Origin of the sequence: Sphingopyxis macrogoltabida (assembly GCF_001307295.1) — a bacterium.
GTDB lineage: Bacteria > Pseudomonadota > Alphaproteobacteria > Sphingomonadales > Sphingomonadaceae > Sphingopyxis > Sphingopyxis macrogoltabida_B.
The window spans coordinates 1476781-1533539 of the sequence record NZ_CP012700.1 but is presented as its reverse complement, the minus strand read 5'-3'; the positions used below and the strand labels follow the sequence as shown (position 1 = coordinate 1533539).

Annotated in this window: 59 protein-coding genes (2 of these 59 only partly in view); 39 read left to right on the top strand and 20 right to left on the bottom strand. The window is 61.3% G+C overall.

Annotated features, from left to right (window positions below; translation table 11 throughout):
- Positions 1–365, top strand: the 3' end of a protein-coding gene (locus tag AN936_RS07180) for a type II secretion system F family protein (protein ID WP_054587540.1). The gene continues 679 nt to the left of window position 1, outside the view; 365 of the gene's 1044 nt are visible here — the last part of the coding sequence; its start codon lies off the left edge, out of view; its stop codon occupies positions 363–365.
- 52 nt (positions 366–417) lie between these two features.
- Here the strand turns inward: AN936_RS07180 and AN936_RS07175 are convergent, their stop codons facing one another.
- Both AN936_RS07175 and AN936_RS07170 read right to left on the bottom strand, forming a co-directional pair.
- Positions 418–1419, bottom strand: a complete 1002-nt coding sequence (locus AN936_RS07175; RefSeq protein WP_054587539.1) for a fumarylacetoacetate hydrolase family protein — start codon at positions 1417–1419, stop codon at positions 418–420.
- Positions 1420–1466: 47 nt separating this feature from the next.
- Entirely contained in the window at positions 1467–1883 is a 417-nt protein-coding gene (locus AN936_RS07170) for a hypothetical protein (RefSeq protein WP_054587538.1), read from the bottom strand.
- Positions 1884–2032: 149 nt separating this feature from the next.
- On the opposite strand from AN936_RS07170, the gene AN936_RS07165 reads away from it, so the two are divergent.
- The 12 genes from AN936_RS07165 to AN936_RS07110 all read left to right on the top strand — a co-directional run bounded on the left by AN936_RS07165 (position 2033) and on the right by AN936_RS07110 (position 14083).
- Complete coding sequence (locus tag AN936_RS07165; protein ID WP_054587537.1) at positions 2033–3265, top strand: sensor histidine kinase; 1233 nt, start codon at positions 2033–2035, stop codon at positions 3263–3265.
- Between the two features lie 189 nt (positions 3266–3454).
- Positions 3455–3661: a cold-shock protein gene (locus tag AN936_RS07160; protein WP_054587536.1), complete on the top strand. Its 207-nt coding sequence runs from the start codon at positions 3455–3457 to the stop codon at positions 3659–3661.
- A gap of 3 nt (positions 3662–3664) precedes the next feature.
- Positions 3665–3928: a translation initiation factor IF-1 gene (gene infA, locus AN936_RS07155; protein ID WP_054587535.1), complete on the top strand. Its 264-nt coding sequence runs from the start codon at positions 3665–3667 to the stop codon at positions 3926–3928.
- A 231-nt stretch (positions 3929–4159) separates the two neighbouring features.
- Positions 4160–4372 (top strand): hypothetical protein, encoded by a 213-nt coding sequence (locus AN936_RS07150; protein WP_054587534.1) that lies wholly within the window; start codon positions 4160–4162, stop codon positions 4370–4372.
- A gap of 215 nt (positions 4373–4587) precedes the next feature.
- Entirely contained in the window at positions 4588–5934 is a 1347-nt protein-coding gene (locus AN936_RS07145) for a glutamine synthetase family protein (protein ID WP_054587533.1), read from the top strand.
- 13 nt (positions 5935–5947) lie between these two features.
- Entirely contained in the window at positions 5948–7213 is a 1266-nt protein-coding gene (locus tag AN936_RS07140; RefSeq protein WP_054587532.1) for an NAD(P)/FAD-dependent oxidoreductase, read from the top strand.
- Positions 7210–8553, top strand: a complete 1344-nt coding sequence (locus tag AN936_RS07135) for an aspartate aminotransferase family protein (protein WP_084758230.1) — start codon at positions 7210–7212, stop codon at positions 8551–8553. The genes AN936_RS07140 and AN936_RS07135 overlap by 4 nt, the downstream gene beginning before the upstream one ends.
- 7 nt (positions 8554–8560) lie before the next feature.
- Positions 8561–9967 (top strand): glutamine synthetase family protein, encoded by a 1407-nt coding sequence (locus AN936_RS07130; RefSeq protein WP_054587530.1) that lies wholly within the window; start codon positions 8561–8563, stop codon positions 9965–9967.
- Between the two features lie 105 nt (positions 9968–10072).
- On the top strand, positions 10073–11179 hold the full coding sequence (locus tag AN936_RS07125) for an ABC transporter substrate-binding protein (protein ID WP_054587529.1): 1107 nt from the start codon (positions 10073–10075) through the stop codon (positions 11177–11179).
- A 23-nt stretch (positions 11180–11202) separates the two neighbouring features.
- A complete protein-coding gene (locus AN936_RS07120; protein WP_054587528.1) occupies positions 11203–12108 on the top strand; it encodes an ABC transporter permease in 906 nt (301 codons plus the stop codon).
- The gene (locus AN936_RS07115; protein ID WP_054587527.1) at positions 12108–12950 is read left to right on the top strand and encodes an ABC transporter permease; all 843 of its coding nucleotides are present in this window, start codon (positions 12108–12110) and stop codon (positions 12948–12950) included. Before AN936_RS07120 ends, AN936_RS07115 begins: the two co-directional genes overlap by 1 nt.
- A 2-nt stretch (positions 12951–12952) precedes the next feature.
- The gene (locus tag AN936_RS07110) at positions 12953–14083 is read left to right on the top strand and encodes an ABC transporter ATP-binding protein (RefSeq protein WP_054587526.1); all 1131 of its coding nucleotides are present in this window, start codon (positions 12953–12955) and stop codon (positions 14081–14083) included.
- 99 nt (positions 14084–14182) lie between these two features.
- Here the strand turns inward: AN936_RS07110 and AN936_RS07105 are convergent, their stop codons facing one another.
- From AN936_RS07105 to AN936_RS07080, 6 genes are all read right to left on the bottom strand, one after another.
- Positions 14183–15121, bottom strand: coding sequence for a DUF808 domain-containing protein (locus tag AN936_RS07105; RefSeq protein ID WP_054587525.1), 939 nt, complete (start codon positions 15119–15121; stop codon positions 14183–14185).
- A 20-nt stretch (positions 15122–15141) separates the two neighbouring features.
- Positions 15142–16515 (bottom strand): aspartate aminotransferase family protein, encoded by a 1374-nt coding sequence (locus AN936_RS07100; RefSeq protein WP_054587524.1) that lies wholly within the window; start codon positions 16513–16515, stop codon positions 15142–15144.
- A gap of 102 nt (positions 16516–16617) precedes the next feature.
- A complete protein-coding gene (locus AN936_RS07095; protein WP_054587523.1) occupies positions 16618–17358 on the bottom strand; it encodes a gamma-glutamyl-gamma-aminobutyrate hydrolase family protein in 741 nt (246 codons plus the stop codon).
- Positions 17359–17423: 65 nt separating this feature from the next.
- Positions 17424–18395, bottom strand: a complete 972-nt coding sequence (locus tag AN936_RS07090; RefSeq protein ID WP_054587522.1) for a glucokinase — start codon at positions 18393–18395, stop codon at positions 17424–17426.
- A 691-nt stretch (positions 18396–19086) separates the two neighbouring features.
- Positions 19087–20301, bottom strand: coding sequence for an IS256-like element ISSpma2 family transposase (locus tag AN936_RS07085; protein WP_006954973.1), 1215 nt, complete (start codon positions 20299–20301; stop codon positions 19087–19089).
- 302 nt (positions 20302–20603) lie between these two features.
- Positions 20604–20834: a hypothetical protein gene (locus AN936_RS07080; RefSeq protein ID WP_054587521.1), complete on the bottom strand. Its 231-nt coding sequence runs from the start codon at positions 20832–20834 to the stop codon at positions 20604–20606.
- 293 nt (positions 20835–21127) lie between these two features.
- On the opposite strand from AN936_RS07080, the gene istA reads away from it, so the two are divergent.
- The 5 genes from istA (at position 21128) to AN936_RS24060 (ending at position 25036) form a co-directional block, all read left to right on the top strand.
- Positions 21128–22642, top strand: a complete 1515-nt coding sequence (gene istA, locus AN936_RS07075) for an IS21 family transposase (RefSeq protein ID WP_021238707.1) — start codon at positions 21128–21130, stop codon at positions 22640–22642.
- Positions 22629–23357: an IS21-like element helper ATPase IstB gene (gene istB / locus AN936_RS07070; protein ID WP_031304487.1), complete on the top strand. Its 729-nt coding sequence runs from the start codon at positions 22629–22631 to the stop codon at positions 23355–23357. Before istA ends, istB begins: the two co-directional genes overlap by 14 nt.
- A 184-nt stretch (positions 23358–23541) precedes the next feature.
- Positions 23542–24018 carry a hypothetical protein gene (locus tag AN936_RS25450; RefSeq protein WP_234715770.1) on the top strand — a complete coding sequence of 159 codons (477 nt, stop codon included), beginning with the start codon at positions 23542–23544 and terminating at the stop codon, positions 24016–24018.
- Positions 24011–24316: a sigma factor-like helix-turn-helix DNA-binding protein gene (locus AN936_RS24065; protein WP_084758229.1), complete on the top strand. Its 306-nt coding sequence runs from the start codon at positions 24011–24013 to the stop codon at positions 24314–24316. Before AN936_RS25450 ends, AN936_RS24065 begins: the two co-directional genes overlap by 8 nt.
- 246 nt (positions 24317–24562) lie before the next feature.
- Positions 24563–25036 (top strand): Lrp/AsnC family transcriptional regulator, encoded by a 474-nt coding sequence (locus tag AN936_RS24060; RefSeq protein WP_158500063.1) that lies wholly within the window; start codon positions 24563–24565, stop codon positions 25034–25036.
- 212 nt (positions 25037–25248) lie between these two features.
- Here AN936_RS24060 and AN936_RS07055 read toward each other — a convergent pair whose 3' ends face one another.
- The gene (locus AN936_RS07055; RefSeq protein ID WP_054587518.1) at positions 25249–25617 is read right to left on the bottom strand and encodes a transposase; all 369 of its coding nucleotides are present in this window, start codon (positions 25615–25617) and stop codon (positions 25249–25251) included.
- A 100-nt stretch (positions 25618–25717) separates the two neighbouring features.
- Between AN936_RS07055 and AN936_RS07045 the strand changes: the two genes are divergently transcribed.
- A protein-coding gene (locus AN936_RS07045; RefSeq protein WP_095385752.1) for an IS3 family transposase occupies positions 25718–26865 on the top strand; the annotation gives its coding sequence in 2 pieces (ribosomal slippage) (positions 25718–25976 and positions 25976–26865; 1149 coding nt in all).
- A gap of 97 nt (positions 26866–26962) precedes the next feature.
- Here AN936_RS07045 and AN936_RS07040 read toward each other — a convergent pair.
- Complete coding sequence (locus AN936_RS07040; RefSeq protein ID WP_234715769.1) at positions 26963–27706, bottom strand: LuxR family transcriptional regulator; 744 nt, start codon at positions 27704–27706, stop codon at positions 26963–26965.
- 417 nt (positions 27707–28123) lie between these two features.
- On the opposite strand from AN936_RS07040, the gene AN936_RS07035 reads away from it, so the two are divergent.
- The 17 genes from AN936_RS07035 to AN936_RS06960 all read left to right on the top strand — a co-directional run bounded on the left by AN936_RS07035 (position 28124) and on the right by AN936_RS06960 (position 43985).
- Positions 28124–28795 carry a lytic transglycosylase domain-containing protein gene (locus AN936_RS07035; protein WP_234715768.1) on the top strand — a complete coding sequence of 224 codons (672 nt, stop codon included), beginning with the start codon at positions 28124–28126 and terminating at the stop codon, positions 28793–28795.
- Positions 28783–29148, top strand: coding sequence for a TrbC/VirB2 family protein (locus tag AN936_RS07030; protein WP_084758227.1), 366 nt, complete (start codon positions 28783–28785; stop codon positions 29146–29148). The genes AN936_RS07035 and AN936_RS07030 overlap by 13 nt, the downstream gene beginning before the upstream one ends.
- Before the next feature lie 26 nt (positions 29149–29174).
- Positions 29175–29498, top strand: coding sequence for a type IV secretion system protein VirB3 (locus tag AN936_RS07025; protein ID WP_054590148.1), 324 nt, complete (start codon positions 29175–29177; stop codon positions 29496–29498).
- Positions 29499–29517: 19 nt separating this feature from the next.
- Positions 29518–31908 carry a VirB4 family type IV secretion/conjugal transfer ATPase gene (locus AN936_RS07020; protein ID WP_149037620.1) on the top strand — a complete coding sequence of 797 codons (2391 nt, stop codon included), beginning with the start codon at positions 29518–29520 and terminating at the stop codon, positions 31906–31908.
- A gap of 18 nt (positions 31909–31926) precedes the next feature.
- Positions 31927–32634 carry a type IV secretion system protein gene (locus AN936_RS07015; protein WP_054587513.1) on the top strand — a complete coding sequence of 236 codons (708 nt, stop codon included), beginning with the start codon at positions 31927–31929 and terminating at the stop codon, positions 32632–32634.
- Between the two features lie 74 nt (positions 32635–32708).
- Positions 32709–32885 carry a hypothetical protein gene (locus AN936_RS07010; RefSeq protein ID WP_158500062.1) on the top strand — a complete coding sequence of 59 codons (177 nt, stop codon included), beginning with the start codon at positions 32709–32711 and terminating at the stop codon, positions 32883–32885.
- A gap of 27 nt (positions 32886–32912) precedes the next feature.
- The gene (locus AN936_RS07005) at positions 32913–33908 is read left to right on the top strand and encodes a type IV secretion system protein (protein WP_054587511.1); all 996 of its coding nucleotides are present in this window, start codon (positions 32913–32915) and stop codon (positions 33906–33908) included.
- Between the two features lie 12 nt (positions 33909–33920).
- Positions 33921–34241, top strand: a complete 321-nt coding sequence (locus tag AN936_RS24650) for a hypothetical protein (protein WP_149037618.1) — start codon at positions 33921–33923, stop codon at positions 34239–34241.
- Entirely contained in the window at positions 34235–34933 is a 699-nt protein-coding gene (locus AN936_RS07000; RefSeq protein WP_234715767.1) for a virB8 family protein, read from the top strand. The genes AN936_RS24650 and AN936_RS07000 overlap by 7 nt, the downstream gene beginning before the upstream one ends.
- Positions 34930–35796 carry a P-type conjugative transfer protein VirB9 gene (virB9, locus tag AN936_RS06995; RefSeq protein WP_054587509.1) on the top strand — a complete coding sequence of 289 codons (867 nt, stop codon included), beginning with the start codon at positions 34930–34932 and terminating at the stop codon, positions 35794–35796. The genes AN936_RS07000 and virB9 overlap by 4 nt, the downstream gene beginning before the upstream one ends.
- Positions 35691–36986 (top strand): type IV secretion system protein VirB10, encoded by a 1296-nt coding sequence (gene virB10, locus AN936_RS06990; protein WP_234715766.1) that lies wholly within the window; start codon positions 35691–35693, stop codon positions 36984–36986. The genes virB9 and virB10 overlap by 106 nt, the downstream gene beginning before the upstream one ends.
- A complete protein-coding gene (virB11, locus tag AN936_RS06985; protein WP_054587507.1) occupies positions 36986–37996 on the top strand; it encodes a P-type DNA transfer ATPase VirB11 in 1011 nt (336 codons plus the stop codon). Before virB10 ends, virB11 begins: the two co-directional genes overlap by 1 nt.
- On the top strand, positions 37968–39806 hold the full coding sequence (locus tag AN936_RS06980) for a type IV secretory system conjugative DNA transfer family protein (protein ID WP_084758225.1): 1839 nt from the start codon (positions 37968–37970) through the stop codon (positions 39804–39806). Before virB11 ends, AN936_RS06980 begins: the two co-directional genes overlap by 29 nt.
- Positions 39796–40581 carry an LPD7 domain-containing protein gene (locus AN936_RS06975; RefSeq protein ID WP_054587505.1) on the top strand — a complete coding sequence of 262 codons (786 nt, stop codon included), beginning with the start codon at positions 39796–39798 and terminating at the stop codon, positions 40579–40581. Before AN936_RS06980 ends, AN936_RS06975 begins: the two co-directional genes overlap by 11 nt.
- Positions 40582–40688: 107 nt before the next feature.
- Positions 40689–41306 (top strand): type IV toxin-antitoxin system AbiEi family antitoxin domain-containing protein, encoded by a 618-nt coding sequence (locus AN936_RS06970; RefSeq protein WP_054587504.1) that lies wholly within the window; start codon positions 40689–40691, stop codon positions 41304–41306.
- On the top strand, positions 41299–42162 hold the full coding sequence (locus AN936_RS06965; protein WP_054587503.1) for a nucleotidyl transferase AbiEii/AbiGii toxin family protein: 864 nt from the start codon (positions 41299–41301) through the stop codon (positions 42160–42162). Before AN936_RS06970 ends, AN936_RS06965 begins: the two co-directional genes overlap by 8 nt.
- A 74-nt stretch (positions 42163–42236) precedes the next feature.
- Positions 42237–43985, top strand: coding sequence for a recombinase family protein (locus AN936_RS06960; protein WP_054587502.1), 1749 nt, complete (start codon positions 42237–42239; stop codon positions 43983–43985).
- Between the two features lies 1 nt (position 43986).
- On the opposite strand, the gene AN936_RS06955 is transcribed toward AN936_RS06960, so the two are convergent.
- The 3 genes from AN936_RS06955 to AN936_RS06945 form a co-directional block, all read right to left on the bottom strand.
- Complete coding sequence (locus AN936_RS06955; RefSeq protein ID WP_149037617.1) at positions 43987–45045, bottom strand: relaxase/mobilization nuclease domain-containing protein; 1059 nt, start codon at positions 45043–45045, stop codon at positions 43987–43989.
- A complete protein-coding gene (locus AN936_RS06950) occupies positions 45045–45479 on the bottom strand; it encodes a hypothetical protein (RefSeq protein ID WP_234715765.1) in 435 nt (144 codons plus the stop codon). The genes AN936_RS06955 and AN936_RS06950 overlap by 1 nt, the downstream gene beginning before the upstream one ends.
- 559 nt (positions 45480–46038) lie before the next feature.
- Positions 46039–46374: a single-stranded DNA-binding protein gene (locus AN936_RS06945; protein ID WP_054587499.1), complete on the bottom strand. Its 336-nt coding sequence runs from the start codon at positions 46372–46374 to the stop codon at positions 46039–46041.
- A gap of 170 nt (positions 46375–46544) precedes the next feature.
- Between AN936_RS06945 and AN936_RS24645 the strand changes: the two genes are divergently transcribed.
- Positions 46545–46778: a hypothetical protein gene (locus tag AN936_RS24645; protein ID WP_149037616.1), complete on the top strand. Its 234-nt coding sequence runs from the start codon at positions 46545–46547 to the stop codon at positions 46776–46778.
- A 70-nt stretch (positions 46779–46848) separates the two neighbouring features.
- On the opposite strand, the gene AN936_RS24640 is transcribed toward AN936_RS24645, so the two are convergent.
- From AN936_RS24640 to AN936_RS25030, 5 genes are all read right to left on the bottom strand, one after another.
- Positions 46849–47064, bottom strand: a complete 216-nt coding sequence (locus AN936_RS24640) for a DUF1289 domain-containing protein (protein ID WP_149037615.1) — start codon at positions 47062–47064, stop codon at positions 46849–46851.
- A gap of 207 nt (positions 47065–47271) precedes the next feature.
- Positions 47272–49116: a ParB/RepB/Spo0J family partition protein gene (locus AN936_RS06940; protein ID WP_054587498.1), complete on the bottom strand. Its 1845-nt coding sequence runs from the start codon at positions 49114–49116 to the stop codon at positions 47272–47274.
- Between the two features lie 35 nt (positions 49117–49151).
- Positions 49152–49343, bottom strand: a complete 192-nt coding sequence (locus AN936_RS06935) for a hypothetical protein (protein ID WP_054587497.1) — start codon at positions 49341–49343, stop codon at positions 49152–49154.
- Positions 49344–49357: 14 nt separating this feature from the next.
- Positions 49358–49750, bottom strand: coding sequence for a DUF3768 domain-containing protein (locus tag AN936_RS25035; protein ID WP_158500061.1), 393 nt, complete (start codon positions 49748–49750; stop codon positions 49358–49360).
- On the bottom strand, positions 49747–49935 hold the full coding sequence (locus tag AN936_RS25030) for a hypothetical protein (RefSeq protein ID WP_158500060.1): 189 nt from the start codon (positions 49933–49935) through the stop codon (positions 49747–49749). Before AN936_RS25030 ends, AN936_RS25035 begins: the two co-directional genes overlap by 4 nt.
- 748 nt (positions 49936–50683) lie before the next feature.
- Here AN936_RS25030 and AN936_RS06925 point away from each other — a divergent pair.
- Both AN936_RS06925 and AN936_RS06920 read left to right on the top strand, forming a co-directional pair.
- Positions 50684–51466: a DUF5131 family protein gene (locus AN936_RS06925; protein WP_054587495.1), complete on the top strand. Its 783-nt coding sequence runs from the start codon at positions 50684–50686 to the stop codon at positions 51464–51466.
- Positions 51467–51507: 41 nt separating this feature from the next.
- Positions 51508–52761 (top strand): three-Cys-motif partner protein TcmP, encoded by a 1254-nt coding sequence (locus tag AN936_RS06920; protein WP_054587494.1) that lies wholly within the window; start codon positions 51508–51510, stop codon positions 52759–52761.
- Positions 52762–52873: 112 nt separating this feature from the next.
- Here AN936_RS06920 and AN936_RS06915 read toward each other — a convergent pair whose 3' ends face one another.
- Positions 52874–55567 (bottom strand): DEAD/DEAH box helicase, encoded by a 2694-nt coding sequence (locus AN936_RS06915; RefSeq protein ID WP_054587493.1) that lies wholly within the window; start codon positions 55565–55567, stop codon positions 52874–52876.
- On the bottom strand, positions 55564–56759 hold the 3' portion of the coding sequence (locus AN936_RS06910) for a site-specific DNA-methyltransferase (RefSeq protein WP_054587492.1). It continues 451 nt past the right edge of the window; the window shows 1196 of its 1647 coding nt (coding positions 452–1647); its start codon lies beyond the right edge, outside the window — the gene reads right to left on this strand; its stop codon occupies positions 55564–55566. Before AN936_RS06910 ends, AN936_RS06915 begins: the two co-directional genes overlap by 4 nt.

Here is a 56759-nt window from a genome sequence, read left to right as displayed (position 1 = left end):
ATCCCGAACTGGGTGAGGAGTTTGCGCTTACCTCGATCGAACTCGGCTTTCTGACCGAGCGTCGACAGGCGTTCGAGAATCTCGCCTATCGCGTCAATCTTGAATCGGTGAAGGGCGTCGTCACGACGATGATCCAGACCGAGAAATATGGTACGCCGCTCGCCAGCGCCCTGCGCGTCCTGTCGGCGGAATTCCGTAACGAACGCATGATGCGCGCCGAGGAAAAGGCCGCGCGTCTCCCCGCCATCATGACCGTTCCGCTGATCCTGTTCATCCTGCCGACGCTGTTCGTCGTCATTCTCGGCCCGGCAGCCTGCTCGCTGAGCGACGCGATGTCGGGCGGGAAATTCGGCGGCGGCGGCTGATCAACCAAAACCAACCGGAGAGGGGCGGGAGCAATCCCGCCCCTTTTTTTGTTCAGCCGACCTGCTGTTCGATGGCGCCGAAGATGCTGTGGTGACGGTCGTCGTCCATCCAGATGCGGACGGTATCGCCCTTTTGCATGAACGGCGTCCGCGCTTCGCCCTGCAGGATCGTCTCGACCGTCCGCACTTCGGCGAGACAGCTATAGCCTAGCCCGCCATCGGCAATCGACTTGCCGGGACCGCCGTCGGCACCGCGGTTCGACACCGTGCCCGACCCGATGATCGTTCCGGCGCCCAGATCGCGCGTCTTTGCGGCATGCGCGATCAGCGCGCCGAAATCGAACGTCATATCGACCCCCGCATCGGCACGGCCGAGCGGCTCGCCGTTGAGGTCGACGCACAGCGTCCCGTGAAGCTTGCCATCCTTCCAGCGCTCGCCAAGCGCGTCGGGGGTCACGAACACCGGCGACATCGCGCTCGACGGCTTCGACTGGAAAAAGCCGAAACCCTTGGCGAGTTCCGCCGGGATCAAGCCGCGCAGCGACACATCGTTGGTCAGTCCGACGAGCAGGATATGCTGGCGTGCGGTTTCGGGATCGACACCAGCCGGAACGTCGCCAGTGACGACCACCACTTCGGCCTCCATGTCGCAGCCCCACGCCGGATCGCCAAGCGGGATCGGGTCGCGCGGCGCCAGGAAGGCATCGCTGCCGCCCTGATACATCAGCGGGTCGTGCCAGAAGCTGTCGGGCATTTCGGCGCCGCGCGCCTGCCGCACCAGCGCGACATGGTTCACATAGGCGCTGCCGTCCGCCCACTGATAAGCGCGCGGAAGCGGCGATGCCGCGTCGCGCTCGTGAAAGCGCTCCTTCGGGATCGCGTCATGGTTGAGATCTTCGGCAAGCGCCGCGAGGCGGGGCGCCGCATAGGCCCAGTTGTCGAGTGCATATTGCATCGTTGCGGCGATCTGGCCGGCGTCGGTGTACCAGGCGAGATCATCGGACACGACGACAAGCCGCCCGTCGCGACCGGCTTTGAGCGAAGCTAGTTTCACACATGTCCCTTCGTCTGGCGATGCCGTCATCGCCCGAAGGGGAATGATCAGCGCGGCATCTGGATCGATGCGTAACAGGTAAAGCCGCTCTGCCCCGCCTGCAAGCGCCGGATATATTTCAGATAGGCCTGCGACTGGTTGTAAGTTGTGCCGGGCAAATTTTGCCCCTGAAACGCCCGCTTCACTTCCTCACCGGTGAACGGCCGCACCGCCCCCGGGAAGGCGCCCTTGGTGCCCGGCGGAACGAGCTTGCCGTTGGTGTCGATATACTGGCCGGCGGCCGTCGGCGGCGGAACCGGGATCTGGCAGTTCATCACCGAAACCGCCGTCTGGGCAAAGGCCGGGCGGATCGTCAGCGCGGCCGAGACGCCCACGGCGCCAAGCGCCAGCATCCTGCGCCGCGAGGGCACGGCTTCATCGCTGCCCGCGGGCGTGTTTTCGGCCGGGATATCGCTGTTTTCCATGGCAATCGCTTAGACCATCGATCTGCTAAGGAAAAGCAAAAGACCATGCTCGCGCACCGCACATCCCGCTTTGGGACATTCGCCCGCCAAGCGTTAACGAGCGCGAACGGCCTTGCACTATCGGGCTGCTTCGTGCGAGGCGAGCCACGATGCTCGACCGACTTTCCAGCCTGATCATCGCGTTGACGCTGGTTGCCGTCGCGGCGATTTTTGCGGCGCTGGCGGGCGGCGACGCGCTGGCAATCGCCATATTGACCGTCGCAGGGCTCGTCGGCGCAGCGATCGTCCACGGCGCCGTGCCCACGCCTCTCCCCGATCCGCAGGGCGGCGCCGCGCCACCGGCCGACCTGCCGCCGCCGTCGCTGCTGCGTCATCCCGATTTCGCACTGTGGGTCGATCAGGAAAAGGAGCCCTTGCTGGGCATCGCCGACAATATCGTCACCATCGCCAACGACGCCGCGGTCCGGCTGCTCGGCCGGCATATCGTCGGCGCCGATATCCGCACGGCGATCCGTCACCCCGCCGCCACCGAATGGCTGTCGCGGATCGATGGCGATGCGCCGCTCGAAACGATCAACCTCGTCGACTTCCCGCGCCCCGGCCAGCGCTGGACGATGCGGATCGCCACCCTCTCGGGCAACGAGAGCATCATCTTTCTGGCCGACCGTACGGCGATCGACGCCGCCGACCGCATGCGCTCGGACTTCGTCGCCAATGCGAGCCACGAGCTGCGTACCCCGCTCGCCGCGATCCTCGGCTATGTCGAAACGCTGCAGGATATGAACGGCGACGCCGACCGTCCGACCCGCGGCCGCTTCCTGTCGATCATCCAGCGCGAGGCGGGCCGTATGCAGCAGCTCGTCATCGACCTCCTGTCGATATCGCGCGTCGAAGCCGACCGCTTTCGCCGGCCGACAACCCCGGTCGATCTTGCCGCCATCGTCAAAACGACGATCGCCCAGCTTCGCGACAGCGAACAGGCGCGCGCCAGGGATATCGTCGCCAATGTCGGGGACGACAGTCAGCCGATGCTCGGCGACGGCGCGCAGCTCGGCCAACTCGCGCACAACATCATTTCGAACGCGATGAAATATGGCCGTGGAGGAACCCCGGTGACGGTCGAACTGATCCGCGAGGGACGGCGCGTCCGCTTGTCGGTCAGCGACGAAGGCGACGGCATCGCTCCCGATCACCTGCCCCGCCTGACCGAGCGCTTCTACCGCGTCGACGAGGCGCGCAGCCGCTCGGTCGGCGGTACCGGCCTCGGCCTCGCCATCGTCAAGCATATCAGCGAGCGGCATCAAGGACAGCTCGACATTCATAGCGAAGTCGGCCACGGCACGCGGGTTTCGGTGACCTTTCCGTTGGTCGCGCAAAGTTGAATTCGGTAGATCAAAAAGCCCGTTTCCGCTCATATCCTTGACTTTTCGGATATTAGGGCCCATCTTGCCGTCGCTATCGTCGCCTGCGACGGATTTTTTTGCCTTTCGGCGGACACTTCCTTCTTCACGCTACTTGGCGCCGTCGGCATGAGCCGGCGGTAACTCCGATTCCGTGAAAGGAACGACCCCATGCCGATCGGCACCGTAAAATTCTTCAATACCGAAAAAGGCTATGGCTTCATCGCCAACGAGGATGGTTCGGGCGACAGCTTCGTCCACATCACCGCCGTCGAACGCGCCGGGATGGGCACGCTGAACAAGGATCAGCGCGTCTCCTACGAACTGGAGACCGACAACCGCGGCAAGACCTCGGCTGTCAATCTCCAGTCGGCCTGATCCTTGGCAAAAGAGGAACTATTAACCCTCGACGGCCAGATCGATGAGATTCTCCCCGACGGACGCTTCGGCGTCCTGCTGGAGAATGACCATCGTATCATCGCTTACACGGCTGGCCGGATGCGGCGTTTCCGCATCCGGTCGGTCGTGGGCGACACCGTACGCGTCGAAATGACGCCCTACGATCTGACCAAGGGCCGGATCGTCTATCGCGATCGCGGCGCCGGCCCTGCCGGCAGCGGGCCGCGCAAGGGCGCCCAGCGCTGATTTTGCAAATAATTCGATATAAACAGACTTCAGGACATTATGATTTTCAATTTGAACGCGTTTTCTTCTCCCCTTCACCGACCGGCCCTGGCGGGGCCCCAGGTACCAAAATCGGATCGGCGATCGCCGACCCTGTCGCGGCACGAGCTACGCCGCCTGATCGCCGAAATGATCGACTGAATACAGAAATCTTACCAGACACTTACCCCGATCCCATCAAGGAGAGCCGCCATGTCCGCCACCAGCGATTTCTATATGGCTCAGGCCGAGAAATGCGCAGCCGAAGCCGCGGAAACCGCGCTGACGCAAGTCCGCGACCGAAATTTGCGCGCGGCGCAGGCTTGGCGGACCATGGCCGACAAGCTGATCCTGACCGAAGCGACGCGCGCGCGGCAAGTCGCCGCCGCGGCCGCAAAGGCGCAGGCAGCGGCCGACGCCGCCTGATTGCCAGCCGGGCCTGACGCGCGCCGGTCGGTCGATCGGCTCGCTCAAAGCGGCGTCGAGCAGCGCCATGATGTCGCCCGTCGCGCAAAGCAAAGAATCCAGCATCAAATCATGCCCTCGATGCCCGGATGGCGGCCCCCTCTGGCGCTGCGTCGAACTTCACGATAGGCTGCACCTGCACAAGCGGGCGTGTCTCTGCGCCCAATCGGGGGCACATGTCAGTCAATCTGGAACAATGGATCAGCGAACATAAGATCGACGAAGTCGAATGTATCATCCCCGACATCAACGGGGTCCAGCGCGGCAAGGTGCTGCCGGCGAAGAAGTTCCTGTCATCGGTGAAGGACAAGTCGCTGCGCATTCCGGGCAGCGTCTTCATCTGCACGATCGACGGCCACTATCCCGAGGATATCGACGATATCTGGGACAAGGATCCCGACAAGATACTGATCGCCGACCCGTCGACGATCTGCGTCGCCCCCGGTTTCACGTCGCCGACGGCCTTCGTGATTGCCGACGTTCACAACCGCGACGGCAGCGAGGTCGACATCGCGCCGCGGACCATCCTCAAAAAGGTGCTCGCGCTCTATGCCGAAAAGGGCTGGAAACCGATCATCGCGCCCGAGGTCGAATTCTACCTCGTCTCGCAGAATGCCGACCCCGACTTTCCGCTGACGCCGCCGACCGGCCGTTCGGGCCGCAGCGAGTCCGCGAGCCAGCCTTACGGGCTGGAGGCGATGAACGAATATGAGGATATCATCGATCATATCTATGACGATTGCGAGCTGATGGGGCTCGATATCGACACGATGATCCACGAAATGGGCGCGGCACAACTCGAGGTGAATTTCGAGCATGGCGACCCGCTCCGTCTCGCCGACGAGGTGTTCCTGTTCAAGCGCGTCGTGCGCAACGTCGCGAAACAGCATGACGTCTATGCGACCTTCATGGCGAACCCGATGGCGGGCCAGCCGGGCAGCGCGATGCACATCCACCAGTCGGTTGTCGATGTCGACACCGGGCGCAACCTGTTCGCGACTGCCAACGGCCGCGACAGTGCCGCCTTCCGCTCCTATGTCGCCGGGCTGATCCGCTTCATGCCCCAGATTTCGCCGATGTGGGCGCCGAATGTGAACAGTTTCCGGCGTATGCGGCCCGACAGCGCGGCGCCGATCAACGTCCAGTGGGGCGTTGACAACCGCTCGTGCGGTTTCCGTATCCCGGTGTCGGACAAGAACAACCGCCGCGTCGAGAACCGCCTGCCCGGCGCCGACAGCAATCCCTATCTGGCGATCGCGGCGTCGCTCGTCTGCGGCTATATCGGGATGGTCGACCGGATGGTGCCGCCGAAACCGATCACCGGCAGCGCCTATAACCGCGCGCGCACCCTGCCGCGGACCCTGGAAGCGGCACTCGACCGCTTCGCCTCGTGCAAGAAGGTCCGCAATCTTCTGGGCGACGATTTCTTCGAAATCTTCTTCGCGGTGAAGGATTATGAGCTGTTCAACTACCAGTCCGTGGTGTCGAGCTGGGAGCGCGAACATCTGCTGATGCGGGTCTGACGCAACCGTCGCGATGACCGATCCGTTGACCTTCAGCTACTATGGCGGAAGCGCACACCGCTGGGCGCCGCAACCGCGCCTCGATGGCGATCGGCGGTGCGATGTTGCCGTCATCGGTGGAGGTTTCACTGGCCTTTCAGCCGCGTTGGCCTGCGCGGAGCGCGGATTGTCGGTCATCCTCCTGGAGAAGGAAAAGATCGCTTTCGGCGCGTCGGGGCGAAATGGCGGGCAATTGATTCCCGGCCTCCGCTGGACCGCGTCCGAACTGGAAGGCGAGTTCGGATGCGACCGGGCCGACGCACTTTTCGATCTTTGCTGGCGCCAAAACCGCGTGAAGGCGCGGATCGATAAACACGGGATCGACTGCGCCCTGAAAGCCGGCCATCTTGAGGCGGCGTGGACGCCAAAGGACTTCGGTGCGATGCGGCGCGAGGCGGAATATCTTGCAACGCGCTTCGGGTACGACAGCTCGATCGTCGCCAAAGACCAAATGTCCGCCCACATCGCGAGCCCGCTCTATCATGGCGGCGTCTACGATCCACAGGGTGGGCATTTTCACCCGATCAACTACGCACTGGGGCTCGGCAAGGCCGCCATCGCGGCGGGCGTCGTCATTCTGGAAGACAGCCGCGCGCTCGGCATCGCAGCCGGCCATCGGCTAACGGTCGAGGCGCTCGGCGGCACCATAAGTGCCGACTATGTCATCGACGCCACGGACAGCTGGATCGGCGACGTCGAACCCGATCTCGGCCGCTACACCGTGCCGATCATGAACTATAATATCGCGACCGAACCGCTGGCGAACGCCGAGGCGCTGCTGCCGAGCGATGCCGCGGTCGCCGACAGCCGCTTCGTGCTAAACTATTTCCGTCTTTCGGCCGACAAGCGCCTGATTTTCGGTGGCGGCGAACGCTATTTGCAGACCCCGCCCCGCGACATCGCGGCGTTCGTCCGGCCTTTCATGGCAGAGGTGTTCCCGCAGATCGCCGATGCGAAGATCGACTATGGCTGGGGCGGCGCGGTGGCGGTGACGATGAACCGCCTGCCGCATATCGGACGGCGCGGGAATGTCTTTTACGCCCACGGTTTTTCCGGCCATGGCGCAATGATTACCACGCTGGCGGGCGAACTGATCGCCGAAGCGATGGCGGGCACCGCCGAGCGTTTCGACGTGCTGGCGAACCTGCCGTCTACGCCCTTCCCCGGCGGCAAATGGCTTCGGCGCCCGCTGGCGACGCTCGGGCTGCTCTATTATGCGATGAAGGACAAGCTCGGGTGATATCCGATGCGGCCATCGCGCGCATGGCGAGCCGCGAGGCGGAACGCTTCCGCGCCGCCAACCCTCGCGCCTTCGCGCATCATGCAGCGGCGACGGGCTGGTTCCAGTCGGTGCCTTTCCACTGGATGGCCGACTGGCCGAGCCCGGTCCCGATCGTCGCCGCCGCGGCAAAGGATGCAACGCTGACCAGTATCGACGGCCAGCGCTACGACGACTTCTGCCTCGGTGATACCGCAAGCCTGTTCGGCCACTCACCCCCTGCCCTCGCCGCCGCGCTGGCGAAACAGGCGGACGAGGGGCTTAGCTACATGCTGCCCACCGAACGCGGCGCCGCACTTTCCGGAACGCTTGCGGCGATGTTCGGCCTCCCGCGATGGCAGGTCACGACCACCGCCAGCGAGGCCAATCGCGCCGTGATCCGGTGGTGCCGCGGCATCAGCGGGCGGCCAAAGATCCTGATCTTCAACGGCGCCTATCACGGCGCGGTCGACGATGCGTTTCTCGACCGGAAAGACGGCGACGCCGCAATGCGCGCGAGCCTGATCGGGCAGGTCCACGACCTTCGCGGCACGACGACCGTGATCGAGTTCAATGACGAGGAGGCCCTCGCGGCGACGCTGCGCGGCGGCGACATCGCGTGCGTCCTCGCCGAACCCGTCATGACCAATGTCGGCATGGTTCGCGATGCGCCGGGCTTCCTGCAAAAACTCCGCGCGCTGTGCAACGAAACCGGGACGCTGCTGGTGTTCGACGAAACGCACACCATCTCGTCCGGCTATGGCGGTCACGGTGTCGTCCATGGACCGAAGCCCGACCTAATGGTCGTGGGCAAGTCGATCGGCGGCGGTGTGCCGTGCGCGGTCTATGGCTTCAGCGCCGCGGTGGCCGACCGGATGGCGGCGCTGAATCGTTCGCGTCCCGCAGGACACAGCGGCATCGGCACGACGCTGTCCGCCAATGCGCTCGCGATCACCGCGATGGATACGATGCTGTCCGAGGTCATTACCCCCGCCACCTACGATCATATGCTGCGCGGGGCCGCGCGGCTGGTCGCGGGGCTGGAGCAGGAAATCGCCGCCGCCGGTCTCGACTGGCACCTCACCCAGGTCGGCGCGCGGGTCGAATTCCTGACCTGTCCCACCCCGCCCCGCAACGGCGGCGAGGCGAAGGCAGCGATGCACCCCGAACTCGAGGCCGCGATCCACCTCTTCCTCGCCAATCGCGGGATTTTGCTGGCGCCGTTCCACAATATGATGTTGGTGAGCCCGGTTACCGGCGACGACCAGATCGACCGGCTGGTCGGCGCGTTCGCCGACTGCGCAAAGGCGTTGAAGGAGTAGAGGGGCGATGTCGAAATCATCGGGCGTAGTGGCGCCGCGGTCGGAGGCGGAAGCTTTTTTCAAGGCCAACCCTGACGTCGATTCGATCGAGATGATCTACACCGACATGGGCGGCGTGCCGCGCGGCAAGCGGCTGCGCCAGCATGAGGTGCTGGCGGTGTATGACAGCGGGCGGATGTTCCCCGGATCGATCACCGTCGTCGATATCACCGGGCAGGACACCGTCGAAACCGGGCTGGTGTGGGAGGATGGCGACGCCGACCGCTCGATGAAGCCGATCCCCGGCACCCTCGTCCGCACCCCGTGGGGCGGCGATCATGCCGGGCAATTCCTTGTCGACTTTTACGAGCTCGACGGCACGCCGCACGACCTCGATCCGCGCCATGTGCTTGGCGGCGTGATCGACCGTTTCACCGCCGACGGGCTGACGCCGGTGCTGGCGGTCGAGCTCGAATTCTATCTCGTCGATCCGCGCCGCGCCCGCGACGGCGCCATTCGCCCCGCCCGCCCCGCCTACAACCGCGATACGCCGCGCAATGTCGAGGTCTATGGCCTGCGCGAACTCGACGACTTCCGGCCCTTCTTCGACGCGCTTTATGCCGCGACCGACGTTCAGGACCTGCCGCTCGAAAGCGCGATCTCCGAATTCGCGCCCGGCCAGTTCGAACTGACGCTGCGGCACAAGCCCGATGCGCTGCGCGCCTGCGACGATGCGATCATGTACAAAAGGCTCGTCAAGGCGATCGCCCAGCAACAGGGGTTGGAAGCAACCTTCATGGCCAAGCCCTTTGCCGGACAGGCGGGCAGCGGCATGCATATCCACGTCTCGGTGAACGACGATGCAGGGGCGAACATCTTTGCCAGCGACGATCCCGAAGGCACCCCCGCCCTCCGCCACGCGATCGGCGGGATGATCGGCAGCGTCGGCGACGGCTTCGCGCTCTTCGCGCCGCATGCGAACAGCTATCGGCGGTTCAAGGCGAACAGCTACGCCCCCGTCGCGCCGACCTGGGGCGTCAACAACCGCACCGTCTCGTTCCGCATTCCCGCCGGTCCGCCGCCGAGCCGCCACGTCGAGCATCGGGCCTGCGGCGCCGATGCCAACCCCTATCTCGCCGTCGCCGCAGTTCTCGCCGGTATGCATCACGGCATGGCGACACAGGCCGACCCCGGCGTCGCGGTCGTCGGCAACGGCTACGACCGCGACAACGCCGGCGACGAGGCTTTTAAGAAATTTTGGCCGCCGTCGAACTGGTTCGCCGCCGTCGACCGCTTTCACGCCTCGAAATTGATGCGCGATTATCTCGGCGAGCGGTTCGTCGACATGTTCAGCATCGTCAAGCGCGTCGAGCAGGACAATTATTTCGGCGTCGTCCCGACGCTCGATTACGACTGGTATCTGCGCAACGCATGAATTGATGCCGGTTTCTTTGAGAGATTCGGCGCTGCACCGCAAAATACCCCCTTTTCAAGCCGCCGATATTGGGTCAGCTTGACGCCACATACAGGGAGGCCAGCCATGGATCTGAACGAACTGCTCAAAGCCACTCGGGGTCGTCGCTCACTGCTGCAGGCGCTGGGGGTCGCAGCGGTCGGGATCAGCTTCGGCGGCATGGCCGCCTGCAGCAAGAGCGAAGGCAAGAAGCTCGCGAACGGCGAGGAAGCCAAGCTCAACTTCTACAACTGGGACACCTATATCGGCGAGACGACGCTCGACGATTTTAAGGAAACCAGCGGCGTCGACGTCACCATGGACCTGTTCGACAGCAACGACACGCTGTTCGCGAAGTTCAAGGCGGGCAACCCCGGCTATGACGTGATCGTGCCGTCGAACGACTTTGTCGAGCGGATGGCGCGCGCCGACATGCTCCAGCCGCTCGACCATGCGCAGATCCCGAACATCAAGAATGTCGATCCAGCCTTCATGAACGTCGATTATGATCCGGGACGAAAGTTCTCGCTGCCCTATACCTGGCTCGTGCTCGGTATCGGTTATCGCAAGTCGAAGGTGAAGGCGAAGCCCGACAGCTGGAAAGTCTTGTTCGACAGCCCCGAGTACAAGGATCGCATCGCCTGGCTGTCGGAGGCCGGCGACATGTTCCGCCTCTACGGCAAATATCTTGGCAAGTCGGTCAACGCGCTGACCCCGGCGGATATCGAGACGATCTCGGCGATGATGATCAAGCAGAAGCCCTATGTGAAGAAATTCCACGAGGACGACGGGCAGGACCTGCTGCTCAAGGGCGACTGCGACGTCGTGCTCGAATATAATGGCGATATCGCGCAGGCGATGGTCGAAGATGATGATCTTGATTTCGTCGTGCCCAAGGAAGGCAGTCAGCTCAATTCGGACACGCTCTGCATCCCGAAGGGCGCCCCGCATCCGAAGAATGCGCACGCCTTCATCAACTATCTGCTCGACGGCGAAGTCGGCAAGAAAATCACCGAAACGATCCTGTACCCGACCCCGAACGCCGCAGCGAAGGCGCTGATGCCCGACACGTACAAGAATAACCCGGTTATTTTCCCGCCCGCGGACGTGCTCGCGAAGTGCGAATATGCGAAGTTCAACGAGAAGCTGCAGCCGCTGTACGAGGAAGCCTTCACCAAGGTGCGGGCAGCCTGACGGTCTGAAGGGGGCATCGGGGGGTGGCCGAACAGGACTGGAAATCCAATAAACGGGTCTTCGCGGCGGTTTCGCTTCCGACGATCCTGTGGGTGCTGCTGTTCTTCCTGATCCCGATGGCGATCGTCTGGGTCTACAGCTTCGGCGAGAACCGCGGCCTGACCGACATCGAATTTTCGGGCACCCTCGAAAATTACAAGCGCGCGACCGAATGGCTTTACGTCACCATCTTCGGCAAGAGCTTCGCGGTCGCTGCGCTGGTCACTTTGATCTGCCTGATCATCGGCTTTCCGGTCGCGATGGCGATCACCTTTGCCAGCGAAAAATGGCGGCCGTGGTTGCTGCTCGGCATCATGCTGCCCTTCTGGACCAACCTCCTCATCCGCACCTATGCGCTGATGATGCTGCTCGGCACGCAGGGCTATGCGAACAAGGGGCTCGAAACCCTGTGGGGCGGCGCGAGCTGGTTCCGCACGCTCGTCGGCATGCAGCCGCTGCCGACGTGGGAGCCGGTGCAGCTCCTCTTCAATAACTTCGCCGTCGTCTTCGGGCTTGTCTATGTCCATCTGCCCTTCATGGTGCTGCCGCTTTACGCCGCGCTCGACCGGCTCGACCGCAGCCTGATCGAGGCCAGCCTCGACCTTGGCGCCGGGCATTTCCGCACGATCATGCGCATCGTCGTTCCGCTCGCCGCGCCGGGGATCATCGCCGGCGTGATGATCACCCTCATCCCCGCGCTGGGGGCTTATCTCACCCCCGACCTGATGGGCGGTACCGACAGCCAGATGATCGCCAATGTGATCGAACGCCAGTTCAAGAAAGCGAACGACTGGCCCTTTGGCGCTGCCCTCTCCTTCCTGCTCATCTACGCCATGTTCATCCTCATCGCGCTGCAGGCGATGCGCAAGAAGGTGCCGGAGGTTCACTGATGGCGCTTTTCCGTCGCACCCCGATCGCTCCGCTCGAATATAGCCGCACCCTGTGGATGCGGCTGTGGGTCGGGCTGGTCATGCTGTTCCTCTACGCGCCGCTCTTCGTGCTGATGATCTTCAGCTTCAACGACAGCAAGCGCAACGTCGTGTGGCGCGGTTTCACGACCAAATATTACGAAAAGGCGCTGGGTAACGACCAGCTTGTCGAAGCGCTGGTCAATTCGCTGACCATCGCGGCGCTGGCGACGATCGTCAGCCTGATGCTCGGCGCGGTCGCAGCGGTCATGCTCTGGCGTTTCCGCTTCCCGCTGAAGGGCGCCATCGACGGAACGATCTCGCTGCCGATCATCGTCCCCGAAATCTGCATGGGCGTCGCCTTCCTGATGTTCTTTGCCGCGATCGGCTGGCCGACCGACCTCGTCTGGCCGTTCAATCTCGGCGCGATCACCATAGCGCACATCACCTTTTGCTTTCCCTTCGTGACAATGGTCGTGCGCTCGCGCCTCGCGACCTTCAACCGCGAACAGGAAGAAGCGGCGAAGGATCTCGGCGCCGGCGAATGGGCGGTGTTCCGCGACGTGCTGATCCCGCACATGAAGCCCGCGCTCGTCGCGGGCGCGCTGCTGTCCTTCACGCTCAGCCTCGACGATTTCGTCATCACCTATTTCACCAGCGGCCCCGACACGATCACCTTCCCGGTAAAGGTATATTCGATGGTGCGCTTCTCGGTGACCCCCGAAGTCAACGCCGCCTCGACCATCCTGATCATCCTGACCATCGTTTTGACCGCCGTCGCACTGAAGCTTCAGGGCGTGAAGGCGATAGCGGAAACCCATTGACCATGACCGATACCAAACCGCCGATCATCCAGATCCAGAACGTCTCGAAACGCTTCGGCAAGGTGACGGCGGTCGACAATGTCAGCCTCGACATCCAGGCGGGCGAATTCTTCGTGCTGCTCGGCCCGTCGGGCTGCGGCAAGACGACATTGCTGCGCATGATCGCGGGGTTCGAGCTGCCGACCGAGGGCAAGGTGCTGATCGACGGGCAGGACATGGCCGGCATCCCGCCGAACAAGCGGCCGGTGAACATGGTGTTCCAGAGCTATGCCGTATTCCCGCACATGAACGTCACCGACAATGTCGCTTATGGGCTGAAGATTGCCGGCGTGAAGGGCGGCGAGGTCAAAGATCGCGTCGCAGAGGCGCTCGACCTGGTCAAGCTCGGCGGGTTCGAGGACCGCATGCCCGACCAGATGTCCGGGGGCCAGCGCCAGCGCGTTGCACTGGCGCGCAGTCTGATCATGCGGCCCAAGGTGCTGTTGCTCGACGAGCCGCTGTCGGCGCTCGACGCGAAGCTGCGCGCGCAGATGCAGTTCGAGCTAGCCGAGTTGCAGGATCAGGTCGGCATTACGTTCGTGACGGTAACACACGATCAGGACGAAGCGCTGTCGATGGCCAGCCGCATCGCGGTGATCAACAAGGGCGAGGTGTCGCAGCTCGCGACCCCGTCGGACCTCTACGAATATCCTGCTAACCGCTTCGTCGCTGATTTCGTCGGGTCGGTAAATGTCTTCGAAGGGAAACTGACACTCGACGAACCCGACAAGGCCGCGGTCGATTGTCCGGGGCTCGGCAGGGTCTATCTCAATCACGGGGTCACCGGCCCGCACGGCGCCGACGTCTGGGTCGCGCTCCGGCCCGAGAAAATTTATCTGCATGTCCCGGGCGAAGGCAAAGCCGTCCGCGCCGCAGCGCAGGATGCTCCCGACGGTCATAATTTCGCGCGCGGCTGCATCAAGGGAATGTCCTATCTCGGTGACATCACCCTCTATGACATACTGCTGGAATCGGGAGCGCGCCTCCGCGTCTCGCGTCCCAACCTGTCGCGCCACGATCAGGAAGATTTCACCTGGGACGACAAGGTCAGTATGCACTGGCGGGCGGACAGTCCGGTAGTCTTGCTGGGATAGATTTCTTCGTCATTGCGAGGAGCCGAAGGCGACGCGGCAATCCAGAGCTTGCGTAAACCACTCTGGATTGCTTCGCTGCGCTCGCAATGACGATGTGATTTAATGCGCCGCCTTTTTTCCCGGCACGAAATGCATCACCCCGACGATCACACCGCCGAGCACCAGCCCGAAGATACCGTCGCCGGTCGCTTTGATCAGCCAGGTCCACAGCCCCTCGAGCGGCAGACCGCCGGCGATCGAATGCGCGAGCGATTCCAGCGCCTCGGCGATACCGCCGATATGATATTCGTGCAGGCCGTGCAGGACGATCTGCCCGCCGACCCACAGCATCGCCGCAGTGCCGATCACCGCCAGTGCCGACAGCAGCTTGGGCATGAACGACACCAGTCCGCGGCCGATCGCCCGGCGCGCGCTATTGCCCTCCTTCGCCATATGCAGACCGATATCGTCCATCTTCACGATCAGCCCGACGACGCCATAGACCGCAACGGTGATCGCGACCGCCACGACCGCCAGCGTCGCCGCGCGCATCGCGAAATGCTCGTCGAGCACTTCGTTGAGGGCAATGACCATGATTTCGGCCGACAGGATGAAGTCGGTGCGCACCGCACCCTTCACCATCGCCTCTTCATGATCCTTGTCGGCGACGATTTCGGCGTCTTCGGCAAGGCTCGTCTTGTCCTCCTGCAACGAGTGAATCACCTTTTCGGCGCCCTCGAAGCAGAGATAGGCGCCGCCCAGCATCAACAGCGGCGTGATCGCCCACGGCACGAAGGTCGACAGCAACAGCAACGCCGGCAGGATCAGCACCAGCTTGTTGAAGATCGACCCCTTGGTGATCCGCCAGATGATCGGCAGCTCGCGGTCGGGGGTGAAGCCGGTGACATAGCGCGGCGTCACCGCCGTATCGTCGACGACCACCCCCGCCGCCTTGACCCCGGCCTTCGACGCCGCGGCGCCGATATCGTCGATGCTCGCCGCGGCGACCTTGGCGATCGTCGCAATATCGTCGAGCAGGGCAAAAAGGCCGGAAGGCATAGGGTCTTGGTCTTTCCTGTTTAGAGAGCGCGAAGTTTCGGCATCGCTTCATCCAGCGATTTGCGGATGATGGCAACCATCTCGTCGATTTGGTCGGTGGTGATGATCAGCGGCGGGCACATGACCAGGCTGTCGCGGATACCGCGGACCATCAAACCATTGGCGATGCACGCATCGCGCGCCATTGGTCCGGCGGTGCCCTCGGCGCCGCCGAAGCGCGCGCGGCTTTGCTTGTCGGCCACGATCTCGACCGCGCCGAGCAAGCCGATCGAGCGTGTTTCACCGACCAGAGGGTGATCGTTCAGCGTCGCGAGCGCCCTGGCGAGATGCGGCCCGGTGACGCTGCCGGTGCGCTCGACAAGCCCTTCGCGTTCGATGATCTCGATATTCTTGAGCGCGACCGCTGCCGCGACCGGGTGACCCGAGTAAGTGAAGCCGTGGACAAAATCGCCGCCGGTCTTGAGCACCTCGACGACATGCTCCGCGACCGCGGTGGCGGAGATCGGCAGGTAACCTGACGACAGCCCCTTCGCCATCGGCATCAGATCGGGGGTGAACCCCATCGTTTCGTGCCCCCACATCTTGCCCGTGCGCCCGAACCCGCAGATAACTTCGTCGGCAACCACCAGCAGGCCATATTTGCGCGCGACCGCTTCGACCTTGGGCCAATAGCCCTTCGGCGGAATGATCACCCCGCCCGCGCCCTGCACCGGCTCGCCGATGAAGGCGGCGCAATTTTCCGGGCCGACATCGAGGATCCTGTCCTCGATCGCCTGCACGCACGCGTCGCAGAATTCCTCTTCGGTCATCCCCTGCCCTTCGTTAAAGGCATAGGGCTGGCGGACATGCTCGACGCCGGGGATCGGCAGGTCGCCCTGCGCATGCATGGCCTTCATCCCGCCGAGCGACACCCCGGCGACGGTCGAACCGTGATAGGCGTTCCAGCGGCTGATGAAGACGGTGCGCTTCGGCTCGCCCTTCAGCTTCCAGTAATGGCGGACCATGCGGAAGACCGTGTCGTTCGCTTCGCTGCCCGAGGCGTTGAAGAAGATATGCGGCAGGCGGTTGCCGGTCAGGCTGGCGATCTTCGCCGCGAGCGTCACCGTCGGCGGCGTCGCGGTCTTGAAAAAGGTGTTGTAGAAAGGCAGTTCGCGCATCTGCGCCGCCGCGGCCTCGACCAGTTCCTCGCGGCCATAACCGACGTTGACGCACCACAGGCCCGCCATCCCGTCGAGGATACGGTGGCCGTCGCCGTCGTGGATATAGCATCCCTCGGCATGGGTGATGATCCGGCTGCCGCCAAGCCTTTCGATTTCGGCCCAATCGGCCTGCGCGGGAAGATGGTGCGCGACGTCGAGGCGGCGCAGTTCGGCGATGTCGTGATTGCGGGGCATAAGAAACTCCTGATTGTCTGGAAACGGAAAACCGGATTCCGGAACATCAGGGCGAGAAGCAGAGCCGCGCGAGATAGCGATCGTAGCGGGTGACGCGGCGGTTCATAATTCCCCCCTTAACCCGCGTCCGAGCAGGTGGAAATAGGTCTGGCTTTCGCTGTTGCCGTCGACCGCCCATTCGGGGTGCCACTGCACAGCGAGCAGGGGCGCGCCGTTCGGCCGCGCACTGAACGCCTCGACCAGCCCGTCGGGGGCGCGTGCCTCGACCGACAGGCCGTCGCCGAGCCGGCCGATGCCTTGATAATGCACCGAATTGACGTCGAGCGACGAAGCGCCATAGGCCGACGCCAGCATGCCGCCCTCGGCCAGGTCGACATGATGGCGATGATCGAACATCGCGTCGAACAGCGTCCCGTCGGGCGTATGGTGGCGCAGCAGCTCGCCGTTCGTCGCCGTGTCGCGCCGCAACGTCCCGCCGAGCGCGACGTTGATGTCCTGAAACCCCCGGCAGATGCCGAACAGCGGGCGCTGCGCCGCAATCACCGCCTCGACAAGATCGCGCATCATCCGGTCGCGGTCGGGGTCGAACGGTCCCTCGCCCGCATCGTCTTCGCCATAACGCGCCGGTTCGACATTCGACGGTGACCCGGTGAGCAGCACGCCGTCCAGACGGCCGACGATCTCGTCGGCGCGCATATATTCGGGCAGCGACGGGATCAGGAGCGCCGCGCAATCGGCATGGCGCATCGCCGCCGTCGCATAGCGGTTCATCACCGCCTGCGCATATTCCGCTCCCACCTGCCGGTTGCAGGCGATGATGCCAAGGACGGGACGGGCGGACATCGGAGGCGCTTTCCTTTCGCCTCATAGCTGCCGTCTTTCGCGGCGCGACGCCAGCGATATTTGCGTCAGCTATATTGGCGCGCGAAAGCGGCGGCGGCGCCGAACAGGCCAGGCTGCGGATGCGTGATTAGCTTCACCGGCAGCGCCGACATGAAGCCCTCAAACCGCCCCTTCTCGACGAAGCGCTCGGGAAAGCCCGATTGCACGAGGCTGCTGCGAATCCGTAAGCCAAGCCCCCCCGCAATCACCACCCCGCTCGCCCCCTGCGCCAGCGCGAGGTCGCCCGACACGCTACCTAGCGACAGGCAGAAACGATCGACTGCCGCCGCTGCCAAGCTGTCCTCGCCGCCCAGCGCGTTGGTCCAGATCGCCCTGTCGTCGAGCGGAGTCACCGCGCGGCCTTCGAGCGCGGCGAGCGTCTCGTAAATATCGACGATACCCGGCCCCGACACGACGCGTTCGATCGACACCCGCCGGTGCCGTTTGCGCAGCCGGGCAAGGATCGCATCCTCGATGCTGTCGAGCGGCGCGAAATCGATATGGCCGCCCTCGGTCGCCTGGACGCGGTAAGCGCCGCCATCGCGCCAGACATGTGCGACGCCAAGCCCGGTGCCCGGACCGATCACGCTGATCGTGCCGGTTTCGGGCAGCGGTTCGTCAGGACCGCAAAGTCGCTCGAAATAAGCGGTATCGGCCTGTGCAACGGCGTGCCCCACGGCTTCGAAATCATTGACGAGTATGTGGCGCTCGACATCCAGCTTTTCGCGGATCAAGGCCGGGCGAATGATCCAGGGGTTGTTGGTGAAGCGAATGATTTCACCACGCGTCGGCCCGGCGATCGCGATCGCGACACCGCGCGGCAGGCTTCCGCCCTGCTGGCGCGCAAAATCCTGCCAGGCGGTCTGGAAACTCGCATGATCGCTGGTGTGCAGCGTCGTCGCTTCGCCGAGCGAGAGGACCCGGCCGCCCTCGACCCCGGCGATCGCAAAGCGCGCGTGGGTTCCGCCAATATCGACCGTGACGATGGCTTCGCTCATGACTCTCCCTTGCCGGCATGCCGCCGGGTTGACGAAGGCATGTCGCATGGGTCGCATCGATGCAACAAGGCATAGCTATGCGGGCTTGCCCTGACGGCGAACCAAGAAAACATCGAGAATCGCGCGCGGATCATCGGGCTGGAAGGTGCGTTGCCGCAAGCCACGCGCTCGCATTGACCAGCCCCCAGGCTTCGCCGGATGGCCCAAAAGGCGGGCCTAAGGGCGAAACTACGCCCAATGATATGCGGATTGTGGTGCCCCTGGCCGGACTCGAACCAGCACTCCTTGCGGAACTCGATTTTGAGTGGGGCGAGACAACCGTAAGCATATATAATATATAGCTTTATTTTCGTCAATCCAAAAAGTGTGTAAGGCTTTGTGTAAGTTTGTGAGGCATTAATCGCCGCCCACAAAAATTTTGGCGCGTCCAAGATGGCCAAATCACCTGTCGCAATCCGCAATTGAATTGTCCGGACGCGATCAATGATCCGGCGCCGACGCGACCAAGGTTGGTGACACTGGAAGAAGCAGCGAGTGGCTCAACGCGGATAGCCAATATTTGACACGGCCCGGGCGCCAGCCGGTCACTCCGGCGGGAAACCAACATTCATCGGCCGGAATCCAAATGATGGCGAACTGATGGTCGCGTCCGTCAAGGTGGTGTAATTTCGGCTGTGGCCGTGGGCCATCGTCAGGCGGCTTTGGCGGTGATGTGTAGGGGCTGATTTTCCTCCTCGATCATGGGTTGGTTGAGTTCGGCCATGCCTTCGATCTGCATGTATCGGTGCTGGAGCTGCCACTCGTCGTTCTGCTCCATCAGCACAGCCCCGACGAGGCGGATGATGCTGTCTTCGTTCGGGAAGATTCCGACGACGTCGGCGCGGCGCTTGACCTCCTTGTTGAGCCGCTCGAGCGGATTGGTTGAGTGTAACTTCGTGCGGTGCTGGGTGGGGAAGCCGGTGTAGGCGAGCACGTCGGTTTCGGCCTCGTCCATGCAGGCGCCGAGCTTGGGCCAACGGGTGCGCAACTGGTCGGCGACCTGTCGCCAGACCTGCGTTGCGCTTTTCTGATCGGGCTGCAGGAAGACCTGGCGGATCGCGGCGGCGACGACAGTGTTCTGGCCCTTGGGCACATAGGACAGGGCATTGCGCATGAAGTGCACCCGGCAGCGCTGCCAGGTGGCGCCCATGACGCGGGTGATCGCGCCCTTGAGGCCCTCGTGAGCATCGGAGATGACCAGCTTCACGCCGGTAAGACCGCGCCGAACAAGGTCCTTCAGGAAGTCGGACCAGAAGACCTCCGCTTCCGAGGGGCCGATATGCAGGCCGACGATCTCGCGCCGGCCCTCGGTGTTGACGGCCATGGCGATTATTGCGGCAACGCTGATGATCCGCCCGCCTTCGCGTACCTTGAGATAGGTGGCATCGAGCCAGAGATACGGCCATTCGCCGGTGAGCGGGCGTTTCAGAAAGGCATGGACGCGCTCGTCAATGTCCTTGCAAAGCTTGGAGACGGTGGACTTGGAGATGCCGGTCATGCCCATGGCCTGGACGAGTTCATCGACCCGCCGGGTGCTGACCCCGCCGATCCACGCTTCCTGGATCACCGCAACCAGCGCTTTCTCGACCATCTTGCGGGGCTCAAGGAAGCCCGGAAAATAGGACCCAGCACGCAGCTTGGGGATTTTCAGGTTCAGCGTGCCTACCCGGGTATCCAGCGAACGGTCGCGATAGCCGTTGCGCCAGGTCGCGCGCTCGCTGCTGCGTTCGTGGCGACCCGCGCCGATCAGGCCATCAACGTCGGCCTCCATGATCAGCTGCAGCACGTTCTCGGCGATGGTGCGCAAAAAATCCGGTTGGCCGCCCTTTGCAGCCAGCTCTTCGATCAGTAATCTGTCCTCGGTCATCGGGAACTCCTCTTCGTCACGGTTGAAGTGTGCAAACTCCACCATAACGATGAACCCGGTGGCCACCAGCGACGCCGCATTCCGGGGTGGGGCATGCCCCACCCCGGAATACACCATCGCCTACACCGGAAATTACACCACGAGCGCGGACGCTAACGAACTGATAGCCGTCCTCCGCTCCAGCGGTACCAACAAGGTCTGTAGGAAACTGTCTTGGTTCAAACCCAAGCAAGACACCCGTGGAGCGATATTTCGATCGATGCGACAGATAGGCAAAACGCAGTCGATCAACACAGTGGGGCTTAAAGCTTCTGCTCTTCTTCTCGCCGCCGCAGCTCCTGCTCGACCGCCTCGCGAATAAACTTCGCAAGCTGACGGTTACCGACCTGCGCTTCGATCCGGCGGATCGTGTCCACGGATAGCCGGATGGTCGTGGCTTTCATTCCGAGCGGCGGGCGTCCCATGCCGTCGTCGCTATCGGCGTCGCGCACAATCTCAAAGAGAATCGCGTTAATGACATCGTTTATTTGCATATACGCTACCGTTTATGATATAAACGATAGCGTAAACAAGCTTAGGCTTTTCGGCGGAAGATGAATTGAGGCCGAATCACGCCAGCGACGGAGGCGACATGATCAACAAAGCCCCCAGCCCCCGATCTAAGTCGGTCAGGATAGTCAAACCGGCGCCCGACCCGGCTTCGCCTTTATTTGAGGATCAGCGTGCAATAGGCACCCCCTTCGTGGGGTGATCGGCGTGCAAAAAGGACCCCTTCATCCCGGGGATTTAGTCGGCCGACTGGTTTTGATCAGTTGGCGAGAACGGGATGTTGATCGTGGAGACAGTGGTTCGGATTCGGCGTGAGCATGCAGCGGGTAAGGCGATCAAGGCGATCGCTCGTGACCTTCGTTTGTCGCGGAAGGTCGTCCGCAAAGCGATCCGGTCGCCGGAGGCGGCGTTCAACTATCAGCGCAAAGTCCAGCCGCTGCCGCGGATCGGTCCTTATCAGGATCGTCTCGATGCGCTGCTTGAGGAGAACGAAGGTCGCGGCCGCCGCGATCGGCTACGGATGACGCGTATCCATGACCTGCTGGTGCGCGAGGGGTTCGATGGATCCTATGATGCGGTGCGCCGCTATGCGGCGCGCTGGCGTGCTGCGCGGCGGAAGGATGCTGGCGAAGGCGCACCGGCGTTCATCCCGATGACCTTCCAGCCGGGTGAGGCCTACCAGTTCGACTGGAGCCACGAGGATGTGGAGATCGCCGGCAAGCCGATGCGGGTGAAGGTGGCGCATATGCGTCTCTGCGACTCGCGCGCACCCTATGTCCGGGCCTATCCGCGCGAGGGCCAGGAGATGCTGTTCGATGCCCATGCCCGGGCGTTCGCGTTCTTCGGCGGTGTGCCGCGACGCGGTATCTACGATAATATGAAGACGGCGGTGACGGCCGTGTTCACCGGCAAGGAGCGTGTGTTCAACCGCCGCTTCCTGATCATGACCGATCATTACATGGTCGAGCCGACCGCCTGCTCGCCGGCGGCGGGATGGGAGAAGGGCCAGGTCGAGCAGCAGGTCCAGACGATCCGAGGCCGCTTCTTCCAGCCGCGACTCCGGTTCGCCAGCCTGGCCGAGCTCAACGGGTGGCTGGAGGCCGAGTGCCGGCGCTGGGCCGAGCATCATGCCCATCCCGAACGCGGGGATATTACCGTCGCCGAGGCGCTGGATATGGAGCGACCGGCCCTGCAGCCGATCCTGGCACCGTTCGACGGCTTCCATGAGAGCGAGCATGCCGTCACCGGCACCTGCCTCATCAGCTTCGATCGCAACCGCTACTCGGTCATGTCGACGGCCGCACGCCGGACCGTTCAGGTGCGCTCCTATGCCGATCGCATCGTCATACGCTGCGGCGATGCGATCGTCGGGGAGCATGAGCGCCACTTCGGTCGGAACCGCACGATATACGATCCCTGGCATTATCTGCCGGTCCTCGCGCACAAGCCCGGCGCGCTGCGTAACGGCGCACCGTTCCAGGACTGGGATCTGCCGCCCGCCCTGCACCGATTACGGCGAAGGCTCGGCACCGGGGACGAGGCCGATCGCAGGTTCGTGCGGGTCCTCTCGGCGGTGCTCACCGATGGCCTGGAGCCGGTAGAGGCTGCCGTGCGCGAAGCGTTGGCGAACGGAACGGCCAGCGACGAGCTGATCCTCAACATCCTCTCCCGGCGCCGCGAGCCGGCGACACCCCACAGCATCGTCACTTCGGAAGACCGGATGCTGCAGCATCCTCCGCTCGCCGACTGTGCCCGCTATGATCTGCTGCGAGGCTATGATGCAGCGGCATGATATGATCGACACGATGCGCGGCCTCGGACTCAAGGGCATGGCGGCGGCGTTCGACGAGGCGGTCACCACCGGCCTCCAGCGCAAGCGCACCACCATGGAGATACTGACCGACCTGCTCCGTGCTGAGGCGACCCACCGGGATGCAGCCTCCATCCGCTATCGGATGACGGCTGCGAGGCTGCCCGTGGTGAAGGACCTGGAGCGGTTCAGCTTCGAGGGCACACCGATCAATGAGGAGATGATCCGCTCCCTTCACGATGGCTCCTTCCTCCCGCCTCGCCGCAATATCGTGCTGGTCGGCGGCACGGGGACAGGCAAGACCCACCTCGCCATCGCGATCACCGCCAATGTCGTGCGAAGGGGCGCTCGCGCCCGCTACTTCAACACCGTCGATCTGGTGACACGCCTCGAAGAGGAGACCCGGATCGGCAAAGGCGGGACCCTGGCGGCGCAGCTGTCGCGGCTCGACCTGATCGTGCTCGACGAGCTCGGTTATCTGCCGTTCGCCCGCTCGGGAGGGCAGTTGCTGTTCCACCTCATCAGCAAGCTTTATGAGCGGACCAGCGTCATCATCACCACGAACCTCGCCTTCGGCGAATGGCCGACCGTGTTCGGCGATCCCAAGATGACCACGGCGCTGCTCGACCGCGTCACCCACCACTGCGATATCGTCGAGACGGGCAACGACAGCTGGCGCTTCAAAAACCGCAGCTGACAGCCACCTTCGGCGCCTTCAAAAATCTATCTTGCGCTGCGCGCGCCTCCGGTCGGGCTACGCCCGCCCTCCGCCGCACGCAGCGCAAGGCCATCTTCAACAAACCAGCATCATATTATCCGAAAAGGGGGTCCCTCTTCGACGCCGATCGGGGGTCCCTTTTGAACGCCGTTTGACACCTTTATTGGAGGATCAGCGCCCCGCATTCCCGATGCTAGTGAGATCACGCGAGGGCCGGGTATTAAGCGCAGTTCGCTATCGGAACGGCGAGAGTTTCGCCCTCGCGATTGAGGAATTGCGTTTCCCCGATACGGGCGATCTTCTGTACCAGACCGGCATCGTTGCCCAGATGGCGATAAGCTCGCATCTCCTGGATGTTGGTTTTGATGATCGATGGTGCGCCCGGAACATCGGCCTGCACATCAGCACGGCACTGGCATATGCCAATGTGACCGGCCTCAATTATCAATCCCCGGAACTAGAGCGCCTGGCCACTGTGCTCTCGCCCTATAACGTCTGGCGAAATCCGGACATCCACGGTTCGCGCCCCCCGGTCCCCGCATCGCTGCCGGACATTCCACTCTTACTCAGAGAACTGCTGGACCATGTGCGTGACATAACCGGACACTCTCGCCCTAGGCGGAGGAAAGCCCGTGGCTGAGGACAACATGGCCGCCCGCTTCGCGCGCACGATCCGAGACCTGTTGGTCCCGCCCCCGGTGGTTCCAAGACTTGACGAACATGTCGACCCGGAGATTGCGCGGGTCGAGTGGGCGATAGCCCGCTTGCCGAAGCGCACTCGCGAAGTGTTCCTGATGCACCGCTTTGAAAATCTTGGATACGACCGTATCGCGCATCGGCTCGGTATCAGCGAGAAGGCCGTTGAGCGGGAGATCGTCAGGGTGTTGCGCGCCGTTCGCAAGGCAAGGGAAGATCATGCCCGCGAGCTTTACAAATAGCTGTCGGGGCATCGTCGCCTATGGCTGTGATTTGCGGCGCAAGGCTAAGCCAGTTCAGATAGCCGGGACGGCGCCAGCATACGATTTTGCCCTGCTTTGCGGGTAGCGCGAATTGCACGCGCGATCGCTTAGGCGTCGAACCTGCCCACATTCCCGGTCTGGTCGAATGTTGTTTATTGCGAACGCCAGCGCATGAACGGGGTCAATCCCGCTTTCCCGGTATGTCCAAAAATAGGCGCACGGAGCATGACTTTCATCATGAACCGAAGCCGGTACATCGCGCGCGCCCTTGACCCTGTTGATCGAGCTATTTGCCTTGCGCTAAGCCAAAATGCGCGTCTCACGATACGCGAGATTGCTCGAATAATCGGATTATCCTCGCCAAGCGCAACGGAACGAATGCGTCGATTGGAAGATTCAGGTGTAATTGCCGGTTACACGATCACAGTCGATAACCAGGTGGTCGGACAGCCGATCGGTGCCCATTTTCGTCTGCGTCCCGCTGCTGGTGAGATACCACGCATAGTCGCAATGCTCGCTGAAACACCTGAAATGGTGGAAGCTGACCGCGTGACAGGCGATAATTGCTTAGTCGCCAAGGCTTATGTTACAGATTTGAGAGAGCTCGAACGGTTGATTGATCGATTTCTTCCCTATGCGGCGACGACAGCAGATGTGATTCAATCCACTCCAATCAAACGCCGTTTACTGAGGTTTTGACCTCACCGGCAGCATCAATGTTCTACCAATGGGATTAGTCGTCGGGCATCCTCACTGCAAATGAAGTGCGCTTGAACGACGGCGCGCCGATGGCCGGGTAGCCGATGCAATGTCCAGGTCGTTTCACGACTAAAGGCACCGGCGCATGTTCTCGCACATGTTCTCTTTGCCCGGCTTCGCCCGTCGTGTCGGAGAAGATCAAGGAAGCGTCTTTATGCGGACCTTGGTCCTTCACAGTCATTAGAATCGATCCCGATCTGGCCGCTGCCTGCCGTCGCCGGGGCCGGAACGGACACCTCCACCTCGGCGAACGAGGGTGCCGGCGTGCGCTTCGCTCCCGTCAGACCGCCAGCCAGGGCCTGTCGGCGCCACGTATAGAGCAGCCCGCTGCCGACCGCGTGCCGCTGGCATGTCGCCGAGACCGAGCCGTCGGGGCCAAATGCCTCGCGCAGGATCGACAGCTTCTGATCCACCGACCAACGGCGACGGCCGCCAACGACCGCGATCCGACTGCTCATACGATCACTCATATGACCAGTCACAAGAGCACTCGCTCCCGCCGCTCCGATATCCTCGCTCATCACCGCTCCTCGCAAAGAGCGGCTATCAGCACCCCGGAATGGCCTGCTGCCGGTTTGGTGGACACCGAGATAGGGTGTTTCCACCTATCGGAGGTCCACAATGCAAAGAAGGAAGTTCAGCCGCGAGTTCAAGCTTGAGGCGGTGAGGATGGTCCGCGAACGCGGGGTGACGATCGCGCAGGCGTCGCGCGATCTGGATGTGCATGCGAACGTGCTGCGTAAATGGGTCCGGGAGCTTGCCGCCGATCCGGGTCATGCCTTTCCCGGTCACGGTCAGATGAAGCCGGAGCAGATGGAGATCGATCGCCTGCGGCGCGAGCTGGCCAAGTTGAAGGCGGAGCGCGACATCCTAAAAAAAGCCGCCGCCTACTTCGCGAGGGACTCGATATGAAGTTCCAGTTCATCGCGAAGCACCGAGGGATCTGGCCGGTGGCATGGATGTGCGGGGCGCTCGGTGTCTCGCGAAGCGGCTTCCATGCCTGGCTGATCCGCCCGCCGTCGCAGCGTGCCCGCGACGACGAGGTGATCGGTGCGAAGGTCCGTGCCAGCCATGTAGGAAGTTATCGCACTTATGGCGCGCGCCGTGTCTGGCACGACCTGCTGGCCGATGGGGTGTCCTGCGGCCTGCACCGGATCGAACGGCTCATGCGGGCGCAGGGTCTGCGAGCGAGGCCGCGGCGACGCGGGCTTCCCAAGGATCACGGCGATCGTTCGGTCATCGCCGGCAACGTGCTCGATCGCCAGTTCACGGCAGACAGGCCGAACCAGAAGTGGGTGGCCGACTTCACCTATATCTGGACGGCCGAGGGATGGCTCTATGTTGCTGCGGTGATCGACCTGTTCTCGCGCCGGGTGGTCGGATGGTCGATGACTCCCAACATGACAGCCCAGCTCGTCACCGATGCGCTGATCATGGCGATCTGGCGGCGCGGCAAGCCCGATGCTCTCCTGCATCACTCGGATCAGGGCAGCCAGTATACCAGCGAGCAGTTCCAGCGGCTCATGGCCGACAATGGGGTCACCTGCTCAATGAGCCGGTCCGGCAATGTATGGGATAATGCCGCCATGGAGAGCTTCTTCTCCTCGCTCAAGACCGAGCGGATCGGGAAGAAGATCTACCGCACGAGGGCGCAGGCGAAGGCCGACGTGTTCGATTATATCGAATGCTTCTACAACCCGACCCGGCGTCACTCGACCTTGGGTTACCTCAGTCCTATCGACTTCGAACGTGAAGCTGGGGTAGCCTGAATGAACTTATCTCGGTGTCCACCAAACCGGCAGCAGGCCAGAACGCCGTCCCGCAAGGCGGCCTTCACACCACGGTTACATTAGAATAAAGGTCCCGCTAGGGCAGGATATCTGAGAAACTAAGCGTACCATCGAACAGGGCACGAACGAGTAGCATCGTGCGTTTCGGCACCTCGTATCGCTCTCGCGCATTGGTGAGATGACGATCAACGGTATCCTCCGTAATCCCCAGTATTCGACCGGTCTCCCAGTCGCTCTTGCCACGACCGACCCAAAGCAAGCAATCTCGTTGGCGGTCAGTTAGTCTTGGCGGACTTTTCTCAAACGTCCGGATTCCCGAGCAACTACGCGCGCGCTCAAACGCGAAGATGCCGACGAGTTGCGCTAACGGCAGCGTCGCCTCATCGACCGGGATCTCCGCGACGCTTGCGAAGGAACATGATCCGCTTGGCTCTCCAGGAACATTTGCCGGCACGGTAAAGCCATCGCCGACTCCATACTCACGGCTAAGTGCGAGGACTCGCCGGTCCTCCGAACTTAGTGGGATCATCGTCTCCATTTCAGACCACAAAAAACCAGCGCACGACATATGGCTTGCCCGGTGAACGGGGTCGGATGTGCCGAGAGCGTTGCGGTCATGGTAGGCGACCCATTGTGACGGATAATTGTGGATTCGGACGACGTTGGCGGCGCCTCGTGCCACCTCCACATGGTGCGTGAGAGCGAAGTATTTGAATCCCATCTGCGTGCAGATAGTTCCAAGTGCTGCTGCCAACTGCCCGGCCTCAGGCGCAGACTTAATCTCGCGCAGCATCTCTTGGGTCGTCATCTTGATCGTCATCAGCTTATCTTCGGATCGCTGACGGACCTCTCTCGCGGTCCCGTTGTCGTTGATCGTCCTTCACTGATTTAATGCTTTGCGATGCTTCTCATGGCGTCGGTCGGCAATAATTGCGGGGAAAAACTGAATACCTGTATGAATCTTATATGTTCAACTAATTGATTATAGCTCAGATTCTCCCTGAAATCTACCTTTGTTGAAAAGCTCCCGCTCCGCAAAAAGCTGAAAGGTACATACCCCTTTTCCGGGATTTTCACTTCGCGCGCAATTCCAGATCAGTGCGCATATGACTTCGTACCATCATATTTGCGTTTCAGATCTCGGACATCCGACATCAACTTTCATTCTCGCGCGGTCGACCGATCACGAAGCCGAAATCTACGCACCGTTCCGCAACGCATTTGTAGGTATACAGCGGTGACCATATCCGGCGCCATGATTGCCGCCTTAGCGTCGCAATGTGCGCCCAATGTCGCGCCGCAGACCGTCGCGGCAATCGTGCAGACCGAAAGCCACGGGCGGCCCTTCGCGCTAAACGTGAATGGCGGGAAACAACCTCCGCCGCAGCTCGACGCCGCAAGCGCCGCCGCGACTGCACAACGCTACATCGCTGCCGGCTATTCGGTCGATCTCGGTCTCGGCCAAATCAACTCACGCAACATGCGCTGGCTTGGCCTGACCTGGGAGACAGTGTTTGACCCCTGCAAAAATATCGAGGCGCTCGGCAGAGTACTCACCCAAAATTATAATGGGGCAATTGTCGGACGCGATCCGCAAACCGCGCTTCGCATCGCACTCTCGCTTTACAACACCGGAAGCTCGTCCAGGGGATTTCGCAACGGTTATGTCGCAAAGGTTGTCAGAAATGCGGGCTTTGTCGACCTAGTGGCGATGGAAGCGCTGACGGCGCCGACGATGCCTCTCGACCCGCGCGTCCAACTCATCCCGGAGAATTTTGGTTCTACGTTGCGGCCTATCGCGCGCCGCAGCGCGCCACCTGCGTGGAACCTATTCGAGCGCGCCGCTCATGACCGGCAAAGGTCCAACCGATCTGAAACGATAGAAAGCAGGAGCGTATGGCGGGATTAAAATACTTTGTGCGAAGAACCGCAGGTGTTCGGTCCCGACTGACGCTTTGGTTCGAGGGCATACCGCAGTCGCGGCAGAACGTGCTGCTTTGGAGCGTCGCGCTCGCGCTGGTGCTAGGGGTTTCCGCGCTCAACCCTGATCCCGCCTCCGCACAGAATCTGGAGAGCTTCGCCACCAAAGTTCGCGGCCTGCTGTCGTCGACACTACTGCGCACGCTTGCGGTCATCGCGGTGATCGTCACCGGCCTGCTCTGGTTCACGGGTCGGGCCTCCACAACGATCCTCGTGACCGTTATCATCGGCATCGCCATTGTCTTTTCGGCTGATTCCATTGTCGGCATCATTGCGGGCTGACGCGCGTGAACGCCGACACCGAAATCATGACCAAGGACCCGCTGTTCCTCGCCGTGACCCGCCCTGCACTTTGGGCTGGAATCCCGATCGAGGCGGCGGTGCTGCTGCTCATTTCCAGCGCGTCGGTCCTGATCGGAACCAACAGTCCGGTTTACGCCGCATTGGTCGCCATATTCGGCTATTCGATTTCGCGGCTGGTTGTGCGCCACGACGTCAATGCGTTCCGGCTTCTGTTCCTTTGGGGCCGGACCAAAGCGGGCAACCGCAACCGGGCGTTCTGGGCCGGAAGCAGCTACTCGCCGCTCAAGCTGACGGGCATGCGCCGCAAGGGTTTTGCCCGCTATGCCTAAGGGGCCTGCACCCGATGCCATGCGACCCAACGCCGTGCCACTCAAAGTCGCGCGGCGCGAGGCGACGCCCGAAAAGTTCCTGCCCTATTCGCGTCATGTGAATGAAGAGATGGTGGCACTCGATTCCGGTGACATCATGCTGACCTTCGAGCTGCAAGGCCGTGCGTTCGAGACGGCCGACGTGCGCGACCTGAACGATTGGCACACCAAGCTGAACGGCATGCTCCGCAACCTGCATGATGAAAGGCTGTCGATCTGGACGCATCTGATCAGGATGCGGGTCGATCAGTATCCTGGTGGGGCGTTCAAATCGGGCTTCGCTGCCGATCTCAACCGTGCCTATTTTGGGCGGATCAACCGGGAACGAATGTTCATCAACCGCTTCTTTGCGACGCTTGTGATCCGTCCCGCCGCCACCGGCGGCGACAAACTCATCCAGGTTCTCAAGCGCAAGGTCTCAGGCAATGCTAGGCGCGGCGCGTCGCTGGGGCTGGAGATCGACGAGTCCCTGATCGAGCTTCTCGACGACAAGGCCCGTGATTTTGAAAAGCTCATGGTGCGCTGCGAACCGCGCCGCTGCGCGATCTATGAGCATCGCGGTTTGATGTTTTCCGAAACGATGGAAGTCGCCGATATGGTGATGACCGGACGCCCTGCCCGCGTCCCCGTTGTGCGCGGTCATCTGGGTGGTGCGTTATATCGCGCCCGCACGATCTTCGGCGCCGAAACCATAGAAATTCGCGGCGCCGAGACGTCGGTCTTTGGCGGTATCTTTGGTATCCGCGAATATCCAGCACAGACAACCCCGCGCCAGTTAGAGGCTTTGCTGTCGGTGGATTTTGGCTTCGTGCTGACACAATCTTTCACCTTCCTTGGAAGGGCTGCGGCCACTGAGAAATTCCGGCTGCGCATGACTCAGATGGCAAATGCGGGCGACCGCGCCGTCAGCCAGGCCGATGCGCTGATCGATGCCGGCGATGACCTGATGTCGAACCGGTTCGTGCTGGGCGACCATCATTTCACCCTCGCGGTCTATGCGAGTTCGATGAAGGTGCTCCGCGACCAAATGGCGGTCGCCCGGGCCGCGCTTGCCGATACGGGGATGGTCGCAGCGCGCGAAGGGGCTGCACTCGAAGCGGCTTACTGGTCCCAGCTCGTCGGAAATTTCGCATGGCGCGCACGGCCCGCGCCGATCACTTCGCTCAATTTCGCAGCCTTCTCACCCTTCCATACCTTCCCCGCCGGCCTCGCCAGCGGCAACCATTGGGGCGATGCAGTGGCGCTGCTCAAGACCAATGCGCGCAGCCCGTATTTCTTCAATTTCCACAAGGGCGATCTGGGACACACGCTGATTATCGGCCCATCGGGCGGCGGCAAGACGGTGCTGCTCAACTTCCTGATGGCACAGGCTGAAAAGACCGGCGCACGTCAGATCTTTATCGACAAAGATCGCGGCGCGCAGATCTTTGTCCAGGCCAGCGGCGGGACATATCTGGCTTTGCGCAACGGCGTCGCCACCGGTTTCTCACCGCTGAAAGCCCTTTGCGACACACCCGGGGACAAGAGCTTTCTGTCCATTTTTATTCGCCAGCTCGTTCGTGCCGATGGCCTGCCCGTCTCGGTTCAGGAAGAACGGCGGATTGAAGACGGCATCAATGCCGTGATGAAACTTCCCAGCGAAGACCGCTCACTCAGTGCGCTCCGCTCGATGCTCGGCATGAAGGATATCAGCGGCGTCGGCGCGCGTCTTGAAAAATGGACGTCGGAAGGTTCGCTTGGCTGGGTGTTCGATAATCCTGCCGACAGGATGACGCTCGGCGCCCAATTCATCGGGTTCGACATGACCGATTTCCTCGACAACGCCGACATCCGCACGCCGGTCATGTTGTATCTGTTCCATCGGATCGACCAACTCCTCAACGGCAAGCGGATGATTATCTGCATCGACGAATTCTGGAAGGCGCTCGGCGATGAAGCCTTCCGGCGCTTCGCTCAGGACGGCCTCAAAACCTACCGCAAACGAAACGCCCTGTTGGTCTTCGCCACGCAATCGCCTGCCGATGCGCTCAAGAGCGATATCAGCCATTCGATTCTGGAACAGGTCGCCACCAAGATCATGCTCCCGAATCCGTTCGGCGCGCGGCGTGATTATGTCGAAGGCTTCGCACTGTCCGAAGCCGAGTTCCAACTGGTGCGCGACGACCTAGCCCCGGAAAGCCACAAGTTTCTGATGAAGCAGGGCCATGACAGCGTGGTGGTCGAACTCGATCTGAGCGGTCTGGACGACGCGCTGGCTGTGCTGTCGGGCCGCGCCGAAACCAACGCTGTTGCCGACGAACTCATCGCCGAGGTGGGGAACGACCCGGTGCTCTGGCTACCCCTCTTCCATCAACGGAGACGCCCAAGCTGAACTGCAAGGAAAGGCAATATGATGAAAACGATGACCAAGCTACTCGGTGCGGGACTGCTGATAGCGGTTCCCCTCCCTGCCATTGCACAGGGCATGCCGGTTCATGACAGCGCCAGTCTGGTGCAGCAAGTCAACGCGGTGCGGCAGGCAATCCAGATTGCGGCGCAGGGCAAACAGCAGATTTCCGAAGCGCAGAAACTCTATCAGGATTTGAATAAGCCGACCGATATTCCGCAGCTGGCATCACAGCTCAAAAGCGACGCGCTACGTGAACTCGATACAAGCCCGGCCGCGCTGCATGGCTTCGGCAGCGGCGATCTCGATGTTGTCGGTGCGGCACGCGCCAAAGCCGATGCGGTTTATCGTGGCCTTCTTGAAAAGCGCGGGGTGTCGGGGTCCGAAGAGTCGCGCGCGGGCTTCGATCTCAACGCGCGCAACATCGGCATCACCGCGGGGCTTGCCGATAATATAGGTGCCGCCGTCACCTCGCGGACGGAAGGGCTTGACCAGCTCCGCGCCCGAATGGCGACCGCCGTCACGGCCAAGGAAGTCGGCGACCTGACCGTTCGGCTGCAACTCGAATCTGCGGCGATGCAAAACGACCAGCTTCGCCTCCAAGCCATCGCCATGCAGCAACAGGCTCAGGAACGCGAACGGGCGGCGGCAGGAAAGGCGGCACTTGCCCAAAAGCTCGACGCGGCGAGCCGCTATTACAAGGGGCAATGAGATTGCGGATCGCGACCGTCTCGATCGCGCTGTTGATTGCCGGGTGCGGCCCATCCCCCGCGCCCCCAGCCGATATGCCAGCGCGGACTTGGCAATATTATGTTGCCCACGGCGAGGAGATCGAAGCGATGCAAGCCATCTGCCGCAAATGGTCGGCCAGCGATACGTCGGCTGGATCGCAACCCGCGGTGGTCACGGGTAATTGCCGCGCGGCGGCGTTCGCCAAGTCGCAACTCCAGATCGCTCGATAAAGCGTCAACCGGGACCCGGGAAGATATATGGATTTCACCGATCATGTATTCACCACAATGTTCGAGGCGCTGGACAATGCGCTGGCGGCCATCGTGGGCAAATATGCGGCCGTGATCGAGGTCGTTAGCCCTGCCCTGCGCATCGGGATCGTGATCTATATTTCTCTGCTGGGCTACGCGATCATGCGAGGGGCGGTGCAATATCCGTTCCGCGAATATACCTATCGCGGTTGCCAGCTCGCTGCTCTCTATTTTGCCGTGACATCGCTCTATGGCACCCAGATTGGCATGTTTGCGCTGGGTGGCTTGCCCGGCCAGTTCGCAAACGCGTTGGGCGGTGCGGACGTTGGTGGTCTTGGCGGTTTTTATGACAAGCTGGCGGGCACCGGCTTTGAAACTGCCAACACAATGCGCAAGATCGCCGCTAATTATCAGGATACCCAGGGTGCGCTCCCCGATATCGGCTATGCCGTCTTTGCGGGCTTTCTGGTGGTCATTGTCATCATCGCCACGCTGCTGTGCGCGGCCATCGGCTTCGTAATCAGTGCGTTCGGCTTGTTTGCGCTCGGGCTTCTCTCGGTTGTCGGCCCGCTTTTTGTGGCCGCCCTGCTGTTCGAGTCCACGCGCGGCTATTTCTTTGCCTGGCTTGGGGCGTGCATCAACTATCTGATGCTGACCGTTTTCGCGCTCGTGCTGACACTGTTTCTGACCCAAACCGGCGAGACGATCATCGCCACCATCTCGGAAAATGACGACATCGGCATGGCAGCGATCAAGGCGCTGGCTTTTTACGCGCTCGGCTTCTTCTTTTTCCTCCAGATTCCATCGCTCGCCGCTTCACTCGGCGGCGGCGGCCCTGCCCTTGCCAACCAGTTTGCGTCCGCAATCGCAGCGGCAGGCGGGTTCGTCGTTGGGCGCGGCGCAACCGGCGCTCAAGCCACCAGCCGAGCCATCGAGCGGGGCTTCGCGCGCGGCATGGCGCGGATGCGGACATCTGGATCAATCAGTCGCGGCGCAGCATAAAGGGATTGGATCATGCGTAAGCATATGATGAGTATATTGGTTGCGCTGGCACTCATTGCACCAGCCGAGGCCATCAGCGCTGCCTCGAAATCGCCAAAACTAGCCAAATGTAGCGGCAAGCAGCGCCGTCCGGCCAACCCCAATGGTACGATCCTGCCAACGGTCGATCCCCTCGCAGGAACATCAACCCCAGCCTACCAGACGCCAGACCAGGAAGAGGAACGCAAAGGCGTTGACGTATTTCCCGAGCCCGCACAGCTCGACGCCAAACCCGGCCCGCAGGTTCCGCCCATCAGCAGCGCAACGCCAACAACCTCCTATCGGAGTTGCTGAGCATCATGGCTGGCGGAGTTACAGACAGGCAGGATCTCAAGGCCTATTTTTCAGAGGCCGCAAGCTGGGACCATGACCGGCTAATAGCCGCTAACCGCTCGAAACGGCTGGCATGGATCATCGCGGGCATGGCCGGCAGTCTTGCAGTCACAGCGGTTGCGGCCGTGGCCATGCTCACGCCGCTCAAGACCGTCGCGCCCTATGTTATCACCGTCGACAAGGCCACCGGCGCGAGCGAGATCGCTGCGCCACTGACCGGCGACCGGCAGATCACGTATAATGAGGCAGTCGCCAAATATTTTCTCGCCGATTATGTCCGCAATCGCGAGGGATGGATTCCTCAGGCCCGCCGGGAGTTTTTCGAAGGCGTGCTGGCGATGTCGTCGCGTGACGAACAGGCGCGCTGGACGGCGTTCTACGCCAAGGACAATCCCCAATCGCCACAAAGCGTTTTCACCGATCTGGATACGGTGTTTATCGCCATAAAGTCGGTGACCTTCGTGTCAAAGAACGTCGCGCAAATCCGCTTCACCAAGACGCTCCAGCGCGGCGCATCGACGATCGACACCCCGGCGATCGCGACCATGACTTACGACACCACCGACACCCCAACCACCGAACAGCAACGGTTCAAAAACCCGCTGGGGCTGGAAGTCCAAAGCTACCGCGCCGATCTGGAGGTGACGCAATGAAAACAGAACACGGCATCATCGCCATCGCCCTGATGTTCTCCGCCAGCGCAGCAGCTGCCAGCGAGACGCCGCATCCTACCCCGCAGGACAGCAGAATCCGCGAAGCGATCTATAGCGACACCGAAGTTTACCGCATTGTCGGCGCGTTCCGCTCGGCAACACAGATCGTCTTTTCAGCGGGCGAACGAGTCGAGCATGTCGCGCTCGGCGACAGCGTGTCGTGGGAGGTGGCGCCAGCTGAAAATTCGCTGTTTATCAAACCACGCGAACTGGCCGGAGCGACCAATCTGATCGTGATCACGCGTTCCGACGCCGGAAGCCGCAGCTACACATTCGAACTGTCGGCGCGGCGCGGGAGCATCGGCGCGCGGTCCGCTGACACATTCTTCAAGGTCGTGTTTCGCTATCCGCGCGAGGAAGCCGCCGCAGCACAAGCGGCGGCGGCGCAGGCCGCATACGCGCGAGCCACGGCGCTACAATCGGGCGCGATCCGCTCGGCCCTCGACCTCGCGGTCCTCGAAGGCAAGCGTAACCTCCAATATAGTGTGCAGGGATCATCCGCGATTCAACCGTCCGAAATTACCGACAATGGCCAATTCACTGCGCTGCGCTTTCCGAACCAGCGCGAACTGCCTGCGTTCTTCGCCGTCAATCCCGATGGCGGCGAGAGCATCGTCCCATTCGATGTCCGCGACGAATTTGTCGTAATCCACGGCGTGTTTGCCCAGCTCCGTTTGCGGCGCGGCAAAGAGGTGCTGTGCGTCTTCAACGAGGCTCCGGATTTCTACGGGCGCGATCCCAAGACCGGCACCGCGTCCAGCATCGTGGAGCGCACATCTGGTCCCGATGGGGAGACGAAATGATGGCCGACACAGTTGACCCGGAACGCGCCTCAGACCGAGGCGCCAATCGCCCCGCCGTCGATCAAACACCCGATCCCGACGAGATTGATCGCACCCCCGCCTCCGAACGCGGCAGCAAAATGCCGTCGATCTCCGGCACCACGATGGACCCAAAAAAGATGATCGGCCTGGCCGCCGCGGCAGGCGCCGTCATGTTCACGGTGCTGGCGCTGGGAACCGGGCTGACGGGCAATACGGCTCTGCCGCCCGTCAAACCCAAACCCGCGCTCGAGCCCGCGCAATATGACCCGGCAACGGTTATCGCACCGACCCTGGCTGGGGCAGCAACCGACCCCGACGCCCCCATTTCCCTTGGAGAACCGGCCGTGCCCGCCATCGGCCCGCAACAAGGTTCGCCAGCAGCACTGCAACAGCCGCTCCAGCAATCCCCGGCAGAAGCCCTCCGCGAATCCACGCGTCGATCATCGCTGATCGCCTATGGCGGGGAACGCGAGAGTGCGGGTGGAAGCGTTCGTTACGGCGACCATGGGACTGCGGCTAATCCCGGTCACGCGGCATCCCCCGAACTCACCAATCTCGACAAGCTTCGGCGTGGCTCGGTCATCGGACAGGCGCAGGCTCGCGCGCTTCCCGACCGCAATTTCCTGATTACGGCGGGAAGCTTCATTCCGTGTGTGTTGCAGACCGCAATGGATTCAAGTCAGCCGGGCTATGTGAGCTGTATTCTTCCGCGCAATATCTTTTCGGACAATGGCAGGGTCGTGCTGATGGAAAAAGGCACGAAGATCCTTGGCGAATATCAGGGTGGCCTCAACCGCGGGCAATACCGGCTGTTCGTCCTGTGGACGCGTGCCGTCACGCCGCGCGGGATTGCGATCGATGTCGGATCGCCCGCAACTGATGCGCTCGGGCGCGGCGGCGTGGATGGCCGGGTCAATAATTTCTTCTGGCAGCGTTTTGGCACAGCCCTGCTGTTCAGCCTTGTCGAAGATGCGGCGACCGTCGGGTCGGAAGCCGTTGGCAATAACGGCTCGAACACGACTCGCGTGCCCTCCGATGCGGCATCGACTGTCTTGCAGCAAAATGCCGAGATCAAGCCGGTGCTGCGCAAGAATCAGGGCGAGGATGTCGGGATCACGGTGGCGCAGGATTTCGACTTCTCGACCGTCTACGGCCTCGCGCTGAAATAATGGCCGCACCGGGCAAAAACACCGCTGTCCTCGACAGCGTGACGGCACCCTTACGAAGATATCTCGATGACGCGAGCGTCACCGAACTGGTCATCAATTTGCCAGGCGAGGTCGGGATTGAACGACGCGGGCGCTGGACTTGGGAAGGCGAACCCTCACTCGATTTCAAGACGCTCATGGCGCTCGCGACTGCCGCCGCCGCCTTTACCTCGCAGGATGTCACCCGCGAAAACCCCATCGTCTCGACGATCTTCCCGACTGGCGAGCGCGTCCAAATCGTCGTGCCACCCGTCGTGCCGGACGAAACGGTCTCGATCACAGTGCGCAAGCCATCGACCGTGACAATGACACTCGCCGATTTCGAGGCGGCTGGCCTTTTCAGGGACACGCGAATCTCGGAAAAGAAAGTAACTCCGCAGGAATTGAAGTTGCTCGCACTTCTGCAATCAGGCCGTCATGTCGAATTCTTCGACCGCGCTGTGAAGGCCAAGCTCAATATTCTCATTTCGGGGGCAACGGGATCAGGCAAGACGACGCTGTCGAAGGGCCTGATCCAATTGATCCCGCCCGAAGAGCGGTTGCTGACGATCGAGGACACGCGCGAACTGATCGTCGGTCAAAAGAACGTCGTCCACATGCTCTATGCCAAGGACGGCCAGGGTACTGCCAATGTCACAGCCAAACATCTGCTCGAAAGCGCGCTCAGGATGCGCCCCGATCGTATCCTGCTCCAGGAACTGCGCGACGGGACTGCCTTTTTCTATTTGCGCAACGTCAATTCCGGCCATCCCGGCTCGATCACCACCATCCATGCCGATTCCGCCGAACTAGCGTTCGAGCAACTGACGCTTTTGGTGAAGGAAAGCGAAGGCGGTTCCGATCTGGCCCGCGGCGATATTCGCGCGCTGCTCAAGATGCTGGTCGATGTCGTGGTGCAAACCAAAAAGACTGACGGCGAATTTCGGGTGACGGAGATCTATTATGACCCGGAAGGCAGGTACGCCGCCTAACGGCGGGAGGGCTAGATTGTTGGTCGGCATTCCGCTCGGTGTGCTGATCGCGCTCGCCATCGCAACCATGATCGGCTGGCTGGTCCTCGGCCTGCCCGTCACCGCCTATGACCCCCTCAAAATGCCGCAGTTCGTCTGGTATTATCGTGGCGACCCGCACGTAGTCCGCGCGATGGCAGGCGGGCTGCTCGGCGGCGGCCTGCTCCTGGGCGGCCTGATCTATGCGCTTTGGGCGCGCGGCGTACCGCTGCATGGAGCCGCGCGCTTCGCCCGCGAAAGCGAGATCAAGCGCCACGGATTTCGCGCAGGCTCGGGAATCGTCCTTGGCCGCAAGCGCGGACGGTTCCTGACCTTTGGTGGCAGCGAGCATGTCATTGTCGAAGCCCCGACCCGCTCGGGCAAAGGCGTCGGCATCGTCATTCCGAACCTGCTGACCTGGGCTGGCTCGGTTGTCGTCCTTGATGTAAAACGCGAGAATTACGACGCGAGCGCGGGCTTTCGCGCCCATTACGGGCAGTCCGTTTATCTGTTCAATCCGACCGACCGCGAAGGCCGCACCGCCCGTTACAATCCGCTGGCCTATATCGACCGACACGACCCGGATGATGTCATCATCGAATTGCAGAAGATCGCAACGATGTTGTTCGTTGCGCCCGAACAGGGCGAAGCCTTTTGGGCCAATGGTGCCCGCACCGGATTTGCAGGCGTTGGCGCCTGGCTCGCGGAAACCAGCAACGAACCGCTGACGATGGGTGCCATCTATCGCCATCTGACCACAAGCGATGCGCGCACATTTTTCAAAAAGGAACTTGCCAATCAAGGACTGAACCTCTCGGTCGGCTGTCAGACCGCGCTCGCTGATTTCGCCGGCGGCTCGGACAACAGCTTTGCCGACATCAAGAAGACGATCACCAACGTCCTCGGCCTTTGGCTCAACCCGCTAGTCGATGCCGCGACAGCGGCAAGCGACTTTGATCTTCGCCAGCTCCGCAAGCGCCCCATGTCGATCTATCTCGGCGTGTCGCCTGATGAACTCGACAGGATCGCGCCGCTCTACAATCTCCTGTTCCAGCAGCTCATCGACCTCAACGTGCGCGAATTGCCCGACGAAAACACATCTGTGCCAGTGCTGGTCATTCTCGATGAATTTGCCCGGCTAGGTCGGGCCTCGGTCATTGCGAGCGCCTTCTCCTATGTCGCGGGCTACGGAATCAGGCTCTTGCCCGTCATTCAGTCACGCTCGCAATTGCGCGGCGTTTACGGCGAGCATGTCGCCGATGAAATCGTCGCCAATTGCGGTGTCGAAGTCGCATTCACGCCCAAGGAGCTTCGCGTCGCCAACCACCTGTCCGAGAGGCTCGGCTATGTCGGACAGGATAGCGTCACCAGGTCGCTCACGATCAATGGCCTCCTCGCCAATCGGTCAAAATCCATCGCGGAACAGCGCCGCGCTCTGTTGTTGCCGCAGGAACTCATGCAGTTTCCAACCGATAAGCTGATCCTCCTGCGCGGCGGCATTCCGCCGATCGTCGGCACGAAGATTGCCTATTTCAGCAACCGCTTTTTCAAGAAGCGCGCGTTTCCAGCTCCGGAAGTGCCAGCCGCGCCTAAGCGAACTCCTGGGACCGCGCTGCCCGCGCTGTTCCGCGACATGATCGCCGAAGAGGCTGCCGGGCACGAGACCCGGCCTATGTCACAGGATGATGTCCTCACCGAAGATTGCCCGAGCTTCTTCGCCGACATGCTGACGCTGGATCACGACGGCAATGTATCTGGGCTTATCGAGGAAGGTGACGAAAATGGCGGATAAACAGGATGGCGATGCCTCTTCAGGACGCAGCCGCAAGGCAATGCCGAAGCCGGACAAAGCTAAATCGGAGAGGGCGAAGCCGAAGCGCAAAGCCGAAACACCCACCCTCACCGACGACCTGACCGGCAAATTCCTGCGTGTCGGCAAGGCACTCTATCGCACTACGGATGATAAAAAGCCGATTGCCCGCCTCGAACCCGACCGGCTCAAGACCAGCAAGATCGACGCCCTTCCCGATATCGTGCGGATCGCCAAGGCTAATGGCTGGACGTCGATCAGGATCAATGGCGGCGATACGTTCAAGAAGGCCGCATTTCTTGCTGCGGCCGCACAAGGGCTGACGGTCGAGAATTACACGCCTTCGAAAGTTGTCCAGGCCGAAGCTGACCGCCTGCAAGCCCGGCGGGCCGAACGCGACAAGCGGCGTGAATCCAGAAACACAGCAGGCGAATCCCCCCGCCCGGTCGAAGATACAATCACGCTCAAAGCCCTGTCGGAACGGTTCCTGAGCCAGACGTCTGACCAAAATGCCCGCGACCCCGAATTGCGCCGCGCCCAAAGCCTTGTCGCCCAAACCATCTCGATCACGCGCGCGAAATATCCCGATGATCCCGTCAAGGCAGCAAAGGACGTCGAGGCCAAGCGTAACGAGGTAGCTCGCCGCATTGCCAATGGCGACAAGATCGCGGCCATTCGGGTGCGCAACCAGCAGGCGCAGCGCATCCGAGAAGTCACGCAGGATCAGGCATTGACACGCGAGGGGCGGACGCGCTGACTCGGGCGTCACGGGGTCACGTTCGTCGCGATAAATTCGCAGTCATGCGGTTAATGACTTGTGACAAAAGCTCTGATAGAACTCATATGAGTTAGAGGATTTGTCACATGGCGCTCATCACGTCCCAACGGGATAAGCTCAAATCGCTATTCGAGAAGCGGCCAATCCTGCGCGCGCGCGAACTGCGCGCAGCCGGGATCGCGGCAGAGACGATCGCGCGCGCGGTCGACGAGGGCGATATCGACCGGATCGCGCGCGGGCTCTATCAAGGTGCCGATGCGGACATCAACGCTGACCAAAACCTTGCCGAAGTCGCCAAGCGCATACCGAAAGGCGTGATCGCGATGGTTTCCGCCCTCGCCTATCATGGCCTGACCGACCAGATGCCGCGGCGCGTCTGGGTAGCGATCGGCACATCGGACTGGGCGCCGACCTCGACCCATCCCCCGCTGAAGATCGTCAGGTTCGCAGACAAATATCTGAAGCAAGGCGTCGCATACCACGAAATTTCGGGCGTCGAGGTGCCCATCTACTCGATTCCCAAGACGCTCGCGGATCTCTTCCGTAATGCTCGGCTCGCCGACCGCTCGGTCGCGATCGAAGGACTGCGATCGGCGCTCGATCAACGCAAGACGACGCCGAGCGAAATCGCGGAGGCAGCCGTTGCCGGTGGTGCATGGAAGGTGATGAAGCCCTATCTGGAGGCACTGACCGCGCATGGCTGAGACACCGGCGAACATCGCTGCCTCCGCCAAAGCGCGCCTGCTCGCGCTCGCGCGCGCGGAAGGCCAGCCCTTCGACGTGCTGCTCGTGCGCTTCGCGCTCGAACGCCTGCTCTACCGGCTCTCGATTTCTCCACAGCGCGACGATTTCATTCTCAAGGGCGGTCTGCTCGTGACCTTGTGGCTGGAAGACAGCAACCGTGTCACGCGCGATATGGACTTTCTAGCGTTCGGAGACGCGAGCGCAGCCCGGTTGATTGCCGATTTCGGTGGAATTATGGCAGTAGAGGCGGACGACGGACTGATGTTCGACATCGAACGCCTGACCGCCAGACCGATCCGCGAGGAGGCCGAATATGGCGGCATGCGCCTTTCAACGATCGCACATCTCGAGCGAACTCGGATTCCGGTGACGATCGATCTCGGCTTTGGCGACGTGATTGCGAGGCCAGCCGATCCGGTCGCCTATCCGACCTTGCTCGACTTTCCCGATCCCGAGATTCGCGTTTATCCGCCAGCTACGGTGATTGCCGAGAAGTTCCAAGCGATGGTGGCGCTCGGCATCGCCAACAGCCGGATGAAAGACTATTACGACCTTTGGGCACTTCCGCGTTCCTGCCCGATCACAGCTGACGATCTCGACGCGGCGATAGCGGCGACGTTCGAGCGGCGTGGCACCAAAGTCCCAACGGAGCCGCCTCCCGGACTTTCAAACAGCTTCTTCGAGGATCGCGACAAGCAACGCCAATGGGCCGCCTATGCCGGCAGCATCGACCTTGCGCGCGTCCAGCTCGATGCCGTCGTGCATCAAATCTGGAATCTTGTCGGGCCGTCGTGCGCCAGGCTGACGAAAGCCTGATCATCGGAAACCGATAGCCAGAACCCCATATTTAGATCCGGGCGACTCGATGCGGCCGGAAACAAGGAAAACGCGTGAGAAAAATTATCAAGCCCGTCACCGATCCGGTGCGGGCGGCACAATATATCAGAATGTCGACAGAGCATCAGCGCTACTCTCCCGACAATCAGCAGTCAGCAATAGCGACATATGCGTCACTTCGGGGTTTCGAAGTTGTCGAAACCTACCTCGATTCTGGCAAAAGCGGCCTGACGCTCAGTGGTCGACCCGCCCTGAAACGCCTTTTGAGCGACGTGCTTTCTGGAGCGATGCCTTACAAAGCGATCCTGGTCCTAGACGTAAGCAGGTGGGGACGATTCCAAGATACCGACCAAGCTGCGCACTACGAATACATGTGCCGCGAGGCGGGCGTTCCTGTGCATTACTGCAACGAGCCGTTCGAGAACGAAGGCGGCACGATGGCGTCGATCGTGAAACACATGAAGCGCGTCATGGCAGCCGAATATAGTCGCGAGCTATCGACGAAAGTCTCCCGTGCCCAACGTCAGCAGGCCCGATTGGGATTCAAGCAGGGCGGGATGAACCCCTTCGGCACCCGCAGGCAAGTTGTTGATGAGCATGGCAACCCGCGTTTGGTTTTAGAACGAGGACAACGAAAGGCACTTACAACGGACAGGGTCGTTCTCATATGGGGGCCAGCTGAGGAAATCGCTGCCGTCCGGCGAATTTTTCGGATGTTCGTCGAAGATCAGAAGAGCCTTGCCGAGATCGCGCGGTGGCTCAACTCACAAGGCCACACGCAAGTGCATGGTGCCGAATGGCGGGCCCCCGCGGTTCGTTACGTGCTCAGGAACGAACTTTACATCGGAACGTACATATTTGGCCGGAAATATAGCAATGTCGGTGCCCCTCATCCCGCGCCTGTGCAGGACTGGGCGCAGGTCGATGTTCTGAAACCCATCATATCGAAAAAGCTATTTTCTGATGCCGCTGCCAGGCTCGCGAAGCTCGCGCCTAACTCCTATACCAACGAGGAACTGCTGGAAGGGCTAAGGCAACTGTTGGCCGAAAAAGGCACCCTCTCAACCTTTCTCATCAAAAACTCGCCGTATTTGCCATATCCTTGCACCTACGTTCGACGATTTGGGAGCATGTCGGCAGCCTATCTCTTGATTGGCTTTGATGAGCCATCTCACAACGACCGCAACAGCCTGCGCTTCCAATGGACGGAAGAAATGCTCCTCGACGTAATTCGGCGAATCTACCTCGAGAAGGGGTATGTCGACGGCGGCTTAATCTCCGCTGATCCCACTTCCCCAAGCCGATCTTTATTCTCATATCGATTTGGTGGATTGCTCAATGCGATGATTGTCGCTGGCTTGCCGGTGGGACCGCTTTCTGCGCGGCAGCAGACGGCATTATCGAGGCAGCGCGAACAATACGAGCATAGGAAAAAAATTCGGCTCATCCCCATAATGCGCACGGCGCAAGGAAGCCGGATCCGAAATGAGGAACTGGACGCAGCACTGAGGCGCCTGTTGATCAAGCACGGCTACTTGTCCTTGCAACTGATTGATTCTGACCCGACCGTTCCTTCGAGCTCGTTTTTCCGGAATCGCCTTGGCGGTTTGAAAGGAGCGTATGCACGTATCGGCTACTTTTCCGCGCAAAGCGATCTATTGAAAGAAGCCCATCGGAGGGCGCGGCTTGGACAGTCTCCCAGTGCCGAGCCTGGTATCGTTCTTCCGTATCTTGTAGCCACCAACGATCCGCTTGGTCCAATGGCAGCCTCTCTTCCCACGCAAGGCGAAATAAAGCCGTAGTTTAGCGCCCTCTATCGTGCGGCGGCGGCACGGGAGCTGGCGGATCATGATCAGCGCGTGCTGCCGAAAGGGCCTTGGCATGACGCGCGGCAAAGATTTCGGGCGTGGCGTGTACGTCGGGTTGCTTGTCGAGGAATCTCCGGACGTCCCTTGCGAGCGCCCGATCATCCGGTTGCCCACTTGCATCCAGCGCGGCGGCCGCCTGGCGGTAGGCTTGGCGTATCGCCTGCCAGCGGGTTTTGCCTTTGGCGATAAAGGACGGAAGATTGGCCTGACCGCGCGCAACGGCTATGGCCTGCTCGTTAGTTCGCCTGTCAGCCTTGGTCATCACGCCGCTGGCCCCGCTCGCCAGACGGACGCGAAGTTTGACCAGCCTAATGCTGGATCCGGCAACTCCCCTGCCACGCGCCCGCCTCGGCGTGGCTTCCGCCGCGACACCGCGCTCGCGCAATTCGCGGGCGAACCGCTCGCGAAAGCGGTGAAGCTGAACCGGTCTGGGATTGAACCGGTTGCGGTCCAACCCTTCGGCCTGAACCGTCAGATGGACATGGGGACGCGGCGTGTCTGTATGCAGCGCCAAGAGATAATCGTGATTGTCGCTGAGTTCGGCATGGGCCAGCGCGCGAACGGCTCCCAGCACCTTATCAGGGTCGGTGCCTTCGGGCATCGAGAAGATCAGCGACACCGACGAGACCGTTGGCCGCGACCGCCATTCAAGCGTATCGCTCCATTCGGCCGCACGCTCGGCGATGTCGTCCTTGCTGGTCAGAATTTCACAATCGCGGGTTTCGATGTCGACCGCCCCCTTCCGCCCGATATAGTCGAGATGGGCTTTGACATGGCGACCGCCCCGCTGGCGGCCCGTGACCTTGACCACCACCTCGGGCGCGCCGCGCACGATCCGCGCCAGCTTGGCGCGTGCCGTCTTCGGATTGGCGACACCGTAGCTTCCGTAAAGCGGCACACCGGGCTGAGCACCCGGGTCGTGGATATAGCGCACACGATACGGCGGACGGGTCGCTTCCCACAAAGCTGATTCCAAGCCTGATCCAATCGCCATCAGTCGGCCACCGTCCAATAGCTCGCATCGCCGCGCATGGCATCGCCGACGGCTGCGATCTGCTCAGAAATTTCCATCCGCATATCGGCAATCCGTCGTAGCTCGGGTTCAATCTGCCTGTCGCGGGTATCGAGCATGGCCGCATTGGCGGCTTTCATCGCCTGATTGAGATTGCGGCCGATGCGGAGCAACTGCATTCTGATCGGGGCGAGTTCGGCAAGGAGGCCGTCATCGACCCGCGATTTCAACGCGAGGTGACGACGCACCAATGCCTTGATCCACCCTGCGCGATCGGTCGAACGCTGCGATGCGCGGTGCGCGATCACGGCAATCTCGACATCGGTAAACCGCAGCGAAATACGATTACGCGCCGCGCCCTCAGGGCGGTCGATATGCGGACGCTCGGTGCCCTCTTGCAGCGTCCGTTCGATCATCTGCCGCACCAGCGCGCTGCGACCCCCACGACCGACGGCGAAGCTGTCGAACTCCCTGAGCGCGTCAGCATCGACGCGGACGCTCAACATCGCAGTCGTCGGTCGGGAATTTGTCGCCATCAATCATGCCTGCGTGAAACACGGGCAATGTAAGACAACACGCGCCGCTAGGCATATCCTGCAATCAAGACAAGAACCGACAAATTCATAAACTAAAAAAGGCAGAGTCGCCCAATCATCGCTCCGATCGTCGGCAGCTCGACGCGCGACCATAGAGCCTACAGCATTCAGCCGCGCCCATTTCTCCGGTCGAGTTGATGGCCGTGCGAGGAAGCCGACAGCGTATAGGCACCCCGATACCAATGTCAGGACGAAAGCCATTGGCAGCACTATTCCGCCAGAACGACGAAGCGATCGCTCCTCTTTTCCCACATCAACCACCAAAAAAGAGGGCGGCGCGCGACACCAACTCCGTTGGTGTCGCGCGCCGCCTCTGCCTGATCGGCAGCATCGGACACGAAGAATAAGCGGGGCGGCTTATCGCCGCCCCACTGGATGCTCAGTCCTGCTTTTCGTCATCGGCAGGACCGCCGTCCTTCTTGGCGAGGATGGCGATGCCGTCGGCGATCAGATCGACGCCGTAGTGGGTGCTGCCGCCGGCCTCATATTGGTTCTGGCGGACGCGACCGATGATGTGAACGAGGTCGCCCTTGCTGGCGGTCAGGCGCTTGGCGAGCTTGTCGAACAGCGTGACACTGTTCCAGTGTGCGTCGGTCTTCCAGTCGTCGCCGTCCTTGCGGTGGTAGTTCGAGGCCACCGAAAGATAAGTGACCTTCTCCTTGACCTCGACCTTGCCGATGCGGCCGATGATCCGAAATTCTGCGATGTTCTGCATGGGTCTTACTCCGTCTCGGATTGCAGGGTGATTTCCTGACGGTCTTCAACGGGGCCGCGAAGGAGCCGCGATCCAGCCAAAAAACGGAGGCTCCGCCCCATGAAATGGGGTGGAAACCGTAGGACGCCCCGCCCGCCTCGGCGGGCATCAGGGGAGGGCCGGTTTTTTGCTTGATCGTACTAGGCGACGCGCGCGGCCACGAAACCGGCAAACAAGGAAATCCTCCTGCCAAGCCCGGAGAAGAGAAGCTGCCGATCGTTCGCGCGATCAGTGTTGGCCGTATCGACAGCGCGGTCGGTGATGTCACAATCGGTTCCAGCTCAACCGCCACCCAGGCACCACCAAGCCGCGTTCACCCGAACAGTCTCGCCGCCCACAAGCACGCGCATCGCGCAGCGCCGTGACCTTCAACCCATCCCGGCGAGCCGCCACAACCACGGCAGCGGCATCATCAACAGCCGCGATTGCCTTCAGCTAGGCATGATCCCGACGAGGACGGCTGCACGACGATTGCAGCATGACCGGCTGACCCGCAGCAAGCTGGGCCATCCGCTCCGGCAACAAGGCAAGTATCGCGCACTGCCGTTCGGCAGTCGCGCCGCCCCATTCGCCGATCTCGGCGGCGGTGCAACCGCCTTGCGCGCGCATCGAGCGCGCAGACCGCAACACAGGGCGATTGAGGAGGGTCAATCATGCCGTTCCCCTAATCGCGAAGCGGCTTCCTCGCTATCCTTCGCGCGCAGTCGGCACGGCAGCTATAACCTGCCGTGCCGATTTGAGGCCGGTCGGAACGTCCGGCCTTTGCCCGTCCAGCAGGGACGGGCCGCGCGAATACGCGAACAGGGAATACGGAAACAAGAAAATGAGGGCGGGCCACTCGGCCCGCCCTCTCGATCATCATACCGCGTCCTCCTCCTCGAACTCGGTGGCTTCGTCGTCGTCGCCAACCACGGGGTGCTCCTGCGCTACCTCGACCGACGGCTCGGCGATCACAAGCGCGGGCGGCAGCCATCCACGCCCTGCCATCCGCTCGGCGGCCGCAGCGGCAAGGTCGCCCTTCTTCATCTTGGCGCAATTGTCCGCAGCGGACTTGCCCAGCACCTCGGTCATGATCTTTGCGATCACAGGCATTTTGAGCCGGTCGTAAAAGGCGACCGGCGCTTGCCACTTGGCGACCATATCGACGCCAGAGGCGAAGGCAATCTGGTCGAACCGCTGGTGGCGACGATCACGGCGCGAACCTGACGTCTCGCCGCTGTGGATCTGGCGGGCGACAAGCAATGCCAGCAAGCGGCCTTTGGTGTCGGCGTCCATCGCCCGAATGGCTGCGAACCGGTCGACCTCGGGCAGTGCGGCGAAGTAACCGCCCCCAATCTCATCGACCGATGCGATGTCCGCCATCGTCATCATGTCGTCTGGGACGGCGGAATTGAACCCTTCGAGCCGAAGCGACAGCGGGGAGTAATAGGAAGGTTCGCCGTGGATGCCCTGCCCGACAAGACAATCGAGCAAGATGTCGAGCGCCAGCGCGGGATTGGTGGCAACCGCTTCCTGCACGGCCAGCGTCTTGATCTTCGATAGCGTCTCAATCATCGCGCCCGAATAATCGGGTTTGATCGCTGGTGCATCGCCATTGCCCCCTTTGGCAATCCGCTTGATGCGGATGGCCTTGGCCTCGATCTCGCCACCATTGCCGACGAACAGCACCATTGCGCTGTCTGCCTTCTGCGCGTCGGTGAACTCGCACAGGCGGTTTTCAAGGATGCGGGCTTCGCGCTCCAACCCGTTGAACACTCGGTCGCCCCACTGATTGCCCTTGCCAAGTTCGGCAAGGCGCGTGTCGGCTGCTTCCTGAATACGGGCGCGTTCGGCCTGTTCGGCTTCGGTCGGCTCGCGCTTCCCCTCGGCGTGGACAGTGACAAGATTGTAATAGTCGTCCGGCCGTTCGAGCGATGCCCTAACATCGCTCCACCCTTCGCCGCGATAGCCCGCTTCTACCGCGCCCATCTTCAAGGTCGCCAGCTTTTCGACCAGTTCGGGGGCGTCGGCATACCCATCGCCATTCTCGGCAAACAGGTCGGCGGTGATCGTCCCGCCCGCAGCGGCGTAGGCATCATGCCCGACGAACAGGAACAGGGCATGGTTCGTCCCAATCTTTTCCTCGGTCAGCATCCGCCGGATTTGATGGGCGCTGTTGCCGAACCGCTTCAACGCCTCAAGCTGGCGGTCGTGGTCGTCGGTCAGGGTCAACGCTTGTGCCGCATCCATGCCGATATGATCGCGCGCGAGACAGGCAAGCGCATCGGAGTGCAATGCCGACAAGCGCAACACCTTCTTGACGTAGGACAGCGCCACGCCGAACCGCGCGGCAATATCCTCGGCCGATTTTCCCTCGGTGCGAAGATTGCCATAAGCGATCACCGCATCGGCAACGTGCATATCCTCGCGGCTCACATTCTCAGCCAAGGACAGTTCCACCGCCTCGGCCTTATCGCGCACGTCCACACTAACCGGATGGCTGGCTGGAATCGCCTTGGCCTTCTCAAGCTGCTTGAAGGCGCGATAGCGTCGGCCTCCGGCGGCAACCTCGAAGCGGTTGCCTTCGGCGTAAACGACAAGGTTCTGCAACTGACCATGCGCCAGCATATCGGCGGCAAGCTGGTCGATAGCCTTGGGCTTCACGCGCCGCACGTTAAGTGGCGACAAACGAAGCTGCGAAAGTTTGACGGTCTGTAGGGTCATCGGAAACACTCCTGAAATTGGTTGGAAACGGGAAGTCAGAACATCTCAAGCTGGTCGCGCATCGGGTTCCAAAACCCGATGTCGAGCGGGCGCTGTTCACGGCGGGGCTGCATCGGTTGCGCGGCAAGCCAGCCAAGCCGTTCGCCCACGCTGACAGGCGCGATGCCCGCCATCGTGATCTGATCGGCGTCGGCCGGGGTGACGCTGGCAAGGTCTTTGCGTTTCATGGGACTGCCTCCGTTCAATATTCATCGGACAGCATGATGGTCAGGACGCGCCGCGTGATCGCCGGATTTGCCGCGTCGTCGCTGGCGAACTCCATCTGGCGGTCGTAATAATCGAGTTTCCAGAACACCCGTTCGCGCTCATCTTCGCGCAGTCGCGGGCGCTCGGTCGTCCAGCGACGATCGGCAATCTGGTAGATCGTCCCGAAATCGCGTTCGCCGTGCGGGTCGTTGTCCTCGTCGAAGGCGTCGAAAGTCTCGATCAATTCACGGACACAGGATTGATCGGCATCGGGCAGCGAACGAAACCCGACTGTCGCAACGACGGTGCAGGCAACGCCCATCGCTCGCCGCGCCATGTCGTTCAAACGGGCGATGCGCTCTCGCTGGCTGGTGGGGGTCGCGCTCATTGGACCCGCCCCCGACGCCCTTCGCAAATCAGGATAAGCGCGCCGAAATCCTCGCGCTCGCCAAGCCGGTCGGCGATCTTGCGAACGCACTCCAGCGGCAAGCCGTTCTCGTTGGCGACACCGCGCAAATAATCGTCGCGGCACTCCGCGCCGCAAGCACGATAGTTCAAGAGTAAATCGGTCATCTAAAACCCTCCTTCGTCGGCTGAAAGCCGCACTGCCTGCGGCATGCGGCTCTGCCTTCCGGCGAGGATGGGAGGGGGAGGGAAAGCTGAATCGACGCCCTGGCGCGGGCCAGTGGGCGCGAAGCGACCGCCACACGGGGGCGGCTATTCTGCTTTGGGAACGAGAGGGCAAAGCCCTTGGCGTTCCCCCACCATCAAATGAACGGAGGCGTTCAGCCTCCCCTAACCGCATCGCGGCACAGGCAACGGCACCCTTGCACGGCGCGACGCCGACGGGCGACGTGACGGCAGGCAGAGCGAAGACAAGGATGTTGCGCCATCGGCGCCGCACCGCCAGTCGGCGCGAAGGCGCTGCCGGCGCCCGCACGACAAGGAGAGAGGCAAGAGTGCCAGCGGGTCAGCCCAAAGACTCCGCACCCTCAAGGAGCGCGCAGCGCGGGAAAGAGTGCGACCTCAGAAAATCCCGCTCATTCTCGCACGCTCCCGATCGTCACCCGTAGGGCCAAGACTACAGGCTTGGTCCGCGGCAGCGGATAGAGCGGGTTGCCCGAAGGGCAGCGCATAAGCAGTTTCAACCACGATTGGCTAAATCGCCTTCCATAAGTGGCAGGTTCAAACCACTAACAGGTTGCTTGGACAAGCGCGCTCGGGCATTTAGAAGAAACGATGCTTGGCGGGGCGAATAGTGCTGATAATGCTGGGCGATTTTTGACAACGATGACTTTGAGAGAAGGTTTGGACGCACAGGATGGCCGAGACGCAAATTGAATGGACAGATGCGACTTGGAATCCAGTGGCAGGCTGCACCATAGTGTCTGCGGGCTGCACCAACTGCTACGCGATGGCGATGGCAAAGCGCCTAGAAGCCATGCGGGTCGATAAATATGCCGGACTGACACGCAGCAGCGGAAGCCGCACAATCTGGAACGGTGTCGTCAAGGAAGATCGGTCAGCCCTCGGAATCCCGCACAAATGGCGGAAGGCGCGCAAAATCTTTGTCAATTCGATGAGCGACCTCTTCCACGAAGAGGTCAGCGACGATTTCATACTGGCGGTCTGGCAGGTGATGCGAGAGACACCCCGCCACAGCTACCAGATTCTGACCAAGCGGCCAGACAGGATGGCAAGCCTCATTTCGACCAAGATTCCTGATGTCCTGCCCAATGTATGGCTCGGAACCAGTGTCGAAGACGCCGAGGTCGTTGGCCGGATAGATCATCTCCGGGCCGTGCCTGCGGCAATCCGTTTCATTTCGTTTGAGCCACTCATCGGCGCAGTAGGCTCCATAGACCTACACGATATTCATTGGGCCATCGTTGGCGGAGAGAGCGGAAAGTCTGCGCGCCCAATCAAGGAAGCCTGGATAGACGAAATTTACGACCAATGTTCCGACAACAAGACAGCGTTTTTCTTCAAGCAGTGGGGAACTTGGGGTAAGGACAACAAGCGCCGGTCAAAAAAAGCAAATGGTCGGGAATATCGTGGTCAAACATGGGATTATATGCCCGAGCCTATTGGTATGTCGCTATGATCCGCTAAGATATTCTGGATATTTGATCTGCGGGGGCGGTAATGGTCGCAAAACGATACCAGTGGGCTGAAGGCGCTACTCTCGAAGACCATTCGCGTCGCAAGCACAAGATTCTCCGCGAGTATTTTTACCAGTATCTCATCGTCCGCTGCCAGATTCCAAAACAGACGAAATTCCGTTTGGCGGTCATCGACGGCTTCGCTGGCGGCGGACGCTACAAGTGCGGCTCCGCAGGTTCGCCCATCATTTTCATCGAAGAACTTAAGAATGCAGTCAACGCCGTCAATCTGGACCGTCTCGCTCAGGGTCTTGGGGCGATCGAGATCGAATGCCTCCTCCTATTGAACGATGAAAGCGCGGAAGCCATAGAAGCGCTGAAAGCCAACGTCGCCCCGTTGTTGGCGGACATCAAAGAGAACTGCGACAAGCTTCACCTTCAGGTAGAATTTTTGAGCGCCGCGTTCGAGGCGGTGTATCCGACAGTCCAGAAATACCTTGCCCAAGGCAGCTACCGCAGCGTCATCTTCAACCTCGACCAATGCGGGCATAGCCATGTCGCCCACGCGACAATCCTCGATATGATGCGATCATATCCATCGGCCGAGATATTTTACACCTTCGCCGTGGAATCGCTGTTGGCGTTCCTGCGAAAATCGGAGCCGCAGGCTTACGCGAGCCAACTCGGGGCAGTCGGTGTAGATGAATCCGCCTTGCTGTCCCTTCAAGGCACCATGACCGACAAGTCATGGCTGGGCGTGGCGGAGCGGCTGGTGTTTCAGGTATACAAGAATTGCGCGCCGTTCGTCAGTCCATTCTCGATCAACAACCCGACCGGCTGGCGGTATTGGTTGATCCATTTCGCCAACAGTTACCGCGCACGCCAAGTGTATAACAACATTCTCCACGACAATAGCAGCGCGCAGGCCCATTTTGGTCGGTCCGGCTTGAATATGCTCGCCTATGATCCATCGCACGAGGAAGGGTCGCTATATCTGTTTGCAGATAGCGACCGCGCCGTGGCCAAAGGGCAGTTGCTAGAGGACATACCGCGCCTTGTGTCAGAGTCCGGGGATGCGCTGATTATCGGTGATTTCTACTCCAGCATCTACAATGCCACGCCTGCCCATGCCGATGACATTCACGCTGCAATGATCGAAAACCCTGATATTGAAGTCATCACGGAAAATGGTGGTGAACGGCGCAAGCCGAATACGATCACGACCAACGACGTTATCAAGATCAAGAAACAGCGCAGCTTCTTCCCGGTGTTCCTCGATTCCCGCAAAGCGAAATAGCGGCGCTCACGCCGCATAACGTCCGTTTGCCAGAAGCTCGATCCGCCACCTCCGCGCTCGCGCTCGCGCCTAGAAAATTCAGCTGGCGGCGCAAAGGCAGCGCCAAAACGCCTCAGGCAAACTGCTTCGCAAGAAATTCCAGCGTTATATTCTCGGCAATCGCATCATGCGGAATCAACACATATTGCCACGGCTTTCCGCCGTAGGACCGCGCATGTTCGCTCGCCCAGGAACACCACTGGATTGCGACATCGCGCTTCGCCAGTACATCCTTGTCTTGCATTTGCGTCGCCATCTTGGGTTCGAGCATCAGGATGCGATCGTCAGTCTCAGCGACGAAATCGGGCTGATATTCGAGATGATCGTGGCCGCTGCGGTAATACATCTGGAATTGGCCCTTGGCGGGCCGCAGCCATTTCAGCGCCTCGCGTTCGAGGATTACCGCCAGCTTGCGCTCGGAATCCGAATGAAATTTCGCCACCGTCGAGAGGCATTTCGCAAAACCGCCGAACAGATACCGTGCCATATTGCTCTTGTCGGCAGGCGGCACCCGGAAATCGAGCGGGGCTTCGCGTGATGTGGTGAAGGCGGTTTCCTTGAGTTCCGTGAAGCCCTCACGGATCTCGTGATGATATTCGACCGACTCGTCCTTCCAGAAATGATCCTGCATCTGCGCATGAACCGCGCGCGCTATCTCGCGCTGATGCAGTGACAGCACCTGTCCCGCATCCTCTTCGGACAAGTAGGATTGCAGGTGGCGAACCACCTGTCCGGCAAGCTCGTAGAGCAGGTCGGCATGTTCATCATAGGCAATGTCGGAAAAGTCGATCAGCCCGCTGACGACATAGTCCTCAAGCCGGTCTTCAAGCAGGTTGCCTTGCGACAGGCCGATTATATCGACCCAATCCGTCCGCAGATGCTTGGCCCACAGCTCATCGCTCGGCGCAGTATAGCGCATCCCGGACAGGTCGAGCATGAACGGCTTGAAGCCCGCCTTGACCTCGCCCTTGGGCATGACGGTAATGCGCGGAATGTCTATGGTCCGGGCTTCCATCAATTTCGCCGTCGCGGCAGCGACGGCCTCGAAATCGGGCGCGGGTTTGGCAATTCCGTCGAGTTCGAGTTGCGGCGCCTGATACTGGCTGCGCACTTCGCGCACGACCTGCTCCAGAACATCGGGACGGGATAGGTAGGATACGCTCGGAACCTTGTCCGGCTCGCGCGCGAGCTTGCGGAAGGCATCATAGGCGAGCTGCGCCACACGAACATCGTTCGGATCGGTGAAAGCCGGCGTCGGCGCGGGGCCGGAGGCCATGGCGGCATCCGCGCTTGGCGCGGATTGCAGGCCAAGGCTGCCCAGGATCGTCGGCGAGGCAACCACAGTCACGGTCTTTCGCGTCAGATCGGCCTCACCCAGCACAAGCTGTTTCAGCTGGATCGGCGAATTGGGATTGTTCGCCTCATCGACAATTTCCTGAAAGCGATCATGCGCGACGATGTTCAGGCGATCAACCGCGGCAACGCCAGTGCGCTTGCCATAAGGCAAGCGCAATCCCCGCCCGATGCTCTGTTCGATTAGGGTTCGAGCGTTGGCGGCGCGGAGCGGAATGATCGTATAAAGGTTGGTGACGTCCCAACCCTCCTTGAGCATGTTGACGTGGATGACGATCTCGACCGGATTGTCATTGTGTTCGACCGTCAACAGCTTCTCGACCGTCTCCTCTTCCTTCACGCTTGAATCGACCTGTATAACCTTGTCGGCATAACGCCCCTCGAAGAAGGCGGCCGACTGGATCAGTTTCATCAGTTCCGCTGCATGGGTCGTGTCGCGCGCGATCACCAATACGAACGGCTTAATAATCTGCTCGCCATTCTCGCGGGCATAGGTTTCTAGGTCGACCTTGACGCTTTCGTGTAGGCGAACGCCGTCCTCCAGCTTCATCGTCTGGATCGCTTCGGGCGTTTTTCCCGCCGGATTAAAATCCTTGCGGGTTACGACCGCGGGTTCCTTGACGAAGCCGTCCTCCATCGCACGAGCCAGCGGATAGTCGAAGATCACGTTCTTGAACGCGGCCGGCCCGCGCGTACTTTCAACGAAAGGGGTCGCGGTCAGCTCCAAGCCAAGAATCGGCTTCAATTCGTTGATCGCGCGCATCCCCGCCGTGGCGCGATAGCGGTGCGATTCATCCATCAACAGCACCAGGTCAGGCAAGCTCGATAGGTAATCGAAATAGCTCTCACCGAGTTCCTCACGGGAAGAGCGGATGCGCGGGGATCGCCCGCCCCGCACTTCCGAGGAGATTTTGGCGATGTTGAAAATGTTGATCGTTGTCGGGAATAGCTGACCGCCCGACGCCAAGTGCCGTTCAAAATTTTCGCCGGTGGTCAGAACTGGCGGCGAAATCGCGAACTCAGCAATGCCTTTGAACACATATTTGGCGGTGTTGGGCGTGAAATCGGCGATCAGCTTGTTGTAGATCGTCAAGTTCGGCGCGAGGACGAAAAAGTTATTGATGCCGTGTGCGATCTTCAAATAGGCGATGAACGCACCCATCAGACGCGTCTTACCAACGCCGGTGGCGAGCGCGAAGCACAGCGAGGGAAATTCCCGCTCGAAATCAACGACGCCGGGATACTCGCTGGCGATGATTTCCTTCGCCGAAGTAAGATCGGTCGCATGGTGCAGCGGCACGATCTCGGTCACACGGTCGAGGATTTCGAGGCTGCGGCGCTGCGGCGGGCGCAGACTCAAACGGCCCGAGATGGCGTTGACATGGCGCTGGTTGGATGAAGGGAGATTACTCATTGGCCGTCCTCTCCGTCGAACAGCCCGCCTTGCACGGGGCGCGGCGGCGCAGGTTCCGGCTCGGCCATTGGCAAATTGGCGACGTTAAGCGAATAATCGTCATGCCCCCATTCGCACTTGCTGCGGATGTGATTGGGAATTTTGCGTAAGGTCAGGTTTGGCCAAAGGTCGGCATCGCCCCGGAACGCGGCGCATAGGATCAAAAGCGAACGATCCTCGCCGACATCTTCGGACAGCGCCGACAGCTCTTCCGGCCCCAAGGTCTGCGTAGTGACATAAAGGAAGTCGGTTTCGGACGAATGGCCCTGCTGCCAATAGACGCTATCACTCGGCGCATAGGTGAAGCCTTCGAGCTTGCACAACGCCTGCGCCAGCATCGCGGCGTCATACTCGCGACTGATGACCTGCCGCCCCCACTTGTCGGTTTCAAGCAATGAAGGCGCCAGTTCGAAGTAGCGGAAACCCCCACCGCCCTTCCAAGATACGGTCTTGCTGATGCCCCCTTGGTCGCTGCCGTCGATGACTTGCTGCAAGCGCGGCACGACATGCGTGGTGCAATGATCTCCCAGTTCAACCATGATCCAGCGACGGCCCATTTTGTGGGCCACCGCGCCAGTCGTGCCGGAACCGGCGAAAGAGTCGAGAACGAGGTCGCCAGGATTTGTTGCGATATGCAAAATCCGGTTGATGAGGCGTTCCGGCTTCGGCGTCGGGAATGGATCTTCCTTTCCGAAAAGAGCGTGCATTTCTTTCATCGCCTCATCGGTATGGCCGGCCTCCTCATGTGGCCACCAAGTCCACGGCACCATGCCTTCGACTTCTGACAGATAGCGGATGAGGTTGGGTTGAGAATCACCATCCTTTCCGAAATATATGCGCCCTTCGCTACGCAATCGTTCAAATGTCGCTCGTGAAAGTCCCCAGCAGCGCCCCTCGCTGGGCGTATATACTCGTCCGCTAGGGGTCGTAATTTCGTAGAACTGCTCCTTGGTGGCATGTCCTGCCTGCGCCGTGATCGGTATGGTGCGCCACCTACCCCGCGGATCATTATTGGGGTTGCGATAGACCTTGGCCTGCTCATCCGTCATAGGGACACGGTTGCGGATGCTCTTAAAGCGCGCTGAGTTCTTAGCGATAATCAAAACATAGTCATGTGCATCGCCAATCGCCTCCCGATTTTCGCGCGAATATC

Bases quoted from the DNA above. Each gene is read 5' to 3' on its own strand.
- AN936_RS07170 (WP_054587538.1), bottom strand. From the start codon at position 1,883: ATGGAAAACAGCGATATCCCGGCCGAAAACACGCCCGCGGGCAGCGAT.
- AN936_RS07165 (WP_054587537.1), top strand. From the start codon at position 2,033: ATGCTCGACCGACTTTCCAGCCTGATCATCGCGTTGACGCTGGTTGCC.
- AN936_RS07160 (WP_054587536.1), top strand. From the start codon at position 3,455: ATGCCGATCGGCACCGTAAAATTCTTCAATACCGAAAAAGGCTATGGC.
- AN936_RS07150 (WP_054587534.1), top strand. From the start codon at position 4,160: ATGTCCGCCACCAGCGATTTCTATATGGCTCAGGCCGAGAAATGCGCA.
- AN936_RS07145 (WP_054587533.1), top strand. From the start codon at position 4,588: ATGTCAGTCAATCTGGAACAATGGATCAGCGAACATAAGATCGACGAA.
- AN936_RS07140 (WP_054587532.1), top strand. From the start codon at position 5,948: ATGACCGATCCGTTGACCTTCAGCTACTATGGCGGAAGCGCACACCGC.
- AN936_RS07130 (WP_054587530.1), top strand. From the start codon at position 8,561: ATGTCGAAATCATCGGGCGTAGTGGCGCCGCGGTCGGAGGCGGAAGCT.
- AN936_RS07125 (WP_054587529.1), top strand. From the start codon at position 10,073: ATGGATCTGAACGAACTGCTCAAAGCCACTCGGGGTCGTCGCTCACTG.
- AN936_RS07115 (WP_054587527.1), top strand. From the start codon at position 12,108: ATGGCGCTTTTCCGTCGCACCCCGATCGCTCCGCTCGAATATAGCCGC.
- AN936_RS07110 (WP_054587526.1), top strand. From the start codon at position 12,953: ATGACCGATACCAAACCGCCGATCATCCAGATCCAGAACGTCTCGAAA.
- AN936_RS07105 (WP_054587525.1), bottom strand. From the start codon at position 15,121: ATGCCTTCCGGCCTTTTTGCCCTGCTCGACGATATTGCGACGATCGCC.
- AN936_RS07100 (WP_054587524.1), bottom strand. From the start codon at position 16,515: ATGCCCCGCAATCACGACATCGCCGAACTGCGCCGCCTCGACGTCGCG.
- AN936_RS07095 (WP_054587523.1), bottom strand. From the start codon at position 17,358: ATGTCCGCCCGTCCCGTCCTTGGCATCATCGCCTGCAACCGGCAGGTG.
- AN936_RS07090 (WP_054587522.1), bottom strand. From the start codon at position 18,395: ATGAGCGAAGCCATCGTCACGGTCGATATTGGCGGAACCCACGCGCGC.
- AN936_RS07085 (WP_006954973.1), bottom strand. From the start codon at position 20,301: ATGACCGAGGACAGATTACTGATCGAAGAGCTGGCTGCAAAGGGCGGC.
- AN936_RS07080 (WP_054587521.1), bottom strand. From the start codon at position 20,834: ATGCAAATAAACGATGTCATTAACGCGATTCTCTTTGAGATTGTGCGC.
- istA (WP_021238707.1), top strand. From the start codon at position 21,128: ATGTTGATCGTGGAGACAGTGGTTCGGATTCGGCGTGAGCATGCAGCG.
- istB (WP_031304487.1), top strand. From the start codon at position 22,629: ATGCAGCGGCATGATATGATCGACACGATGCGCGGCCTCGGACTCAAG.
- AN936_RS24060 (WP_158500063.1), top strand. From the start codon at position 24,563: ATGACTTTCATCATGAACCGAAGCCGGTACATCGCGCGCGCCCTTGAC.
- AN936_RS07055 (WP_054587518.1), bottom strand. From the start codon at position 25,617: ATGAGCGAGGATATCGGAGCGGCGGGAGCGAGTGCTCTTGTGACTGGT.
- AN936_RS07040 (WP_234715769.1), bottom strand. From the start codon at position 27,706: ATGACGATCAAGATGACGACCCAAGAGATGCTGCGCGAGATTAAGTCT.
- AN936_RS07030 (WP_084758227.1), top strand. From the start codon at position 28,783: ATGGCGGGATTAAAATACTTTGTGCGAAGAACCGCAGGTGTTCGGTCC.
- AN936_RS07025 (WP_054590148.1), top strand. From the start codon at position 29,175: ATGACCAAGGACCCGCTGTTCCTCGCCGTGACCCGCCCTGCACTTTGG.
- AN936_RS07020 (WP_149037620.1), top strand. From the start codon at position 29,518: ATGCGACCCAACGCCGTGCCACTCAAAGTCGCGCGGCGCGAGGCGACG.
- AN936_RS07015 (WP_054587513.1), top strand. From the start codon at position 31,927: ATGATGAAAACGATGACCAAGCTACTCGGTGCGGGACTGCTGATAGCG.
- AN936_RS07010 (WP_158500062.1), top strand. From the start codon at position 32,709: ATGCCAGCGCGGACTTGGCAATATTATGTTGCCCACGGCGAGGAGATC.
- AN936_RS07005 (WP_054587511.1), top strand. From the start codon at position 32,913: ATGGATTTCACCGATCATGTATTCACCACAATGTTCGAGGCGCTGGAC.
- AN936_RS24650 (WP_149037618.1), top strand. From the start codon at position 33,921: ATGCGTAAGCATATGATGAGTATATTGGTTGCGCTGGCACTCATTGCA.
- virB9 (WP_054587509.1), top strand. From the start codon at position 34,930: ATGAAAACAGAACACGGCATCATCGCCATCGCCCTGATGTTCTCCGCC.
- virB11 (WP_054587507.1), top strand. From the start codon at position 36,986: ATGGCCGCACCGGGCAAAAACACCGCTGTCCTCGACAGCGTGACGGCA.
- AN936_RS06980 (WP_084758225.1), top strand. From the start codon at position 37,968: ATGACCCGGAAGGCAGGTACGCCGCCTAACGGCGGGAGGGCTAGATTG.
- AN936_RS06975 (WP_054587505.1), top strand. From the start codon at position 39,796: ATGGCGGATAAACAGGATGGCGATGCCTCTTCAGGACGCAGCCGCAAG.
- AN936_RS06970 (WP_054587504.1), top strand. From the start codon at position 40,689: ATGGCGCTCATCACGTCCCAACGGGATAAGCTCAAATCGCTATTCGAG.
- AN936_RS06965 (WP_054587503.1), top strand. From the start codon at position 41,299: ATGGCTGAGACACCGGCGAACATCGCTGCCTCCGCCAAAGCGCGCCTG.
- AN936_RS06955 (WP_149037617.1), bottom strand. From the start codon at position 45,045: ATGGCGATTGGATCAGGCTTGGAATCAGCTTTGTGGGAAGCGACCCGT.
- AN936_RS06950 (WP_234715765.1), bottom strand. From the start codon at position 45,479: ATGATCGAACGGACGCTGCAAGAGGGCACCGAGCGTCCGCATATCGAC.
- AN936_RS06945 (WP_054587499.1), bottom strand. From the start codon at position 46,374: ATGCAGAACATCGCAGAATTTCGGATCATCGGCCGCATCGGCAAGGTC.
- AN936_RS06940 (WP_054587498.1), bottom strand. From the start codon at position 49,116: ATGACCCTACAGACCGTCAAACTTTCGCAGCTTCGTTTGTCGCCACTT.
- AN936_RS06935 (WP_054587497.1), bottom strand. From the start codon at position 49,343: ATGAAACGCAAAGACCTTGCCAGCGTCACCCCGGCCGACGCCGATCAG.
- AN936_RS25035 (WP_158500061.1), bottom strand. From the start codon at position 49,750: ATGAGCGCGACCCCCACCAGCCAGCGAGAGCGCATCGCCCGTTTGAAC.
- AN936_RS25030 (WP_158500060.1), bottom strand. From the start codon at position 49,935: ATGACCGATTTACTCTTGAACTATCGTGCTTGCGGCGCGGAGTGCCGC.
- AN936_RS06925 (WP_054587495.1), top strand. From the start codon at position 50,684: ATGGCCGAGACGCAAATTGAATGGACAGATGCGACTTGGAATCCAGTG.
- AN936_RS06920 (WP_054587494.1), top strand. From the start codon at position 51,508: ATGGTCGCAAAACGATACCAGTGGGCTGAAGGCGCTACTCTCGAAGAC.
- AN936_RS06915 (WP_054587493.1), bottom strand. From the start codon at position 55,567: ATGAGTAATCTCCCTTCATCCAACCAGCGCCATGTCAACGCCATCTCG.